Source organism: Salinibaculum salinum, from assembly GCF_037645885.1.
In the GTDB taxonomy this organism is placed as follows: Archaea; Halobacteriota; Halobacteria; order Halobacteriales; family Haloarculaceae; genus Salinibaculum; species Salinibaculum salinum.
Window position 1 is genome coordinate 1 of record NZ_JBBENW010000026.1, and the last position, 40,416, is coordinate 40,416.

38 protein-coding genes, 1 tRNA gene and 1 pseudogene are annotated in these 40,416 nt (G+C 63.2%); 22 read left to right on the forward strand and 18 right to left on the reverse strand.

Annotated features, from left to right (window positions below; all coding sequences use genetic code 11):
- Window positions 1-106: pseudogene (locus tag WDJ60_RS17270) on the forward strand (IS5/IS1182 family transposase); the annotation flags it as partial.
- On the opposite strand, the gene WDJ60_RS17275 reads toward WDJ60_RS17270, so the two are convergent.
- From WDJ60_RS17275 to WDJ60_RS17290, 4 genes are all read right to left on the reverse strand, one after another.
- On the reverse strand, window positions 101-538 hold the full coding sequence (locus WDJ60_RS17275) for a hypothetical protein (protein WP_340101962.1): 438 nt from the start codon (window positions 536-538) through the stop codon (window positions 101-103). The pseudogene WDJ60_RS17270 and the gene WDJ60_RS17275 sit on opposite strands and share 6 nt — an antisense overlap.
- 536 nt (window positions 539-1,074) lie before the next feature.
- Window positions 1,075-1,338: a hypothetical protein gene (locus WDJ60_RS17280; protein WP_340101963.1), complete on the reverse strand. Its 264-nt coding sequence runs from the start codon at window positions 1,336-1,338 to the stop codon at window positions 1,075-1,077.
- A 486-nt stretch (window positions 1,339-1,824) separates the two neighbouring features.
- Window positions 1,825-1,898: transfer RNA gene (locus WDJ60_RS17285), tRNA-Ile, on the reverse strand.
- Window positions 1,899-1,968: 70 nt separating this feature from the next.
- On the reverse strand, window positions 1,969-2,496 hold the full coding sequence (locus WDJ60_RS17290; RefSeq protein WP_340101964.1) for an FxsA family protein: 528 nt from the start codon (window positions 2,494-2,496) through the stop codon (window positions 1,969-1,971).
- Window positions 2,497-2,609: 113 nt separating this feature from the next.
- On the opposite strand from WDJ60_RS17290, the gene WDJ60_RS17295 reads away from it, so the two are divergent.
- The 5 genes from WDJ60_RS17295 to WDJ60_RS17315 all read left to right on the forward strand — a co-directional run bounded on the left by WDJ60_RS17295 (window position 2,610) and on the right by WDJ60_RS17315 (window position 9,446).
- Window positions 2,610-4,226, forward strand: coding sequence for a DUF255 domain-containing protein (locus tag WDJ60_RS17295; RefSeq protein WP_340101965.1), 1,617 nt, complete (start codon window positions 2,610-2,612; stop codon window positions 4,224-4,226).
- Window positions 4,227-4,268: 42 nt separating this feature from the next.
- On the forward strand, window positions 4,269-5,072 hold the full coding sequence (locus WDJ60_RS17300; protein ID WP_340101967.1) for a TrmB family transcriptional regulator: 804 nt from the start codon (window positions 4,269-4,271) through the stop codon (window positions 5,070-5,072).
- A 130-nt stretch (window positions 5,073-5,202) separates the two neighbouring features.
- Window positions 5,203-6,189, forward strand: coding sequence for a TAXI family TRAP transporter solute-binding subunit (locus tag WDJ60_RS17305; RefSeq protein ID WP_340101968.1), 987 nt, complete (start codon window positions 5,203-5,205; stop codon window positions 6,187-6,189).
- A 27-nt stretch (window positions 6,190-6,216) separates the two neighbouring features.
- A complete protein-coding gene (locus tag WDJ60_RS17310) occupies window positions 6,217-6,711 on the forward strand; it encodes a DUF1850 domain-containing protein (protein ID WP_340101969.1) in 495 nt (164 codons plus the stop codon).
- On the forward strand, window positions 6,708-9,446 hold the full coding sequence (locus tag WDJ60_RS17315; protein ID WP_340101970.1) for a TRAP transporter permease: 2,739 nt from the start codon (window positions 6,708-6,710) through the stop codon (window positions 9,444-9,446). The genes WDJ60_RS17310 and WDJ60_RS17315 overlap by 4 nt, the downstream gene beginning before the upstream one ends.
- Before the next feature lie 30 nt (window positions 9,447-9,476).
- Here the strand turns inward: WDJ60_RS17315 and mptA are convergent, their stop codons facing one another.
- Together mptA and WDJ60_RS17325 are read right to left on the reverse strand one after the other, a co-directional pair.
- Window positions 9,477-10,406, reverse strand: coding sequence for a GTP cyclohydrolase MptA (gene mptA, locus WDJ60_RS17320; RefSeq protein ID WP_340101971.1), 930 nt, complete (start codon window positions 10,404-10,406; stop codon window positions 9,477-9,479).
- Between the two features lie 70 nt (window positions 10,407-10,476).
- The gene (locus WDJ60_RS17325; RefSeq protein ID WP_340101972.1) at window positions 10,477-11,067 is read right to left on the reverse strand and encodes a HalX domain-containing protein; all 591 of its coding nucleotides are present in this window, start codon (window positions 11,065-11,067) and stop codon (window positions 10,477-10,479) included.
- 170 nt (window positions 11,068-11,237) lie between these two features.
- Here WDJ60_RS17325 and WDJ60_RS17330 point away from each other — a divergent pair, with 170 nt between their 5' ends.
- Window positions 11,238-12,299, forward strand: coding sequence for an anthranilate phosphoribosyltransferase (locus WDJ60_RS17330; protein ID WP_340101973.1), 1,062 nt, complete (start codon window positions 11,238-11,240; stop codon window positions 12,297-12,299).
- A gap of 1 nt (window position 12,300) precedes the next feature.
- The gene (locus tag WDJ60_RS17335) at window positions 12,301-13,275 is read left to right on the forward strand and encodes an alpha/beta fold hydrolase (protein WP_340101974.1); all 975 of its coding nucleotides are present in this window, start codon (window positions 12,301-12,303) and stop codon (window positions 13,273-13,275) included.
- 9 nt (window positions 13,276-13,284) lie between these two features.
- On the opposite strand, the gene WDJ60_RS17340 is transcribed toward WDJ60_RS17335, so the two are convergent.
- The 6 genes from WDJ60_RS17340 to WDJ60_RS17365 all read right to left on the reverse strand — a co-directional run bounded on the left by WDJ60_RS17340 (window position 13,285) and on the right by WDJ60_RS17365 (window position 19,497).
- A complete protein-coding gene (locus WDJ60_RS17340; RefSeq protein ID WP_340101975.1) occupies window positions 13,285-13,530 on the reverse strand; it encodes a type II toxin-antitoxin system HicA family toxin in 246 nt (81 codons plus the stop codon).
- Window positions 13,530-13,733, reverse strand: coding sequence for a type II toxin-antitoxin system HicB family antitoxin (locus WDJ60_RS17345; RefSeq protein ID WP_340101976.1), 204 nt, complete (start codon window positions 13,731-13,733; stop codon window positions 13,530-13,532). Before WDJ60_RS17345 ends, WDJ60_RS17340 begins: the two co-directional genes overlap by 1 nt.
- Window positions 13,734-13,809: 76 nt before the next feature.
- Complete coding sequence (locus tag WDJ60_RS17350; RefSeq protein WP_340101977.1) at window positions 13,810-14,817, reverse strand: threonine aldolase family protein; 1,008 nt, start codon at window positions 14,815-14,817, stop codon at window positions 13,810-13,812.
- A gap of 36 nt (window positions 14,818-14,853) precedes the next feature.
- Window positions 14,854-16,146 (reverse strand): MFS transporter, encoded by a 1,293-nt coding sequence (locus WDJ60_RS17355; RefSeq protein ID WP_340101978.1) that lies wholly within the window; start codon window positions 16,144-16,146, stop codon window positions 14,854-14,856.
- A 103-nt stretch (window positions 16,147-16,249) separates the two neighbouring features.
- A complete protein-coding gene (gene katG / locus WDJ60_RS17360) occupies window positions 16,250-18,385 on the reverse strand; it encodes a catalase/peroxidase HPI (protein WP_340101980.1) in 2,136 nt (711 codons plus the stop codon).
- Between the two features lie 275 nt (window positions 18,386-18,660).
- Entirely contained in the window at window positions 18,661-19,497 is an 837-nt protein-coding gene (locus WDJ60_RS17365) for an aldo/keto reductase (protein WP_340101981.1), read from the reverse strand.
- A gap of 96 nt (window positions 19,498-19,593) precedes the next feature.
- On the opposite strand from WDJ60_RS17365, the gene WDJ60_RS17370 reads away from it, so the two are divergent.
- Window positions 19,594-20,058, forward strand: a complete 465-nt coding sequence (locus WDJ60_RS17370; protein ID WP_340101982.1) for a YccF domain-containing protein — start codon at window positions 19,594-19,596, stop codon at window positions 20,056-20,058.
- A gap of 57 nt (window positions 20,059-20,115) precedes the next feature.
- Window positions 20,116-20,880, forward strand: a complete 765-nt coding sequence (locus tag WDJ60_RS17375; protein ID WP_340101983.1) for a competence/damage-inducible protein A — start codon at window positions 20,116-20,118, stop codon at window positions 20,878-20,880.
- Window positions 20,881-20,883: 3 nt separating this feature from the next.
- Here the strand turns inward: WDJ60_RS17375 and WDJ60_RS17380 are convergent, their stop codons facing one another.
- Entirely contained in the window at window positions 20,884-21,822 is a 939-nt protein-coding gene (locus WDJ60_RS17380) for a branched-chain amino acid transaminase (protein ID WP_340101984.1), read from the reverse strand.
- A 200-nt stretch (window positions 21,823-22,022) separates the two neighbouring features.
- On the opposite strand from WDJ60_RS17380, the gene WDJ60_RS17385 reads away from it, so the two are divergent.
- Window positions 22,023-23,150: a HEAT repeat domain-containing protein gene (locus WDJ60_RS17385; RefSeq protein WP_340101985.1), complete on the forward strand. Its 1,128-nt coding sequence runs from the start codon at window positions 22,023-22,025 to the stop codon at window positions 23,148-23,150.
- An 8-nt stretch (window positions 23,151-23,158) separates the two neighbouring features.
- Here the strand turns inward: WDJ60_RS17385 and ribB are convergent, their stop codons facing one another.
- The 4 genes from ribB to WDJ60_RS17405 all read right to left on the reverse strand — a co-directional run bounded on the left by ribB (window position 23,159) and on the right by WDJ60_RS17405 (window position 26,308).
- A complete protein-coding gene (ribB, locus tag WDJ60_RS17390; protein WP_340101986.1) occupies window positions 23,159-23,833 on the reverse strand; it encodes a 3,4-dihydroxy-2-butanone-4-phosphate synthase in 675 nt (224 codons plus the stop codon).
- Window positions 23,817-24,512, reverse strand: a complete 696-nt coding sequence (locus WDJ60_RS17395) for a DUF120 domain-containing protein (protein WP_340101987.1) — start codon at window positions 24,510-24,512, stop codon at window positions 23,817-23,819. Before WDJ60_RS17395 ends, ribB begins: the two co-directional genes overlap by 17 nt.
- 132 nt (window positions 24,513-24,644) lie before the next feature.
- Window positions 24,645-25,358, reverse strand: a complete 714-nt coding sequence (locus WDJ60_RS17400) for a DUF502 domain-containing protein (RefSeq protein ID WP_340101988.1) — start codon at window positions 25,356-25,358, stop codon at window positions 24,645-24,647.
- A 122-nt stretch (window positions 25,359-25,480) separates the two neighbouring features.
- The gene (locus WDJ60_RS17405) at window positions 25,481-26,308 is read right to left on the reverse strand and encodes a proline dehydrogenase family protein (protein WP_340101989.1); all 828 of its coding nucleotides are present in this window, start codon (window positions 26,306-26,308) and stop codon (window positions 25,481-25,483) included.
- 88 nt (window positions 26,309-26,396) lie between these two features.
- On the opposite strand from WDJ60_RS17405, the gene WDJ60_RS17410 reads away from it, so the two are divergent.
- The 11 genes from WDJ60_RS17410 (at window position 26,397) to WDJ60_RS17460 (ending at window position 37,229) form a co-directional block, all read left to right on the forward strand.
- A complete protein-coding gene (locus tag WDJ60_RS17410) occupies window positions 26,397-26,942 on the forward strand; it encodes a CDP-2,3-bis-(O-geranylgeranyl)-sn-glycerol synthase (RefSeq protein WP_340101990.1) in 546 nt (181 codons plus the stop codon).
- 63 nt (window positions 26,943-27,005) lie between these two features.
- On the forward strand, window positions 27,006-28,139 hold the full coding sequence (gene hemC, locus WDJ60_RS17415) for a hydroxymethylbilane synthase (protein WP_340101991.1): 1,134 nt from the start codon (window positions 27,006-27,008) through the stop codon (window positions 28,137-28,139).
- Window positions 28,136-28,897, forward strand: coding sequence for a uroporphyrinogen-III C-methyltransferase (cobA, locus tag WDJ60_RS17420; protein ID WP_340101992.1), 762 nt, complete (start codon window positions 28,136-28,138; stop codon window positions 28,895-28,897). Before hemC ends, cobA begins: the two co-directional genes overlap by 4 nt.
- Entirely contained in the window at window positions 28,894-29,631 is a 738-nt protein-coding gene (locus WDJ60_RS17425) for a uroporphyrinogen-III synthase (protein WP_340101993.1), read from the forward strand. Before cobA ends, WDJ60_RS17425 begins: the two co-directional genes overlap by 4 nt.
- The gene (locus WDJ60_RS17430) at window positions 29,628-30,827 is read left to right on the forward strand and encodes an MFS transporter (RefSeq protein WP_340101994.1); all 1,200 of its coding nucleotides are present in this window, start codon (window positions 29,628-29,630) and stop codon (window positions 30,825-30,827) included. The genes WDJ60_RS17425 and WDJ60_RS17430 overlap by 4 nt, the downstream gene beginning before the upstream one ends.
- A gap of 27 nt (window positions 30,828-30,854) precedes the next feature.
- A complete protein-coding gene (locus WDJ60_RS17435) occupies window positions 30,855-32,261 on the forward strand; it encodes a DHH family phosphoesterase (protein WP_340101995.1) in 1,407 nt (468 codons plus the stop codon).
- Window positions 32,262-32,373: 112 nt separating this feature from the next.
- On the forward strand, window positions 32,374-32,565 hold the full coding sequence (locus WDJ60_RS17440; RefSeq protein WP_340101996.1) for a hypothetical protein: 192 nt from the start codon (window positions 32,374-32,376) through the stop codon (window positions 32,563-32,565).
- On the forward strand, window positions 32,562-33,860 hold the full coding sequence (locus tag WDJ60_RS17445; RefSeq protein WP_340101997.1) for a cobyrinic acid a,c-diamide synthase: 1,299 nt from the start codon (window positions 32,562-32,564) through the stop codon (window positions 33,858-33,860). The genes WDJ60_RS17440 and WDJ60_RS17445 overlap by 4 nt, the downstream gene beginning before the upstream one ends.
- A 225-nt stretch (window positions 33,861-34,085) precedes the next feature.
- Window positions 34,086-34,952 carry a universal stress protein gene (locus WDJ60_RS17450; RefSeq protein ID WP_340101998.1) on the forward strand — a complete coding sequence of 289 codons (867 nt, stop codon included), beginning with the start codon at window positions 34,086-34,088 and terminating at the stop codon, window positions 34,950-34,952.
- Window positions 34,953-35,025: 73 nt separating this feature from the next.
- Window positions 35,026-36,090, forward strand: a complete 1,065-nt coding sequence (locus WDJ60_RS17455; RefSeq protein WP_340101999.1) for a hemolysin family protein — start codon at window positions 35,026-35,028, stop codon at window positions 36,088-36,090.
- Window positions 36,091-36,212: 122 nt separating this feature from the next.
- Window positions 36,213-37,229, forward strand: a complete 1,017-nt coding sequence (locus WDJ60_RS17460) for an AI-2E family transporter (protein ID WP_340102000.1) — start codon at window positions 36,213-36,215, stop codon at window positions 37,227-37,229.
- A gap of 114 nt (window positions 37,230-37,343) precedes the next feature.
- Here WDJ60_RS17460 and WDJ60_RS17465 read toward each other — a convergent pair whose 3' ends face one another.
- Complete coding sequence (locus WDJ60_RS17465) at window positions 37,344-40,082, reverse strand: cation-translocating P-type ATPase (RefSeq protein WP_340102002.1); 2,739 nt, start codon at window positions 40,080-40,082, stop codon at window positions 37,344-37,346.
- Window positions 40,083-40,416: the final 334 nt, after the last annotated feature.

The following is a 40,416-nucleotide window of genomic DNA, read 5'->3' on the forward strand; positions in this document are numbered from 1 at the left end:
CCACGTCCACGCACGAACAGAAGTTTTCGTTGCGCTCTGCCTCCGGGTTGTCATTGCAATCACCAACTATGAGCGAGGAAACGAACCGGGCTGTGAGAAGCTATGAGATGGATTCTATGACAGGCTCAATTATTATTAAATCCCGTGCCGGTCCCAAAATACGGTTGTCTGATAAGAGACTATCCGTCGAAAGTGGAATATTCACGTAATCATCAAGATCAATAGGTAGCTTTACTGCAGCGATATCAACGGGAGGGCTGTGATCCAAACTCAGCCATGTTGGTTCTCCGTCCTCTACCAGATCTATATCTTTGTGAATTGTCAGTTGAAGTTCGTCTGGTACCTCTCGGAGTATGATACGAATAGAATCAGATACTGGGTCATTATCCTCATCAACGAAACTATGCTTCGTTGAGATTAAGAAGTCGTCCCCATCATGACGGAAGAAAAAGCCCGTGGCATTGCCGCTATCGTTTGGATACTTGATAGGTGTGACAGGGAGAAATAGGTCTTGAATTGACTGTTGGGGGATCGACATAGTGAATGATGCTTGTGAAAGGGAAAAATAAATCCACCGAGAGATTCTTGAGCCCATCCCGAATTCCCTCCCCATTAGGGAAACCGTGGGCGGTGTATTTTGGGTAGGTGGCCTTAGCCACACCCCTAAGAGGGAACCAAACCCCCCGGGTTGGGTTTCGAGACCGAGACTCGCGCTCGATGCGCGCAACGCCAGCGCCCAGCTGGGGCTGGTCCTCGCCACGATCGTGCCGACCACCCCGGCAACCAGCAACAAGTACCGCAAAATAAGCGCGTCCGCGAGTGTCGCCACTGCCCGCCCACCGGGACGTTACCCAGCAGGCGGGAGACTACTTGCTACCTGAGCCACCGCCAAGCGTCACCGATCGCACCGCCTTCGAACTCAACGCGAGCCTGTCTGTACCGTGCCTCCGGCATTCCGGCGTCTTTCCACACGCAGAAGCCTTCTCGAATCGCTCGGTCCATGTTCTCGACACCGTGCATTCGCAGGCGCATCCGCGCGTCTTGGGAGTCGTCTAAGAGACTTTCGTGATACTGTTAGGAAGCATAGTATATGCTGTTTCCCTGACTTTCTTCCTTTGTCTTATCTTCCTCTTTTTTACCCTTTTCAGGCCTTTTCGGCTTTCCATAGAGTTTCTCTGCGACTGCGAAAGCCATCAAAACAATTGGAAACGCAATAAGCGTGAATATAGCAGTTTCAGCTGTTGAGCCATTAGAGCTGGAGAAAACAATAGTACCACCATACACACCACTCACTCCCGATTTCACAAGTTCTCTCGCTAATCTGCCCCAATCTGTCATGTTCTTCAAATTTAATAGATGCTGAAAATATGTTAGATTTTGCTTAGCGACAAAGTCCTACTCTTTTTTTCCGTAGCACACGGGATTGACGGGTGGCTCATACCACTGAGACAGTCCAGACCGATTGACAGCCCTATGACTACAACGACTGACAACCAGTCGCGTCAATCCACCACGGCAGTGCACCCAGCGATTATATTGCCGGCAAGTATGCTTACAGTGCTGGTAGCATATAGGAATCCACCGGAGATTGTGGTGTCAATTTCAGTCGAAACGGTCAGAGTGGTGTTAGCTATCCCAACATCCCTGTTTCAACCAGACGCAAATCCCCATGGAGAACTAGCATCCGCGCGAACGGAGTGAGCGCGGTTCACTGCGAGCGGACTACCGTCCGCGAGCAGCCTTTTTCCCCAAGTTTTTGCGAGGAGTGGTCCACCACGCGCCGCTAGGCGCGTGTGTGAGACCCGACGAAGGAAAAAGTGGTAGTGGGCCAACGCGGATTTGAACCGCGAACCTCCCGGTTATCAGCCGAGCGCTCAACCTGATTGAGCTATTGGCCCCGAACGCATCAGGGTGTATCCGGCATGTACTGTTAAGCGTTACTCTTCGGTCGGACCACGGGACGGTGACTCACTCCCGTCCGTCGTCCACGTCGTAGGAGTCCTCGTCCATGTCGTAGGTGTCGCCGCTGGGACCCGGACCCGGCCCAGGACCGCCCTGCACGCCCGCTGCGCCCTCTTCGGTGGGGAAGCCGTCGACGTAGACGTTCCCGGTGACGAAGCCGCGGGACTTGGCGTCGGCGTAGGGGACGACGACCCACTTCTTGACCGCCAGCCGGATCGGGTAGCGCGTGAACGGAATCACGAGCAAGAACCCGAGCACGTCGGTAACCAGCCCGGGCGTGAGCAGGAACGCGCCCGAGACCAACAGGAGGGCACCGTCGAGGAGTTCGTCGGCAGGCAGTTCCCCGCGAGCGGTCTTCTGTTGTATCTTCCGGAGGGTCTGTCTGCCCTGTGCGCGGACCAGCAACATGCCGACGAGCGCGGTCAGGACGACCAGCAACACGACAACCTGCCAGCCGATGTACGTCGAAAGCACCACCAGCAGCAACATCTCGAGCAGCGGAATGAGCAACAGGACCCCGATGATACGGAGCATACACACGATAGAAACTCCGGCCCCAAACCCCTTTCGAGCGAGGTTGCAGAGTCGAAACGACGACGCACTGCCAGAGTGCAAGCGACTTATTCCGTCACCCACGAAGACGGGGTATGAACGACGACGCCACCAAAGTCGAGTGGAACGAGTGGGGCGAGCGCGCCTTCGACGTCGCCCAGCAGACGGGCAAACCGCTGTTGCTCTCGCTCGTCACCTCGTGGTCGGCCGACTGCCGAGCGATGGACGCGGCCACCTACGACGAACCGCGCATCGCCGCGAACGTCAACGACGGGTTCGTGCCGGTCCGCGTCGACGCCGACCGCAACCCCCAGATTCGCGAACGCTACAACATGGGCGGCTTTCCCTCGACTGTCTTTCTGACTCCCCAGGGTCGCGTGCTCACCGGTGCGACCTTCCTCGTCCCGGAGGGCTTCCGGGGCATCCTCGACAAGGTTCGGGAGACCTGGGACGCCAAAGGCGAAGACGCCGGGTCGGTCCCGCGAGCGCTCCGGGACGCGAAACCCCCGGGCGGAGTCATCGACGCCCGCATCGAGGAGCACATGGTCGAACAACTGCTGGCGGCCTACGACGACGAGTTCGGCGGCTGGGGTAGCGACATGAAGTTCCCGCTCCCGCGGACTATCGAGTTCGCGCTGGTCCGCGCCCGCGATCAGGCGACCAGAACCCTGGATGCCATCCAGACGCACCTGCTCGACACCTACGACGGCGGCTTCTACCGCTACGCCCGTAATCGTAACTGGGGCGGGACTGTCCGCGAGAAACTCACCGAGGAAAACGCCGCGCTCGTCCGGGCCTTTGCCCGGGGCTACCGGTACACCGGCGACGAGAACTACCGCGACAGCGCCGCCGACACAATCGAGTATCTCACGACCGACCTCTGGACCGGGGATGCCTTCGCCGCCAGCCAGGGCGGCAACGAAGGGTACTACACGCTCGAACCCACCGAGCGCGAGGAGGCCGACGCACCGCCGATTGACGAGACGGTCTTCGCCGACCGGAACGGCCTCGCTATCGACGCACTGCTGACCTTCGCCGCCTACACCGACGACGAGCGAGCCACCCGCTACGCCGAGCGCGCACGCGACCACGTCGTCGCGGAGCTCGTCGACGGCGGCGAGGTGACCCACTACCGGGACGGCGACGAGAGCGGTCCCTCGGGACTGCTCGTCGACCAGGCACACGTCCTGAACGCACTCACGACGTCCTGGCAGGTTCGGGGCGAGGCCGGTCCCGCTCGCGAGGTCGCCGACTGGACCATCGAGAACCTGCGCCACGAGAGCGGTGCGTTCTACGACGGCCCGACCGGCGAACTCGGACTGCTCGACAGTCCGCTCTTCCCGCTCGATACCTCGGTCGAACTGGCCGATACGCTGCTCGACCTCGCATTGCTCACCGGCGAGGACCACTACCGAGAAATCGCCCACGAGGCCGTCGCAGCCTTCGGGAACGCGTCCGACCGGATGGGCGTCGAGGTCGCCCACTACGCCGCGACGGCCGCTCGACTCCGCGCCCCTGAAGCCATCGAAGTCGGGACAGCCGCCGGCACGGACCTCCACCGCGCTGCGCTCCGTCTTGCGGACCACGACACCGTCGTCGTCCCCGACGCTGACGGCCTCGACGACACCGCGCGCCACCGGACAGACGGCGAGATCACCGGCACTGCCGACTCTCCGGCCGCGCTCGAAGCACTGGTGACCACCGAAGCGTAAACACCCGGTGCGTTTTTACACTCGGGGCGAGCACTACCGACGATGGCAAGTCTCAGGGACCTCGGCCTCTCCGAGTACGAATCTCGCGCGTACCGGTCGCTGCTCCGAACGGGCCCGACAACTGCAAAGGAGTTGTCTCGTGCGAGTGACGTACCGATGGGGCGCATCTACGACGTGCTCAACAGTCTGGAGACCCACAATCTGGCCCGGAGTCAGAGTGCGAGCCGCCCGAAGAAATACGTCGCCGTCGAACCGGACACAGCGCTCGACCGGCTGCTCGACGACAAGAAACGCGAACTCGAAGAGCAGGCCGACCAGTACGAGGATATCGTCGACGAACTCGGGAGCGAACTCGAAAGCGCCGAACCGGTCGACGAGCCGTTCTGGACCGCCGCGCTCGGCCCCGACGAAGCCTCGGACCTGCTGGTCGAGCGGCTCACCGCCGCCGACGACAGCATCGTCATGGTCGCCGGCGCGCCCACGCCGCAGTTCGACATCGACGAGATGGGCGAACAGATCCTGGACGAAGTAGAAGCCGCCCTCGAACGGGGAGTCAGTGTCTCTATTTTGTTGCGGCCGGAGCTGGTCGATTCGCTGCCCCAGAGTGTCGGCCGCCGCTACCGTACCCACCTTCAGGAAGAAGACGACTTCGAGGTCCGGACCAGTCCGAACGTCACCGGGACGTTCGAACTCCTCGACCACGTCGAGGTCTGTATCGAGATTCCACACCCGCTCAACACCGGCAAGACGTTCGGCGTCATCGACTTCAAAGATTCCGAGTTTGCCGCCGATGTCGCCAAAGCGTTCCAGCCCCGCTGGAACGACGCGAAACTGCTCGAACTGTAACACACACTCCGTCTACCCTGGGACAGCCGACACTCTTGTTCCAGCGGTTCGTCGCGCTTACTGGGTGTAATTTCGTCGTACATCTTGCTAAGCAGCTTATACTTATTCGCTGCAGTCGGTTAGACCGCCCATGGTAAAACACCACACACGGCGCCGAGTCCTGCAGGCGCTCGGCGCTGCTGGTATGGTCGGTCTCGCTGGCTGTGGCGGGAACGGAAACGGTGGCGCTGGCGAACAGCGCCTCTCGTGGCACGCAGGCGGAACTGGCGGGACCTACTTCCCACTCTCGAACGAAATCAAGACCATCGTCGAGGAGAACACGGACCTCTCGCTGAACGTTCAGTCGACGGGTGCGAGCGTCGAGAACGTCGGCAGCCTCGCCGACGGCACCGCAGACTTCGCACTCATCCAGAACGACATCGCGTTCTTTGCGAAAAACGGCACTGGTATCGACAGCTTCCAGGACAACGCAATCGAGAATCTGCAGGGCGTCGCAACTCTGTACCCCGAGACGATTACACTCGTGACGTTGCAGGGTACGGGTATCGAGTCGCTATCCGACCTCAGTGGCGCGACTATCAACACGGGCGACCTCGGGTCGGGGACACAGGTCAACGCCAACCAGATTCTCGAATCGGTCGGTGTCACCGACTACGACGAGCAAAACGCCGGCTTCTCGCAGGCCTCCGAGCAACTCGCTAACGGCGACATCGACGCGGCCTTCGTCGTCGGCGGCTGGCCGGTCGGTGCCATCGAGGACCTGGCCAACACTAACGATATCCGCATCCTCTCTATCGAGGGGGACAATCGCGAAGCCGTCAAAGAGGAAGCCTCCTGGTTTGCCGACGACACCATCCCCGGTGGCACCTACAGCGGGGTCGACGACGACGTCGAAACCGTCGCCGTCCAGGCGATGATTGCGACCAACGAGAGTGTGCCTGCCGACACCGTCGAGACGGTGACCGCAGCTATCTTCGACAACGTCGACGACCTGAGCATCAAGACGGACTTTATCTCGAAAGACAGCGCCCAGGACGGCATGTCCATCGAGCTCCACGAGGGTGCAGCCGCGTACTTCGGCGAAACCGGCGCAACTCAGACCGAAACCGAGCAGTAGACGCCTCGGTATCCTAGTCGGCAGAGCATGTCCCGGTTCAAAACTGGAGTTGCGTACGCCGTTCCTGTCGTACTAGTAGTCGCACTCGCCGTGTTTGCGCTGACAACTCCAGCCAGTACGGTTCTCGTCGTCGAAGACCTCGACACGGGCGAACACTACGTCACCGACCCCGTCGAGACCGACACCACTGTGGGGCTGTCGTACACCCACAGCGTCGAGCAGAGCCGGGTGTACGACGAGTACCGCGTCGAGGAGACGACGCTCGTGAACACGCGCATGGAGTTCGAATCCTACGGCTGGGGTCTTCCTTCCCGGGTCAACGTCACTACCGTCAACGGGACGCTCGTCTACGACCCACCGGGACCAATTGCCGAGTTCGACTCGCTCTCCGTCTCGCCGGGTCACATCGCCGGCCATACGCTCACCGTCGGGTCCCGGCAATACGACCTGGTTGCAGCGACAGACGCGAACGACGTCCGAATTCACATCGAGCAACGGCAACTGATTGACCGATTCATATGAGTACCAACAGCCAAGACGAGAGTCCGGTCGACGGCGTAGAGGCAGAGCTCTCGAGAGAAGAGACAGACGAACTCCTCCAGGAAATCGAGCGGCGTCGCTCGCTCACCGGACTGGCAGCCTTCGCGGTCTCAGCGATCGGAATCCTCTTTTCGGTGTTCCAGATGTGGCTCGCCGCCAGGAGTTTCACGGCGACAGTCTGGATTCCACTTGTCGGCACTCTGGAGATCTCCCTGCAACTTCTGCAGGCAAACGCCATCCACGTCGCCTTCGCACTCGTGTTAACGTTCCTCATGTTCCCGGCGAGTATGGGCGACGGCTTCGTCGTCCGAAACCTCGGCAAAGTCGTTCCTGCTATCTCGTCCCGACTCGGCGAGGATAACCCAGTTACGCGCGCGGCCGAACGGGTCCGCGGGTTCTCTCGCTGGCTCGTTCTGGACCCCACCAGGAGTCGGGTCACCCCGTTCGACGTTCTCTGTATTATAACCGCTTTTCTCGCTGCGCTGTATTTCCTGACAGATTTCCGCGAGATTCGGGACATGCGCGTGTTTGGCGTCAACTCCGGTCGGCCGCTCCCCGAGATGTTTCCACTTCTCGAACCTGTCGTCGGTGGGCTCCCCATCCTCAGCGACGTTTCGGTCGCCTTCATCCTGGGCGTGCTGGGCGTGCTACTGGTGCTCGAAGCGACCCGGCGGACGCTCGGTCTCCCGTTGATGATTATCGTCGCTGCGTTTATCGTCTACGCCCGGTGGGGCTACCTCATCAACAGCGGGACGCCGTTTCTCGGCCTGCTGGCGATTCCCGAACTCACCTGGGGCTCGATTATCCAGAACCTCTGGTACAACACCGAAAACGGTGTGTTCGGTATTCCGGTCACCGTCTCGGTACAGTTCATCTACATCTTCATCCTCTTTGGCTCCTTTCTCGAGATGAGCGGTGCCGGCCAGTGGTTCATCGACCTCGCGTACGCGGCCACGGGCGACCGCAAGGGCGGCCCCGCCAAGGCGTCCATTCTGGCCAGCGGCTTCATGGGAACGATTTCGGGCTCTTCGATTGCCAACACCGTCACGACTGGTGCGTTCACGATTCCGCTGATGAAACGCTCGGGCTACTCCCCGGAGTTCGCCGGTGCCGTCGAGGCGTCGGCCTCCTCCGGCGGGCAGATTCTTCCGCCCGTGATGGGCGCGGCCGCGTTCCTGATGGTCCAGTACACGGCGACGCCGTTCCGTGAAATCATAATCCTCGCGACGATTCCCGCCGTCGTCTTCTTCTTCGGCGTCTGGGTGATGGTTCACCTCAAGGCCACCCGGGAAGGTATCGGCGGCCTCTCCGATATCGACACGGTGCCGGTTCGCGAGCACATGAAACACGGCTGGTTCTACCTGGTCCCCATCTTCCTGTTGCTCTACTACCTCATCATCGCGCGACTGTCTGTCGCGCGGTCGGCGTGGTTCACGCTGGTCGCACTCACTGCACTCATCGCGTTCGTCTCGGCCTACAGCGAGGACACCCGAGGCATACTCTTCGGGATACTCGCCGCAATCGTCGGCGCAGAACTCGTCAGCCACGTCGTCGCCGGCGTCGCCGTCACCGGCCTCCTGACCGGTGCGAGTGGGACCGGCCTCGAAATCGGCCAGGCCGCCGGTGTCGTCGTCGCCCGTCTCGGCTGGTACGCGATGCTCGCCGGCGTGGTGACGCTGCTGATACGACCCGACCTCGACGCGAAGTATCTCGAACTGAATCCCACTGTCCAGAAGACCGCCGAGACGGCCGGCGAGAAGACGGGGCGCGGCCTCGATGACAACCAGTTGTTCCGGTTGGGAACGTTCGTCGTCAAGTCGATGGAAGAAGGTGCCAAGACCGCAGTTCCGGTCGTCATCGCCGTCGCCGCAGCAGGCGTCATCCCCGGCGTCATCAGCGTCTCCGGACTCGGTCCGAATCTCACTTCGCTGCTGCTGGCACTTTCCGGTGGCTCTATCGTCGTCATGCTGGTCGTGACCGCTATCGCCAGCATCATCCTCGGGATGGGGATGCCGACGACCGTGACGTACATCATCCTCATCTCGATGCTCGCCACGCCGCTGGTAGAGTTCGGTATCCCGCTGCTCGCGGCCCACCTCTTCATCCTCTACTTCGGCGTCATCGCCGACATCACGCCACCGGTCGCGGTCGCCGCTTACGCCGCCAGCGGGGTCGCCAAGTCCGACCCCTTCGAAACCGGCGTCAAGGCGTTCTCGCTGTCGCTAAACAAGGCAATCGTTCCGTTTGCGTTCGTCCTCGCACCGGGTATCGTCCTGCTCCGCGAGAAAGAAAACGCCGCGACCCTCCCGATACGTGAGCAAAACCGTGTGGTCGGCTTCGCCGACCTCGCCGAACTCTCGTACTCTGTCCCGGAGATACTGGTACCGGTCGTCGGCGTCTTCATCGGCGTCGTCGCACTCGGTGCGACGGTCATTGGCACGCTGTACACCAGTGTCAACAGAGTCGAACGAACCGGCTTCGCACTGAGTTCCGTCCTCTTGATGGCCCCTGGACTGCTCTCGACAGCTGTCTTCGACCTGGTCGGTGTCTTCGGCGTGACGGTCAGTCCCGACCCACTCGTGCTCGACCTGACGCTTCGCGCTCTCGGGCTCGTCATATTCGTCGTTCTAGCGGTGAGAAATCGTCGGGAAGCGGTTATCGAAGCCGCACAAAGAGAGGGCGCCGAAGCTAGCGAAGAGCGGACTGAACCGGCCTGAAAAGCAGTTTCCAACCCAGAGCGCAGCGATTCAGTTTCCGTTGACTTCACCCTGCAAATCCGCCACCGTCGCCACCCGCTCTGCGTGCGCGTTGTGCTGGTGGATAGACTCGTCGTTGGACTGTTTCATCGTCACGATTGCCTCTTCAGGTAGATTCGGGAAGTGCTCGACGACGCCCTCGGCCATCGCACGCACGCAGTCCTCGACGAACTTCGCGTCCGCGTGCGCCTCGTAGGTCATGTGGTCCTCGTCAGGACGCTTCGCGAGGTTGTAGATGCGTGCGCTCATCGAATCCCGGGCGACCTCGATGAGGTCGTTCAGGTCGACGTCAGGACTGCCCTCACTCTCGATAGTCAGCGTGGCGTGGCCCCGCTGGGAGTGACCTGCCTGTGGGACTTCGTCGAGGAACTGCTCGATAGTATCGTCTTCGACGCCGAGCCCCTGTAGCGTCTCCCGAGCACGCGACGCCGACATCCCCTGCGAGCAGGGACAGACCGTCATGCCGGTGACGCGGGTCCCGATTTCCTCGTGGGTACCCTCCTCGGTGGCGGTCGCCGAGGCGATGATATCGGCGGTGCTCTGGGTCGCCATGTCTGAAGCCGGCGTCTGCTCGCGGGTAACGTACTCGGCTTCCATACTGACCTCCGCTTTCGTCGTGTAGTCGTGTTTCTCCAGCAACCGTTCAGCAGCGTCGCCACAGACGTCTTCGACGCGGTAGCTGGAGTTGCTCACTGCCGCCTCCAGCGTCTCGTCGACGACCTCCATGTTCCGGCTCATGTCCGCCCCTTTCCGCCAGGACGGAAGGTCGACGTAGACTTCGAATTCGGCCATGAGAACGATCGGCCGTTTGTCATCGCGGTCGATTTTGACCAGTTTTTCGACGCCGGTGACACCGACGCGGTTGAGACCCACAGCCACATCCGGACTCGACGCCTGCACGTCCGGGAGTTGCTGACTCATGTAGCCACTGTTAGGGGAGAATACCGGTTAGTGCTTTCGGTAGACGAAACGGGAAAAATACCCCAGGAGACTAGTCTTCGATACCGGTGGCAGCGGGGTCGTCACCGATGTCGCGAAACACCGCGACGAAGTCGTCGTCGTCGAAGCTGGCGACCGTCTCGTCGAGCTGGTCGCGCAGGTCGTCCATCCGCCCTTCGAGGTCAGAGAACTCCTCGCTCTCTGCGAGTTCAGACTCCGGTTTGTTGGCCATCAGCGTCGCATGTTTTGCCGTCAGCGCGTAGTAGTTGCGCAGTTTCGATTCGTACTCCGACGTGGTGAGCAGGCGCTCGATAGTGTTAAACAGGTCGTCGCGGGAGACCGGCTTGATGACGTAGTCGTCGAAGGGCATGTCGATGATGTCGAAATCTGGATCGACGGCAGTCACCATGGCGACGCGGCAGGCGAGTCCCCGCTCTCGGATCTCGTCGAGCACGTCGTCACCGGAGATGCCGGGCATCCGCCGGTCGAGCAACACCACGTCGACAGCGTCGTCGAGTTCGTCCAGCGCTTCCTGGCCGCTGTAGGCCGTCGAGACGATGTACTCGTCCTCAAGTTGGGCCGCATAGGCGTCGGCGACGTCCGGTTCGTCGTCGACGACGAGAACTGTCGCAGGCTCGGTCATTCCCTTTCACCTAGAGACGACCGGGAGCAAAAGGTTTCCGGGTGGCGCGCCGTGCTGCGTCCCGAACCGCTGCTGAAGGGGGTCATACGCCCCCTTTATAGCTGCCCCTACATGAGTCTGCGGGCTACCGGAAGCGGGAGTCTTTAGACCGGACTGGCCCAATTGGGGGTATGCACGACGCGAGCAGCGAGTTCGGCGACTGGCCGTTGCAGCGGCTGATGACCGAGATTGTCGGCTCCGGCCACAAGTCCGCCGACGATATGACCCGCTCGCAGGCCCGCGACGCCTTCGCCCGTATCCTCGCTCACGACCCTCCCGAGACGACGCTCGGCGCCTTCTGGCTCGCCAACCGCTGGAAGCGAAACACCCCGGCGGAACTCGCCGCCTTCACCGACGTGATGCGCGAAGCGAGCGTCGAACGCGCTGTCCCCGACTGCGACCCCGTCGACTGTGGCGCGAACTACGACGGCAAACACACCTCCGCACTGCTCGGCGTCGCCGCCGGTATCACCGCTGCGGCCGCAGGCGCCCCCGTCGTCACCCACTCCGGCGACCGCATCCCCACGCAGGAGGCGACCGCCTACAAACACGTCCTGGACGACCTCGACGTTCGCACCGACCTCGACCCGGCAGAGAGCGCCGACATGGTCGACGAGACCGGCTTCGGTTTCTACTACCAGCCCAACTTCAACCCCGGCGTCGACAGCCTCGTCGACCGGCGCAGGGAGATGGGCGTTCGGACTTTCCTCAACACCGTCGAGACGCTCGCAAACCCCGCCGATGCCGACGTCCATCTCGGGAGCTTCTACCACCTCGCCTTCGCCAAGCGCATCGTCGACACATTTGCCGAGATGGAATCCCAGGACGTGCCCCGCGTCATCATGTTCCAGGGACTGGAAGGCTACGACGACATCCGCCCCGGAACGACGGTCGTCGCCGAGTACGACGGCGACTTTACCGACTACGAAATCGAAACCGGCGAGTACGAGATGGACTTCGAGCGCGACGACCTCGCTGTCGAGGACGTGGCCGCCGATTCCGCAACCATCACCGAGGAAGTACTGACCGGCGAACGAGACGACCACTTCGCAGATGCCGTCGTCCTCAACGCCGCTGTCCGCCTCTACGCGGGCAACGAGGTCGACACTATCGGAGACGGGCTCGGACTCGCCCGCTCGGCTATCGCCGAAGGCGGCGCGCAAGACCGACTCGACCAACTCAGGGGGTTCTGAAATGAGCGGAGATACCACCAGACCACGACCGGACCCCACCGCACCGGGCCATCCCGACGATCCCGACCACTGGCGACACGAGACCGCTCACCTCTCGGCTGTCGAACTGCACTACGTCACCGTCGACGCGAATCAGGACGCGGTCGACCACCCGACCGGAACCGCGCCGCTGGTCGTCCTCCTGCACGGTTTCCCGGAGTTCTGGTACGCGTGGCGACACCAACTCGACGCCATCGCCGACGCGGGCTATCGCGTCGTCGCGCCGGACCTCCGGGGGTACAACCGCTCTGCGAAACCGGACGGCGTCGACAGCTACACGCCCGACCGACTCGTCGGCGACGTGCGCGAACTCGTCGAACACCTCGGCTACGCGCAGGCCGACATCGTCGGCCACGACTGGGGCGGTGCTATCGCCTGGGAGACGGCGATTCGAGAGCCGGAACTCGTCCGCCGGCTGGTCGTCATGAACGCTCCCCATCCGGGTGCCTACGAGCGACTCCTCACGCGGTCGCCCGAACAGCTCCTGAAGTCGTGGTACGTGTTCCTCTTCCAGCTCCCGTGGCTCCCCGAGCGCCTGCTCCAGGCCGACGACTACCGCATCGTCGACGAGATGCTGACCGAGACGGCCGCCCCCGGGTCGTTCACCGAGCGAGAGGTCCAGCGGTACAAGGACGCAATGGCCCGCTCGGGCGACCTCTCGGGACCGGTCAACTACTACCGAGCTATCGCCCGGGAGAACGCTCGCGAACAGCTCATCTCGTTTCTCCCCGACGCCGTCACCCGCGACACGACTGTCGACGTGCCGACGCTGGTCATCTGGGGCGAACAGGACCAGGCACTCAGCGTCGACCTACTAGAGGACCTCGACGAGTGGGTGCCCGACCTCCGCATCGAACGACTGCCCGATGCCAGCCACTGGGTGCAGTCGGATGCACCCGAGGAAGTGAACCGGCTGCTGCTGGAGTTCCTGGGGTAGTGTTGACCGTCAGCGGTGTTCGTCTATCCATTCACACCAGGCGTGGAAATCCTGTGCACCGCACTGGTCGGCGATATTTTGAAGTGTTCCGATTCGCACGCGGTCGTGTAACGGAACCGTAACCGTTCGCTTCTCGCCCGTCTCCGGGTGAGTGTACTTCAGGATTGCATGGTCACCCCGCGTGCGGTCGTGCTGATAGTCGAACCTCCGGAGGACGTTGACTATCTCCTCACCCGAAAAGTCACGCGACACCATTACTCGTCGAACCACGGTGCGTCCGGTTCCGGCGCAGGTGTCTCGTCGTCTCTGGCTTCCTCGGTCAGTTCGACCGCTTCGTCGAGATTGGTCAGCGCCTCCTCCCGCGTTTCCCCCTGACTGGCAACGCCAGTCTCCTCGTCGATGGCAGACCACCAACCGTCGTCTTCCTCGATGAGCCGAATTTCCCGCCCAGTACTCATAGACCGAATTACGCCGGCATCGCGTATAAACGTTCGACCCGGGCGGTGACGGCACAACTCACAAATCGACTCGGTCTCACGCCACCCGTCCGACCGCCTCGATAGCTCGGCCGATATCGTCGTCGTCGACGTCCCAGTGCGTACAGAACCGGACGACGTGGTCGTCGAAGGGAACGCCCAGCACGCCCTCGCTCTCACAGTCGTCGAGAAACCCCTCGGCTGGTCGGTCGGTTTCCACGAGAACGATGTTCGTCTCCGGTGGCTCGACCGACAGCCCCGCGACATCGGCCAGTCCGTCGGCAAGCCGTGCCGCACGGCGGTGGTCCTCGTCGAGTCGGTGGCGATTCGCCAGCGCGTGGCGGCCGGGCGCGGCAACGATGCCGACCTGACGCATCCCGCCGCCCATGAGCTTCCGCGTTCGGCGGGCGGCCTCGATGGTCGATTTCGGTCCTGCAAGCAGCGACCCGACTGGCGCACCGAGTCCCTTCGAGAGACAGCACATCACTGTATCCACCGGCTCGACGAACTCGGCGGCAGACCGGTCCAGCGCGGCCGCTGCGTTGAACAGTCGCGCACCGTCGAGGTGGACCGGTACCCCCAGGTCGTGGGCAACCTCCGCGGCCGCCGCGATACGTTCGGGTGCGATTGCCGTACCGCCCTTGCTGTTGTGGGTGTTCTCCAGTGCGAGCAGTCCGGTTCCGGGGCGGTGGCTTGTTGCGTCGACGTACCCCTCCTGTACCTGTTCTGGGTCGACCACGCCGCGGTCGCCAGCGTCGATGGGACGGGTCTGGACCTCTGAATGCTGGGCGAGGCCAGCGAGTTCCCACTTGTAGATGTGACTCTCCCGCTCGCAGAGAAGCTCCTGGCCGCGCTCGGTGTGAACGCGGGCAGCAATCTGATTTCCCATCGTCCCCGACGGGACGAACAGGGCTGCCTCGGTCCCGAGCACGTCGGCCGCCCGCTCTTGCAGGTCGTTGACTGTCGGGTCTTCCCCGTAGACGTCGTCTCCCACCTCGGCGTCGCTGGCGGCCTCGCGCATCGCATCACTCGGCCGGGTGACGGTGTCACTGCGAAGATCAATCATGGCACTGGTTATCGTCGGACGGACAAAACTGTGCGGCTAGTCGTCGAGCGGTTCCTCCACCGGGGCTCGCGCGGCGCTCGCCCGCCGAGAGGTCACTGTGAAGGTGAGCGTCGCGACGGCAATAAAGCCCGCCGCGAGGACGAACCCGGCCTCCGTCGAGATGAAGTCCATCGTCGTGCCGACCAGCACCGGCCCCGCGACCTGACCGACCTTCCAGGAGATAGAGCGGAGAGACATCGCGCTAGCGACGGAGTCGTACTGTGCCCCTTCGTCGACGAACAGCGACATGCTCGCTGGCAGACGGATAGAGTCGGCGACGCCGAGCAGCGAGTACGCGCCGAACAGCGCGAAAAAGGCCCCACCGAGGACCTGTGTATCGCCGAAGGCCGATACCACGACGGGATTGACCCGTCCCTCGAAATACCCGGCCAGCGGAATCGCAGCAGTCCCGACGCCGTAGAGGGCGGCCCCGACGGCGACGAAGTAGTGTTCGTGGCCGTAGCTGTCGGTGAGATTCCCGACGATACCCTGCAGCAGTCCCTTCGTGAGCTTTCCACCAGCCAATATCCAGCCGATAGCAAAGGCAGAGATGCCGAAGCTCGTCCGCGCGTAGATTGGCAGGAAAATGAGCACAGCCATCTTGCCGACGCTGAAGGTAAAGCGAAATCCAACCAGCGAGCGCAGCATCGGCAACCCGAGCAACGACCGGAACGTCTCGACGCCGCCGGCGTCCTCGGGGTCTTTCTGGCCACCGGGGTCGTCCCGGAGGAAGACAAAGACGAGCACAAATGCAACTAGCGTGATAGCCGTCAGCACGAGATAGGGAAGGGTGAACCCGTAGGCGTACAGCAGGTACCCACCGAGCAAGTCGCCGGCCAGCGACGAGAACGAGGCCACCTGGTTGTACGACCCCAGCCAGAGCCCCTGTTCGTCGTCGGGGCTTATCTCGCCGACGACAGTCGATCCGGTTATCCAGAGGATGATCGCACCAAGGCCCTGGACCATCCGGACGAGGATGACGTGGACGGCGTTCCCGACGAAAATGAAGCCGACGAAGACAGCGACGTTCACCAGGAAGCCAGCGAGCAGATATCGCTTGGCGTTGCCGGTGTCTATCTTCCGCCCTAGCGGCAGGACCACGACCAGTTGAACGAGCGCAAAGGCCGTCCCGAACAGCCCTTCGACGAAGCCGGTGGTCCCGAAGCTGTCGGCGTACAGCGCCAGCGCGATGAGAATCGTCGAGTACGCCTGACTCCGCGCGAACGCTGTCCCGGACAGCGCGAAGAACTCCCTGTCTCCGAGGAGTTCGAGCGAGCGAAAGCGGGTCACGTGCCCACAGGTCAACGAGGATTATTCTGGGGCAAAAATCGCTCGGTCAGGCAAAAGCGTGTGGTCGGCTCTCAATAGCGTGGTGACGGGGACTGCGCCGGGCCTATTCGAGGTCGAAGCGGTCGAGCTTCATGACCTTGCTCCACGCGTCAACGAAGTCATGGACGAACTCCTCCTCGCCGTCCTCGGACGCGTAGACCTCCGAGAGCGCACGGAGACGCGAGTTCGACCCGAAGATGAGGTCGTAGCGGGTCGCTTCCCAGACCTGTTCGCCCGTCTCGCTGTCGTAACCCTCGTAGACGGACTCGTCGTCGGCCTCCTCCCATTCGTACTCCATACTGAGCAGGTTGTCGAAGAAGTCGGTGGTCAACACGCCGGGCTCGTCGGTGAGGACACCGAGCTCGGAGTTCTGGTAGGTTGCGCCGAGCTGGCGCAGCCCACCGACCAGCACGGTCATCTCCTCGGGCGTCAGGTCCAGCAGGTCAGCCTTGTCGACCAGCAGTTCCTCCAGTTTCCGGCTGTGCTCCCCACCGACGTAGTTCCGGAAGCCATCCGTCTTGGGCTTGAGCGCCTCGAAGGATTCCTCGTCGGTCCACTCCTCCTCGGCGTCGACACGGCCCGGTTCGAACGGCACTTCGACGTCGTAGCCGGCGTCGGCCGCGGCCTGCTCGATGGCCGCGTTGCCACCAAGCACGATGAGGTCGGCCAGCGAGACAGCCGTCCCGTCCGACCGCGAGTCGTTGAACTCGGCCTTGATGTCCTCCAGCGTCGAGAGAACCGTCTCCAGTTCCTCTGGTTCGTTGACCTCCCAGCTCCGCTGTGGTTCCAGTCGGATGCGGGCGCCGTTGGCGCCGCCGCGTTTGTCGCTGTCGCGGTAAGTCGAGGCAGACGCCCAGGCAGTCTTGACGAGTTGCTGGGTCGTCAGGTCGGTGTCGAGAATCTCCGTTTTGAGGAGTTCGGCGGCCTCGTCGTCGATCGGCTGGAAGTCCCGGTCCGGCAGGGGGTCCTGCCACAGCATCGTTTCCTCGGGCACTTCGGGGCCGAGGAACCGCTCTGGCGGGCCCATGTCGCGGTGGATGAGCTTGTACCAGGCCTTCGCGAAGGCGTCGAGGAACTCCATCGGATTCTCCTGGAACTCCTCCATAATCTCCAGGTAGTCGGGGTCTTTCTTCAGGGCGATGTCCGTCGTCAGCATCATCGGCGTCTGGGTGTCGTCGGGGTCGTGGGCAGCCGGTGCGTCCTCAACCTCGTCCGCGTCTACGGGCGTCCACTGCCAGGCGCCGCCGGGGCCCTTGTGCGGTTCCCACTCGTGTTCGAGCAGGTTGTTGACGTAGGACATGTCCCACATCGTCGGCGTGCTGTTCCACGGGCCTTCGATGCCGCTGGTGATGGTGTCGTCGCCTTTCCCGGAGCCGTAGTCGCTCTCCCAGCCCAGCCCCATGTTCTCAATGGGTGCGTCGGCGGGTTCGGGACCGACGTACTCGTCGGGGTCGTCGGCGCCGTGGACCTTCCCGAACGTGTGACCGCCGGCGATGAGCGCGGCCGTCTCCTTGTCGTTCATCGCCATTCGACTGAACGACTCCCGGATGCGCTCGGCCGACCACTCGGGGTCGGGTTCGCCCTCCGGGCCCTCGGGGTTGACGTAGATGAGGCCCATCACGGTCGCGCCGAGGTGGTCCTCCAGTTTATCGTCCTCGTCGAAGCGGTCCCACGACTCCATGTCCTGTTCGGGGCCCCAGTCAGCACCCGCGTCGGACTGGAATGCGTCCGTTCGGCCGCCCGCAAAGCCGAAGGTGTCGAAGCCCATCGACTCCATGGCGACGTTGCCAGCGAGCACGATGAGGTCGGCCCACGAGAGTTGCTTGCCGTACTTCTGTTTGACCGGCCAGAGCAGGCGCCGTGCCTTGTCGAGATTGGCGTTGTCGGGCCAGCTACCGATCGGCTCGAACCGCTGGGTACCACCCGAGGCACCACCGCGGCCGTCGGTCGTGCGGTACGTCCCGGCGCTGTGCCAGGCCATCCGGATGAAAAGCGGCCCGTAGTTGCCGTAGTCGGCCGGCCACCAGTCCTGCGAGTCAGTCATCACCTCCTCGATGTCAGCTTTCACCGCCTCCAGGTCGAGGTTCTGGAACTCCTCTGCGTAGTCAAAGTCCTCACCGAGCGGGTATTGCTGTGCGTTCTGGTCGAGCGGGGTCAAGTCCAGCAGGTCAGGCCACCAGTCTTGATTGGACCGAGTCATACTAGACACTTGTCGCATTCGCACATCAATATTCCCATTCCAGAATGAATCTTCGGTGTAGCCAAACCACACTCTCGGATATGTGAAATTTTCCTTAATGGTTCGGTCCACCAGTATTTCGTGGAAAGCGGGAGACAACAGGAAAACACCACGATCAAAGAGTGGGAGAGGCTGGTGGGAGTTCGGGGACGGGGGCAAGCCCGGTCAGTCGTCGTTCAACACCCCTTCGGCGACGGCCATGTTTTCGGGCTCGAGGTCGTCGTCGGTCGGACCGTTCAGAGGAGTCGCGCGTACTCGTCGTCGGTCAGGTCGATCTGGCTCGCGGCGACGTTCTCTTCGAGGTGGTCGATACTCGACGTGCCCGGAATCGGTAGTGTCACGTCCGAGTGCTCGAGCAGCCACGCCAGTCCAATCTGGTACCGGGTCGCGTCGTGAGCGGCAGCGATATCGTCGAGCGTCTCACCGAGGTCACCCAGGTCGCCAGCGCCGAGCGGGAAGTACGCCATATAGCCGATACCGTGTTCCTCACACGCTTCGAGAACATGTTCGCTGTGGCGGTCAGCGACGTTGTACTGGTTCTGGACGGTCGCGATCTCGACGTGATCGAGGGCCGTCTCCAGTTCGTCGACGCCGACGTTCGAGAGGCCGACGTGGTCGATGATTCCCTCGTCTTTCAGCTCGGCGAAGGCCTGGACGCTCTCCTCGAAGGGAACGTCGTCGTCGGGCGCGTGGTACTGGAAGAGGTCGATGCTGTCGACGCCGAGACGGTCGCGGCTGACCAGCGCCTGATTGCGGATGTAGTCTGGCTCACCGTGGCGGAGCCAGTCGCCGTCCGTGTTCCGGAGCAACCCGGCTTTCGTCGCCACGACGGCCTCGTCGGTGACGCCCGCCTCGCGGATGAGGCGCTCGCTGACGCCGGGACCGTACGAGTCTGCGGTGTCGATGAAGTCGACGCCGCTGTCGACGGCATGCCGGAGAACCGCACGCGCGGCATCCTCGTCGCTGGGCGGGCCGATGATGTCCTCGCCGGTGATGCGCATCGCGCCGTATCCCAGTCGGTGAACAGGTAGCTCGCCGCCGATATCGAAGGTCGAACTTTCGTTTGTGACCATAGCGCCCTTTCAACCGGGAGCAAAAAGAGTCCCCGGGCAAACAGATTGGGGAGTGCCCGCCAGTACACAGATACGTCTCGACCGTCTGGACACAGTATGAGCGACGACACTAGTGATCCAGCTGTGAATCGGGAGCGGAGCGTCACCGTCGACTACGAGTCGCGGAGTCCATCGCTGCTCGTGCGTACCGTCTACTTCCTGCTGATCGGCTGGTGGCTGACTGGTATCTGGCTTGGTATCGCCTGGGTTCTGAACCTCACTATCGTCGGGATGCCCCTCGGCATCAAGATGATCAACAGAGTCCCGAAGGTGCTCTCGCTGAAAGAGCGCCCGCTCCGGAGCGAGGTCATCGACGAGAACGGGGCCGTGACCGTCGTCAAGTCCAACCGCGAACAGCGGTCGCTCCTCGTTCGTGCGGTCTACTTCCTGCTGGTCGGCTGGTGGGCGAGTGGTATCTGGATGGGGATTGCCTACGCCGCGACGCTCTCTATCGTTGGCCTCCCGCTTGCGGTCTGGATGTACGGCAAACTCCCCTTCGTCGTCTCGCTGTACAACTACTAGCGACCCGGGCCACGTGGACGAAACGGCTAATGGGTTTCCTCCCATCTGTCCTGATAGATGGAAGTCGCCTTACTGACTGTCGGCGACGAGCTGCTCGCGGGGGATACCGCAAACACCAACGCGACGTGGCTCGCCGAACGCCTCACCGAGCGCGGCGTCACGGTGACGCGCATCCTCACCATTCCCGACCAGCGAGCGCTCATCGCCCAGCGCGTCCGAGAGTACAGTGACGACTTCGATGCCGTCATCGTCACCGGTGGCATCGGCGGCACGCCCGACGACGTGACACTCGACGCCGTCGCCGACGCCTTCGACCGGGAGATGGTCGTCAGCGAGCAGGCCCGCAGCGCCGTCGAGCAGCGACTCGACGAGATCGGCGATGCCGTACCCGATTTGGACCTCGACGTCGACGCCGAGGCGACCTTCCCCGAGGGCGCGCGGCTGATTCTCAACCCGGAAGGGCTCTCGCCGGGCTGTATCGTCAAAAACGTCTACGTCTTCCCGGGAATTCCACGCGAACTGAAAGCGATGTTCGGCACGGTCGCCGAGGAGTTCGTCGGCGAGGCCGTCTCGCACTTTCTGTACACTGTCGAACCGGAGGCCAACATCGTTTCGACACTCGAAGCCATCGCCGAGGAGTTCGACGTGAGCGTCGGCTGCTACCCCGACCGGGACGCGCGCCACAACCGGCTGAAACTCACCGCCACCGACGAGGAGACGCTGGCCGAAGCGACGGCGTGGCTCCGCGAGCGTGTGAACACGAGCGAGACGCCCGTCGAACGCGACTGGAGTCGAAGCGACGCCTACGGTGACAGAGAGTAACGACTAGACCGGGTAGAACCAGTCGTCGTACGCCGCCGGAGCCTGCTCGACGATATCGAAGAACTCGGTCTGAATCTCGTCGGTGACCGGTCCCTTCGTGCCCGCGCCGATCTCGTTGTCGTCGACGCTGCGAATCGGCGTGACCTCGGCCGCAGTCCCAGAGAAGAACAGTTCGTCAGCAGTGTAGAGTTCACTTCGGGAGATGGTCGCGTCGTCGTGGACAGTGTAGCCCAGATTCTCGGCAATCTCGATGACCGACCGGCGGGTGATACCGTCGAGAATCGACTCCGCGAGGCCAGTCGTGTAGATTTCGCCGTCGCGGACCAGGAAGATGTTCTCGCCCGGTCCTTCGGCGACGTTGCCCTCTTTGTTGAGGACGATCGCCTCGGTGTAGTCGTTGCCCTTGGCCTCCAGACTGGCGAGGACGCTGTTGACGTACGCACCGGTCGTCTTCGCGTTCGTCGGAATCTGGCTGGAGGCGTGTTTGCGCCACGAGGAGACGGCCACGTCGACGCCCTCTTCGAGCGCTTCCTCGCCGAGGTAGGCGCCCCACGGCCAGACGGCAATCGCAGTCTGGACCGGCGAATTGCCGGGATTCAGCCCGAGCGGACCGTAGCCGTAGAACGCCACCGGGCGGATGTAACAGGAATCAAGATTCTCCCGACGGATGAGTTCGACCGTCGCCTCGGTAATCTCCTTGGGTTCGAACGGAATCTCCATGTCGTAGGGTTTCGCAGACTCGTAGAACCGGTCGAGGTGTTCCTCCCAGCGGAAGATAGCGGGACCGTCTGCGGTGTCATAGCAGCGCACACCCTCGAAGACACCGGTGCCGTAGTGGAGGCCGTGAGTGAGCACGTGGACCTGTGCATCCTCGAAGTCGACGAACTCGCCGTCCATCCAGATGGTGTCGACGCCCTCGTACATCTCCGGCCGGTCGCTCATGGCCACCCACCCCGGCGACTGTCCGCACTCGCGTGTCTGTCCCAAACATCTGTCTCGTCGAAGTCCATATCCCACAATCTGTGGCCATCGTTAAGAGTGTTGACGGTCCGGGCGCACTCGAGGACGTATCCAGCGCGTCGAGTGAGCGCCCTGACAACACACACCAGATATATACTGTGGCGTCTGTATCACCCCTACTGATGGCTGAACGAGCCAGTGGTGGGCAGGGTGTATCACTCGACGAGGCAGAGAGAGCGTTCCTCGAACGATGCGCGGACCGACCCGGAGAGGTGGACATCGAGGACATCTTCGAGCGACTCGACGCCGACCCGGAGTCCGCCAGTGAAGACGAAGACGCTGCGGACGTTCGTCGACTGGGGGCGCGCGGTCTGGTCCAGTACTCGCAAGCAGACCCGGACGGACTGGCCGGCGACGGGGAGCGCATCCTCACCTACCTCTCCGACGACGCCGAGGACGTTCGCTCCAGCACGATTATGGTGGTTCAGCGGCTGGTCGAAGCCGACGTGGCGGCGTTCAGTGAGCCGCCGGTCGGGGCGCTAACAGCCCGGTTAGGGAAAGAGGACCAGCCCGGGTCGAAACGCGTCGCACAGACGCTGGTCGAACTGCTGGACGCCGAGGACCAACGGCTCGTCGAGGCCGTCGACACCACGGTCGATCTCTTCAGTGGAGATAGACACGAAGCCGGTAGCGCGATTCAGGCGCTCTCAGTGCTGGGAGACGCCTATCCCGACCCAGTCATCAGCCGACTGGCGGCACGACTGGACGACGACGATGCCGACGTTCGGAAGTACGCCGTCCGGACGCTCGCGACGCTCTCGGAAGACAACGCGGCGCTGGTCGGTGAGGCGACCGACCGACTGCTCGCACTGCTCGAGACTGAGAATGCATACACGCGCGAGCACGCGCTGGAGACACTGGTCGACGTGGCAATCGACGACCCCGTCGCGCTCGAAGCGGCAATTCCACAGCTCACGGTGCTGGTCGACGCCGACCACAGCAAGACCCGTCGGGGCGCCGTTCGCATTCTCGCGGAACTCGGCCGTGCGGACGTGGATATCGAACCAGCAGTGACAGAGCTCCGGAATCGGCTGGACGATGACGACAAGATCGTTCGCAGAGACGCCTGCTACGCGCTCGGCATCCTCCGTGCCGAGGCTGCGACCGAAGACATCCGCGCCCGCAGAGACGACTACGACCTGGAGTTTGCGGCCGTCGCCGACGCTGCCCTCGAACGAATCGAAACTGGGGAGTCGACCCCACCGATGACAGACCTCGACCCCGGCGAAATCTTCGTCGCGCGAAACTAGCAGGGCAGTTACGAGAACCGCTCGACCAGCGCCGCGCCTTCGACGTAGGGGATGTCGTGGCGCTGTGCGTACGCCTGGGCGGCCGCGGGCGAAAGCGCGCTACCCGTCTCGTCGTCGAGCATCTCGCAGACGACCACTGCCGGAGGCAGGTTCGCGTCCGCCGCGAGTGCGAGCCCGAGTTCGGTGTGCCCCTCGCGGTCGACGAGCAGGTTCGGCGCACCGCGGAGAACGTGGACGTGACCCGGCACCCGAAACGTGTCGGCAAAGTCCGTCCCCGTCGGCTCGGCCGCAGCGTCTGCGAGCGCGGTAATCGTCAGCGCGCGGTCCTCGTCGGTGATGCCGGTGCGGGTGTCGCGGTGGTTGACCGTCAGCGAGAACGACGAGCGGTCGTCGTACGAGAGGTCGTGGTCGGCCGCCGCAGGGTGTTCCAGTACGTCCTGGACGAACGGCAGCCCGAAGGTCGATGCCACCGCGTCGGAGACGGCGACACAGACCAGTCCGCCGGCGTCGTTTCGCATACGCGCGACTGCATCCGGTGTGACCGCATCCGCGGGGTAGACGAGGTCCGTTTCGCCCTCGCGGTCGGCCGCATCGTGGATGCAGACCGGTTGTCCGTGACGGAACGCTTCGATGGCCGCGCTGACGCCGTCTGTCGGCCGGGGCGTGTCACCGCTGCTCGACATCGACAGTCACCTCGTCACCGTCTTGCAGTTCCAGCGTATCGCGCAAGCGATCCGGAGCGATGACCTCCAGGTGGTCGTCGCCGTGGTGGGTCCGCTCGGGCGCGATGACGTGTGCCGGTTCGTAGCGGTCGTCGGCGACGACCGTCGCCGGGTAACAGTACGCCGGGCCGTAGGTCCGTTCGTCGTCTTCCCAACCCTCGATGACAACCGGGTCGATAGCACCGAGGTGGGCACGCCGCCGGATGCTCTCCTCGGTGAGATCGATGTTGAACGTGCCGGCGAAGGGTTCGTAGCCGAGCAACTCGCGGAACTGCGCCATGTATCCCGGGAGCGTGATGTAGTGACGACCCTCGCCCATCCCGCTGGTCACCACACCGGTCAACGAGACGCTGGCGTCCTGTTCGAACAGCCGACGATAGTCGGCGTACTCGGTCTGCAAACGGCGCTCCCCATCGCTGGTAATCTGGACCCACTGTCCGTCGCTGACGATGTCCCGCTCGACACAGCCGAGTTCGTCCAGTTGCTGGAGTCGCCGTGACGCGGTCTGCGTCGAAGCGCCGAGACGCTCTGCGAGTGCCGAACAGGACAGCTTCTCCTCGCCGTCCAGCGCGCCGAGGAGTGCGAGCTCTTTCAGCGTCGCCAACCCGTCGGCATCGAGCACCCGCCGTGTTTCTGGCATAGCTGGGAGTTAGAAGTCATCCCGGATAAGTATAACGGGACCGTGATGTATCCCACTAACGTTATGCCTTCGTGTCAGAGGGTGTTTGATGTCGAGAGTCAAAGGATATAACAGTGACGGCGGCGGGTTTGATCAGCCCGACGGCTCGGACTGGTGGGTGTCGTCACCGTCTGACCGGCTCGTGTCACCGTTCTCGCTCGTAGCCACGCCTTCCGCATCGTCAGTTGACACCTGCTGTTCGGCGTCCGTTTCGCCGGACGCGAGCCGGTCCTGTCCGTCGAGTAGTTGGGAGAGTCCAGTCTCGTTGTTTTCACCGAAGCCAGCACTCAGGACGCGGGTCAGGGCATCTTCGAGACTCTCGTCGGTCTCGGTGTACTCGTCTGGTTCGACTTCGATGACGTATCCCGTCGTGATATTGGGTGCCGTCGGAAGAAAAAGCAAGTCGCGACCGTCGTCGGTTTTCTGACCGGTTTTGAACGCCGTCATGCGCATCCCGTCCCAGGTTTCAATTTTGACCGGCGCCTGGAGGTTCTCGGTCCCGCCGAGTGCGGTCTCGGCTGCCATCTTCGAGGCGTTGTAGACCACCCGCAGCCCCGGCAGCCTGTTGATGAGGCTGTCCAGCGTGCTCTCGAAGACGGCCCCGACGGCCGTCCGCATCAGGTAGCCGATGGCGAAAACGAGCAACACGAAGACCGCGAGCGTCAGGGCCACGCGTGCGTACACGTCGTCGACAGGGACCGGGAGGCCGGCGAGCTGGTTGAATATCCAGACGACGACGAACAGCGTTATCAGTAGCGGCGTGAGAATGATGAGCCCACTCGCGAAATCGCGTTTCCAACTCCCCATTATGTTTGTCTGGCTAGTGGACGGTAATCAGTCTATTCGTTTCATACTAGCGGCTGGACCATCTCAGAGAGACTGGGCGTCCTGTGGTGCCGAGAGTATCCACGAACGGACAGTCGGCAGTCTCAACCCAGAAGCGCCCGGAGTGCGAATTTTGCGCTGCCGACATTTTCTGTCACCCGCCGATAGAAGTACGAGAGCCACCGACTGCCGTAGGGAACGTACTGCCACACCTCGCGATGCCCGGCGAGATCGCGCTGGGCGTCCTCCCGGACACCCATCAGCATCTGAATCTCGTAGGGCATCCCGTACTCGTCGTGGAGCGTCGCCGCTCGCGCCAGCATCGCCGGGTCGTGACTCCCGACCGCGATACCGTCGTCGAACTGTTCGAACATGTATTCCAGATGGGCTTCGTAGGCCTGGTCGACGCGGGCGGTCGACTGGTGGGCGATATCGGCCGGTGGGTCGTACGCCCCCTTCACGAGTCGGACGTTGCCCGGCAGACCCGCCAACCGTTCGAGGTCGTCGCCCGTCCGTTTGAGGTTGGCCTGGACGCAGACGCCGACGGCGTGTTCGCCGGCGTGGCGTTCGAACGCGTCGAGAGTCGCGTCGGTCGTCGTGTGGTCTTCCATGTCCAACCAGACGAAGATATCCCGACCGGCGGCCCGCTCGACGATTCGGGCGAGGTTCTCCCGGAACACGTCCTCGCCGACAAGCAGCCCAAGTTGCGAGGGTTTGACCGACAGACAGACGCGCAGGTCGGTCGTGCCGATGTCGTCGATGAGCCGGCAGTAGGTTTCCGTGTCTGCATCGGCCGGCGCTCGCTCGTGGTAGTGTTCGCCGAGCAGGTTCAGTATCGTCCCGATGTCGTCCTCATCCAGTCGACGGGCGCGTTCGAGCGCGGTGGCAGCCGACTCGCCAGCGACGAAGCGACGCGCCAGCGGCGGTAGCATACCCGAAATTGGGTCCCCCGACGCAAGTCAGTATCGACAGTTTCGGCAAACCCCGTCGATTAAGGTGCGGGGGTGTGACGCGCCGACAATGGCAGTGTTCGAAATCGTCGCGACGGCGTTCTGGGCGATGCTCCCAGCCTACGTCCCCAACAATGCGGCCGTGCTCTTCGGCGGCGGCGCACCGATAGACGGCGGCCGAACCTGGGGCGGCCGACGCGTGCTGGGCGACGGCAAGACGTGGCGCGGTACCATCGCCGGTTGGGGGACCGGGATGCTGGTGGCGCTCGCGCTCAACCAGCTCGCCGACCCCGCTGGTGACGTGCTCGGCGTCTCGCTCCCGATCTTCCCCGATTCCGCCCTCGTCGCCCTGCCGCTGGGCGCAATGCTCGGCGACATCGGTGCATCGTTTCTGAAACGCCGCTCCGGCCGCGAGCGCGGTGCGCCCTTCCCCGGCCTCGACCAGCTCGATTTCGTCGTCGGCGCGCTCGTGCTCGCGTTTCTGGCCAACCCCGGCTGGTTCAGCGACACCTTCACGCTCCCCGTGATCACTGTCGTAATCGTCCTCACGCCGGTGTTACACGTCGCGACGAACGGTATCGCGTACGCCCTCGGACTGAAAGACGAACCCTGGTGACGCCCTCGCAGAGACCGACCAGAAGTGGTGTGCTTTTCACTCCTGACCGAGGAGAGGTGGGTAATGAACGCACGCGGTAGGACGCTCCGTCTCGGGACGCGGGGGTCGAATCTGGCGCTCCGACAGGCCAGTACGGTCATCGAAGCGCTCGAGCAGCGTCGGCTCTCGGCCGAACTGGTCGAAGTCGAGACGACCGGCGACCAACTCCGCGACGAACTCATCCACCGACTGGGGACGACCGGTGCCTTCGTCCGCAGTCTCGACGAGAAGGTCATCGACGGGGAACTGGACGGCGCAATCCACTCGATGAAGGACATGCCGACCGACCAGCCCGGCGACCTCGTGGTCGCGGGCATCCCGGAACGGGCCGCGCCCGGCGACGTGCTCGTGACGCCGGACGGAACGACGCTGTCGGACCTCCCGGAGGGAGCGACCGTCGGCACGTCGAGTCTCCGCCGGGGCGCACAGTTGCTGGCCGAGCGGCCGGACCTCTCCATCGAACCGCTCCGGGGCAACGTCGACACGCGCGTCGAGAAACTCCTCGCACCGAGTCGGCAGCGCGAACACGAAGCGCGCGTCGACGCCGAAACAGAAAGCGAAAAGGAGTCAGCAGACGACGACGCTGACGATGCCGGCGACGAACCGGAGTACGAACGGACCGTCGAGGAGTGGTTCAACGACCTCGCGGAAATCGAGCGCCGCGCGCTCGAACGCGACGTCGACAGCGAGTACGACGCGATCTGTCTGGCCGAAGCGGGACTCCAGCGGAGCGGCCTCCTCCACCACCTCGACTACCAGCGTCTCGACCCGACGGAGTTCGTGCCCGCACCGGGCCAGGGCGCGCTCGCGGTGACCGCACTCGACGGCGAACTCGCCGAGTCGCTCCACGAGGTGCTCGATCACCCGCTGACACGGGTCGAGACGACCGTCGAGCGAACAATCCTGGGGGAGCTCGGCGGCGGCTGTGTCGCCCCCATCGGCATCTACAGCCGCCTCCAGGGCGAGGTCGTCACGACGACGGTGCGCGTCCTCGCACAGGACGGCAGCGAGGAGGTCACGGCCACCCGTGACATCCCGGTCGAGCGCCACGCCGAGGCCGCCGCAACGTTTGCCGAGGACCTCGCGGCGCAAGGAGCCAGGACGCTCATCGACAGCGCGAAACGCGACCAGCCAGACGACGCGAAACGTGACCAATGAGTGAGGGGACGGTCTACCTCGTCGGCAGCGGCCCCGGCGACCCGGAACTGCTGACCGTCAAAGCACAGCGCCTGCTCGAGGAGGCAGACGTCATCCTCCACGACAAACTGCCAGGTCCCGATATCCTCGAAGAGATCCCCGAGACGAAACGCGAAGATGTTGGCAAGCGCGCCCACGGCAAAGGAACCTCCCAGCAGTACATCAACGACCGCCTGGTCGAACTTGCCCAGGAAGGCAAGAACGTCGTTCGGCTGAAAGGCGGCGACTCGATGATGTTTGGTCGCGGCGGGGAGGAGATGGTGTATCTCGCTGACCACGGCGTCGACTTCGAAGTCGTGCCAGCCGTCACGTCCGCGATTGCTGGCCCCGAAGTCGCGGGAATTCCCGTCACACACCGCGACCACGCATCGTCGGTGACGTTCGTCACCGGTCACGAAGACCCCACGAAAGAAGAGTCGGCCGTCGACTGGGGCGCACTCGCCGCCTCTGGTGGCACCATCGTCGTCCTGATGGGCGTCACCCGATTACCCGAGTACACCGAAGCGCTGATGGCCGCCGAGATGGACCCCGAAACCCCCGTTGCGCTCGTCGAACGCGCGACGTGGGAGGCCCAGAAAGTCGCCACTGGTACCCTCGAAACCATCGTCGAGGCCCGCGACACAGTCGGTATCGAACCGCCCGCATTGACCGTCATCGGCGGCGTCGCCAGCACGCGCGAGCGCGTCGTCGACTTTCTCCAGAACGAACCAAACAGATGACAGAGACACGACCCACCGTTGCAGTGTTCCGACCCGACGACGACCGACTCACCGCCGCAGTCGAAACGCTCGAATCGCTCGGCGTCGACCCGCTCGGCGACCCGATGCTGGCTGTCGAGCCGGGCGGTACAACACCCCGAACGGATGCCGACTACGTGATTCTGACCAGCAAAACCGGCGTCGAGCTCGCCGCAGCGCAGGGATGGGACCCCGCAGGAACCACCGTCTGTGCCATCGGCGAGTCGACCGCCGACGCACTCGAGCAGGCGGGGTACGCCGTCGACATCGTTCCCGAGGAGTTTACCTCGCGCGGACTGGTCGACCGCCTCGCTGGTGAGGTCGACGGCGCGCGTCTCGAAGTCGCCCGAAGCGATCACGGCTCCGCCGTGTTGCTCGACGGTCTCGAAGCTGCTGGTGCGTACGTCCACGAAACCATTCTCTATCGACTCGTCCGTCCCGACGGTGCCGGTGTGTCGGTCGAACGGGCCGTTTCCGGCGACCTCGACGGCGCACTCTTTACGTCCTCGCTGACGGTCGAGCACTTCGTCGACATCGCCAGCGAGCGCGGCGTCAGAGACGACGCAATCGCGGGGCTGAACGACGCCGTCGTCGGGACGATCGGCCCACCGACGAAGGACACTGCAGAAGCGCTGGGTATCGAGGTCGACGTCGTACCGGCCGATGCGGACTTCGAGCAGCTGGCGCGCGCGGCCATCGAGTTCCTCGACGAGTGAGCGGGGACGTTCGCCGGTTCGTCGCGGTAGTCACCGCCTGGCAAATCGTCGCGAGCAGTTGCTACTACGCCGTCTTCGCCGCCGCACCGTTCGTCCGCGAAACGTTTGGCCTCTCGCGGTTTCTCGTCGGCGTCGTCGTGACGACGATGACGCTCGGCTACACGCTCTTTCTGTTCCCCAGCGGCGCCGCCGTCGACGCCTACGGAGAGCGACCGATGCTCGTCGGCGGCCTCGCAGCGCTCGGAGCCGGTGCCGTCGCCGTCGCCATCGCGCCGTCGGTCGCGGTGCTGTTCGTCGCGGCCTTCGCACTCGGGAGCGCGTACGCCTCCGCGATGCCTGCGGGTAACCGGGCCATCGTCGTCGGCGTGCCGTCCGACGTCCGGGGGGTCGCACTCGGACTGAAACAGGTCGGTGTCACCGTCGGCAGCGGTCTTTCGGCTGTCGTCGTGGTCACGCTCGCGCCGATGGTCGCCACCTGGACGGCCGGACTGGTCGCACTCGGCGCGAGCGCGGTGGTAGTCGCGGGACTGTTCGCCGCCGGCTACCCCGCTCATCCCGGCGACGGTCGACTGACGACTCCGGATATCGCCGGTCTGCGGGCGAACGGCCCCTACGTCGCGCTGGTCCTCGCCGGCTTCTTTCTGGGTGCGGCGCTGTTCACCACAGTCGGGTATCTCACGCTGTATCTGACCGAATCAGTCGGCGTCGCGGCCAGTCTCGCCGGCATCGGGTTCGTCCTCCTGCAGGTGACCGCCAGTGTCGGACGGGTCGTAATCGGTGACCTCGCCGACCGACTCGAACGACGGACCGACTGGGGGCGAGCGCGCTCCGCCGCGACGCTGCTCACCGGGCAGGTCGCCATCGGTGCGGTCCTGCTCGGCGGGTTCGCACTCCCGGTCTCGACTGCCGTGGCGTTCGTCCTCGTCGCCGGCATCGGCCTCACCGTACTGGGGTTTCCCGGCCTCTACTACACCTGCATGTCCGCGCTCGTCGACGACAGCGAAGTCGGAGCCGCCACGGCTGGCGGGCAGACGACGCTCAACGCCGGTGCACTGGTCGCCCCGCCGGCCTTCGGCTGGCTCGCCGACACCCTCTCCTATCGAGCCTCGTGGGGACTGCTGACCGGGAGCGCTATCGTCGGCGTGGCGCTGGTCGGAGTCGTCGTCTGGCGCACCCGGAACGGACCGGAAGCTTAAGTCCGAAGACGGTCCTACCTCGCCACGATGGGACCGGTGCCCGACCTCAGCGAGCGCGCGACCGCCTGTGCCGACCGACTCCGGCAGGCCGACAGCGTCCTGCTCGCTTCACACATCGACGCCGATGGCCTGACCAGTGCCGCAATCGCCTCCACCGGACTGGAGCGGGCCGATATCACCCACGACGTCGTCTTCAAGAAACAGCTCGACGCCGACGAAATCGCCAGCATCGCCGCCCGCGAGTTCGACACTGTCCTCTTTACGGACTTCGGCAGCGGGCAGCTCGATATCATCGCCGAACACGAACGCGCCGGCGACTTCCAGCCGGTCATCGCCGACCACCACCAGCCCGCCGACAGGGAGACCGAGTTCCACCTCAACCCGCTACTGGAGGGTATCAACGGCGCGTCGGAGCTCTCCGGTGCCGGCGCGAGCTACCTGCTGGCCCGCGCGCTCGAAGACGGGACAGACAACCGCGATTTGGCGGCACTGGCGGTCGTCGGAGCCGTCGGCGATATGCAGGCGGTCGGCGGCGAACTCGTCGGTGCCAACCGCGACATCGTCGAGGAGGGTATCGCGGCCGGCGCACTCAAGGAGGGGACCGACCTCGCCTTCTACGGCAAGCAGACCCGCCCACTCCCAAAGCTGCTCGAATACGCCAGCGAGGTCCGGATTCCCGGCATCTCCAACGACGAGGCCGGGACCGTCTCGTTTCTGGAGGGGCTGGACGTGGAGCTACGGGCCGACGGCGAGTGGCGGCGCTGGGTCGACCTCACCGACGACGAACAGCAGACCGTCGCCAGCGCGCTCGTCCAGCATGCCCTCAAGCGGGGCGTCCCGGCGAACAAGGTCGACCAGCTAGTTGGGACGACGTACACGCTCGTCGACGAACCCGAGGGGACAGAGCTCCGTGACGCAAGCGAGTTTTCCACACTCCTGAACGCCACCGCGCGCTACGAGCGGGCCGACGTGGGACTGGGCGTCTGTCTGGGCGACCGCACGGGCGCGCTCGACCGAGCACGGAAGCTCCTCCAGAATCACCGCCGAAACCTCTCTGACGGCCTCCAGCAGGTCAAATCGAAGGGCGTCGAGCGCGCCGAGCACGTCCAGTACTTCGACGCCGGCGACGAGATTCGAGAGACCATCGTCGGCATCGTCGCCGGGATGGCTCTGGGCGTCGAGGGCGTCGACCCCGACCGGCCGATACTCGCCTTCGCCGAGAAGAACGACGAGGAGACGAAGGTCTCATCCCGCGGGACTGCCCGGCTGGTCGGCCAGGGACTGGACCTCTCTGTCGTGATGCGAGAAGCCTCCCAGTCCGTCGGCGGCGACGGCGGTGGCCACGACGTGGCTGCCGGTGCGACCGTCCCCGCCGGTGCGGAAGAGGAGTTCATCGAGGCCGCCGACGATATCGTCGCAGAGCAACTGGAGTGACCATCGTCGCCCTCGGTACTGGAACAGTCAGCAAGTAACCGCGTACATTGTGATAGATGACGTACTACCTTGATACCTAAAATGAGAAGACACGGTTCAGAGCTGTCCGCATATGGACAGGCGTGAATCCCTGCTCGGCGTGACGAGTTCGCCGGGACTGCTGACAAGATGCAGCGAACTGCCCGAATTGAGTGGTAATAGAGGAGAAGGCGATGGCGACAACGAGACGGCAGAGACAGGTCCGCCGCAGGGACAGGTCGTTCGGAAGGACTACCGCGTCCTTGACGCCAAGGAGGAGCAATGAACGGCCTCGTCCTTGGTGGGACGAGTTCGGGCGTCGGGAAGACCGTCGCCACGCTGGCGTGTATCAGGGCACTCTCTGACGCCGGGTACGACGTGCAACCGGCCAAAGCCGGCCCGGACTTCATCGACCCGAGCCACCACCGGGCCGTGGCCGGGCGGCCGTCGCGGACGCTCGACTGCTGGCTCCAGGGTGAGGACGGTATCCGGCGAAACTACGCCCGCAGCGAGGGAGACATCTGCCTCGTCGAGGGCGTGATGGGGCTGTACGACGGCGACGGCTCCAGTACCGCGATGGTCGCCGAGGCACTCGACCTGCCGGTCGTGCTCGTCGTCGACGCCAGCGCCGGGATGGAGAGCGTCGCCGCGACCGTGCTCGGCTTCCGGGAGTACGCCGCGACGGCAGGCCGGGATATCGACGTGGTCGGCGTCCTCGCTCAGCGCGCACACGGCGGCCGCCACGAGCAAGGCATCCGTGAGGCACTGCCGGACGGTATCGCATTCCTCGGTCGTATCCCGCCGCGCGGGGACCTCGAAATCCCCGGCCGCCATCTCGGGTTGCACATGGGCGACGAATCGCCGCTGGACGACGACGCACTGGCCGCCGCGAGCGAGCACATCGACACCGAGCGCATCGTGGAACTCGCACGCTCACCACCGCCGGCAACAGAGTCACCGGAGCGACCGCGGACCGACGCGCGCATCGCAGTTGCCAGCGACGCGGCGTTCTGTTTTGCCTACCCGGCGACAGTCGAGCGACTCCGCGAACGCGCAAACGTGGTCACGTTCGCACCGACCGCAGGGGACGACCTCCCGAACTGTGACGGCGTCTACCTCCCCGGCGGCTACCCGGAACTACACGCGGAGGCGCTCGCAGACAGTTCCGCACTCGACAGCATCGAGACGCGGGCGGCCGACGGGTTACCGGTGTTCGGCGAGTGTGGCGGTCTCATGGCGCTCGGCGAGACGCTGACGACCGTGGACGGAGACAGCTACGAGATGGCCGGCGTCCTTCCGGCGGCATTCGAGATGTGCGAGCGCTATCAGGCACTCGACCACGTCCGGCTCCGGGCGCGCCGAAAGACGCTGACCGCCGACACTGACGGAATACTCCGCGGGCACGAGTTCCACTACTCCAGTGCAGACGTGGATTCAGATGCACGGTTCGCGTTCGACGTCGAGCGCGGGGACGGCATCGCCGACGGGACGGACGGACTCACCGAATACCAGACGCTCGGCACGTACTGTCACGTCCACCCGGCGAACGGCGCGTTCGACGGGTTCGTCGACAGCCTCTGAAGAGGGTACTATCGACAGGTTGCAATAGCTTCTCTCAATGCTGACACAACCGCGGTACCGCTCGGATCGGTGGGTAGCAGGTTCAGTGGAAAAGTTCGAAAATCGGCCGAGTGTCGCAGGTGCCGGTGCGTGGGCTCGGGCGTCGGAATCGAATGGTAGATACTACGCCGCTACAGGTGGTGACAAGCCATTTGAACGTGATGTGCGTAGGTACTCACAATAGAGATGTATCAGGACATTCTGCTCCCGTTCGACGGAAGCGATGGGGCTGCGGCGGCCCTGCATCACGCTGCGGAGATCGGACACTGGGCCGACGCCACGATCCATATTCTGTTCGTCGCGGATACGAGACGCGAGAGTGTCACCGTCGTCGAAACCCAGGTCGTTGATGCGCTTGTTCAGGAAGGCGAAGACATCGTCGAGGAAGCCGAGAAGACACTGGACACACTCGGTGTCGACCACGATTCCGACGTCGTCCAGGGGACTCCAGCGCCGACAATCGTCGAGTACGCTGAGCGATACGACCACGACGTGGTCGTGATGCCGACTCACGGCCGGGAAGGGGTGTCACGATACCTTCTGGGAAGCGTCACGGAGAAGGTCGTCCGTCTGTCTGCCATCCCCGTTCTGACAGTACGGATGCAGCCCGACGAACAACTGGTGTTCCCCTACGAGAACATCCTCCTCCCGACCGACGGGAGCCCTGGTGCGACCCACGCTGCCGAATATGGCCTCTCACTCGCAGCGGCTCTCGATGCGAGCGTTTACGTGCTGTCCGTCGTCGACGATACGTCGCTGGGTCCGGACGTTCGCTCGGCCATTTCGGGACGGGAACGTGAACAGGCCGCGACCGATGCCGTTGACGGCCTCGTGTCGGAAGCAGAGACACGCGACGTTTCGAACGCTGTCCGGCACGTCGAACGCGGATCCCCCATCGAGGTGATACTCGATACTATCGAATCGAACGATATCCACGCCGTCGTCATGGGAACGACCGGGAGGCGCGGAAGTGATCGAATACTCCTCGGAAGCGTCGCAGAAAAGACCGTCCGCTCCGCACCAGTACCCGTCATCACGGTTCGAGAAGAGTAGCGGTTCTGCGAGATGTCTTCCGACTACCATATTTCCTTGCTTATTTACTTCGGGAATTCGGTAGCAGGCCATAATGACCCCGCTTGAGCTTAGCCTCCGCCTGGTCGCTGGTCTCGTTCTCATCTTGACCAACGGCTTTTTCGTCGCTATCGAGTTCGCGTTGACGCGCGCTCGACAGTTCAGCGAACAAGAGTTCATTGACGGAAGTCCTGCCCTCGAACGGGCGTGGGAAATGACACAGAATCTGGAGATCTATCTGACGACCTGTCAGGTCGGGATCACGGCATCGAGTATCGCGGTCGGGATCGTCGCAGAGCCCGCACTGGCGGCGTTGTTCGAGCCGTATTTCGCCACCACACCGCTCGCGTCGATCGGAGCGGGTGCGATAATCGCGTTCGGGATCATCAATCTCCTGCACCTCACACACGGCGAGCAGACGCCGACCTACCTCGGCGTCGAGCGCTCCCGGATGGTGTGCCGGTACGGGGCGACGCCACTGTACTGGTTCAACTGGCTGATCTCTCCGCTCATTACGCTCGGCGACTGGATCGCCAAAGCCACGCTCAAGCTGTTCGGCATCGAGATGACCGGGGCGTGGCTGGAAACCGAAGAGGAAGTCCTCGAATCACGAGCCCAGCTTCGCAATCGGTTGCACTCGCTTCTGGAAGAGGGTGAGCTCCCGGAGGAGCGCCGCGAGGAAGTCCTCAGCGCACTCGACATCGACGAACTCCCGATTCGTGAGATTATGGTTCCGGCAGACGACATTATTGCCCTCTCGACCACTCTCTCGGTGGAAGAGAACTTCGATCGTATCCGAAACACTCCCCACACCCGATTTCCACTGGTGGGTGAGGAGTTGACGGACTTCCACGGGATCGTGTATGCACCGTCGATCATCGACCAGTACGAGGGCCTCGTGGACGGCGCCATCTCCTTCACCGAGATCGCGGCACCCCCGATGACGCTCGCGGCGGAGACGAACGTCAGCGACGCGTTCGATCAGTTCCAGGCCGAGGACCAGGAGCTCGCACTCGTCCTCGAGGACGGTGAAATCGTCGGCCTCCTCACCGCGACGGACACTCTCGAAGCGGTAATGGGCGAACTCGAAGATCCCCTCGATCAGCAGGCGTCGACCTAAGCTGACATAACGGCGGTGCGAAGGTCGTTAGAAACACTCTCTACCGCGCATACTCGGTTTCGAGCGGTCTGACTCGGGGTTGATGTGGGATCTTTATCACATCGCTCGACGAATTCACAGTTGTGAACCTCAGCAAGGGGTTTGTCCTCGCCCTCGTCGTTATCCTCCTCGTGCTATCGGCCATGCTGATCCAGCCGTTTCTGCAGTACGTCCTCGGTGCCGTGCTCCTCGCCTACATGCTCAATCCGCTGCAGGTCCGCCTCGAAGCGTATGTATCGCCGATGGTCGCCGCACTCTCGCTCGTGACTCTGGCAGTTGCTGGATTCGTCGCCCCGTTCGTGGTGGTCCTCGCGACGGTCGTCGATAGTGCCGACCGGATCCTCCGAGACGTCGACACTGGCTCGGTACAGATCGAGGTAGTCGAATCCCGAATCGAGGAACTCACCGGGCAAGAGATCGACGTCGCCGGCGAAATCGTCAGCTCAGGACAGGAGATCGGGACGATCGTGTTCGAACGGTCGACCCAAGCGTTCGGGACGATCACCTTCCACCTCATCGGAATCGCGTTAGCGCTCTTTCTCGTCTACTACCTTCTCAAAGACGGTGATGACTTGGTCAACTGGCTCCACCAAACGGTCCCCCTCCCAATGGATATCCAGCGCGACCTCTACGGCGAGATCAACGACGTGATGTGGGGCGTTCTCTTCGGACACGTCTTCGTCGCCATCGTCCAGGGGGTCGTCGCCGGAGTCGGACTCGTCGTTACTGGCGTTCCCAATGCGCTGTTCTGGACGGCCGTCATGATCGTTCTCGCGATGGTTCCGCTCGTCGGTGCGATCCCCGTCTGGGGCGGGGCAGTAGTCTACCTGTATCTCACGGACGAACCGCTGTTCGCCGTCGGACTATTCGTCTACAGCGTCATCGTGGTTGGGCTCACCGACGACTATCTCCGTCCGTTCGCCGTCGACAGGTACGCGAAGCTCAACCCTGCCGTCATCCTCCTCGGTATCCTCGGAGGAGCGTACGCATTCGGGATTATGGGACTGTTCTTCGGTCCCGTCGTCCTCGGCGCACTCAAAGCCGCTCTTCGCGTTGGCTTGGATAACTGGACCCAGATCGACGAGAGACACATCGACTGACCGACCGTTCGGAATCAGTCGAACAACAGATCTCCGAGCCGTGTCCCCAGTGTTGGTGTGCCAGATCGGCGGCAGAAATCCAGAACAACCCGACCAGCGACGAGAGAGAGCAGGTCATTCTGACACCCGCGATTCGAAGATTCGGCTATTCAGCGCGGATAAGACGACGTTGAGCAGGAGGAACACAACGAATCCAACGGCGATCCACCCCCACTCGACGAGGGAGAGTGGAACGACCTGGAAGAACTCGTGAAGTGGCGTGTACAGGACTGCGAGCTGGACGAGGAGCGACACGCCGATCGCACCGACGAGCCATAGGTTCGAGCGAAGCGTCTGGTCGTACCGCGAGCGGATGACCTGAATTCGGATCAGCTCGACGACGACAATGAACGTAAACAGGAGCGACTGAGCGCGGAGGAGCGACCCCGTACGGTCGAGAGCGTAGAAAAAGACACCTAGACCTGTCACCGCCAACAGGACCGCAATCGTCAGTATTGACACGAGCACGCGCGTGTTTATCACCCCCTCGTCGGTGGGTCGGGGTGGCCGATCCATGAGGCCATCCGCGTGTGGGTCAGCGCCAAGCGCGAGCGCGGGAAGCGTATCCGCGACGAGGTTGATCCAGAGAATCAGGATCGGCGTCAAGATCAACGCTTGCGATGTCCCCGAGAACTGTGACGGAAAGAGCAAACTGCCGAGTAACACGCCGAGAAACACCACCAGTACCTCGCCGGTGTTGGTCGAGACGAGGTAGTTGACGAACTTGCGCACGTTCTCGAAGATGCCTCGTCCCTCTCGGATGGCGTCACGAATCGTGGCGAAATTGTCGTCCTGTAGAATCATGTCAGAGGCCTGCCGAGCGACATCAGTGCCGCGCTGTCCCATCGCCACCCCAACGTCTGCCTGCGTGAGTGCCGGCGCGTCGTTGACGCCGTCGCCCGTCATCACGACGTTGTGTCCGCTGTCCTGGAGCGCGTTCAGAACGCGGACCTTGTGGTCCGGTTCGACCCGGGCGAACACGTCCACGTCTTCGATAGTTCGCCCCAGTTCGTCGGCGGATTGTTCGGTGATGTCACCACCCGTCAGGGCGCCATCCGGGTCGAGCCCGATTTGCTCGCCGACGGCTTGTGCCGTCGTGAGATTATCTCCAGTCGCTAACACCGTTCGAATGCCAGCCGACCGGCAGTCCGCGATTGCGTCTTCGACTTCCGCTCGGGGAGGATCGAGCATCCCCTGTAAGCCGAGAAACACCATGTCGTCCTCGATCCCATCCGCGTCGGCCGACGGATCCTCAACGGGTTTCGACGCGAAACCGAGCACCCGGAGCGCGTCCGCTGCGAACGACTGCGTTCGGTTGAGAATTTCTCGCCGCTTTTCATCGGTGAGTTCGGTCACGTCACCGTCTTCGAGGACAGAGTCACATCGCTCCAGGACGGTCTCCGGTGCCCCCTTCATGTAGGCCGTCGGCTCCCCGTTTTCGACGATAACGGTCATCCGCTTTCGCTCCGATGAAAACTGGATCTCCCGGATCCGGTCTCCGACTGGGTCGATATCCGCGTCGTCCGCCGCTCGCCGGAGCGCGATCTCGGTCGGCTCACCGCGATACTCGCCGTCTCCCGTTCGGTCGACGTTATTGCAAATAGCACCACATCGCAATAGCGGGGCAACGTCTGGCTCACGCCCGTGATTGCCGTTAGCAGCAACCCGCTGGTCGTCACCGTCACTACTCGCTGCTTTCGAGTTCGATTCAGACAGGTCAACGACGGCTCCGGAAGCGTAGAGTCGTGTCACAGTCATTCGGTTTTCCGTTACCGTACCCGTCTTGTCGGTGACGATAACGTCGACCGAGCCGAGGCTCTCCACGACCGGGAGCCGTCTAACCAGCGCATTCCGGTCGACCATCTCCCGTGCACCCAGTGCCAGCGTGAACGTCACGACTGCGGGGAGTCCCTCCGGGACGCCCGCGACGGCGAGGGTAATGCCAACGAGGAGGATCGCGGTCGGTTCCGTCGCCGTGAACAGGAATTGGACACCGACGACCAGGACGATCAACGACACGACGAGCGCCCCGATCTGCTTGCCGAGGTGTTCGACTTCGGTCTGAAACGGCGTCTGCCGGTCGTCAGCCTCGTCCAGTTGGGTGGCGATTCCACCGACTTCCGTCTCCATGCCTGTCTCGACGACGACCGCTCTACCTCGGCCCTTCACGACGGTCGTATTCTTGTAGACCATGTTGCGGCGCTCGGCCAGCGGTGTGTCTTCGGCTATGCACTCAGTCGTCTTCTCAACAGGCGTGCTCTCTCCAGTGAGTGGGGACTCGTTCGTCCGTAACTCCTCGGCGTCGAATACTCTGGCGTCAGCCGGAATCGCGTCGCCCTGTTCGAGATAGACCACGTCCCCCGGGACGACCTGTTCGGCATCGATCGACTGTTTCTCTCCGTCACGGAGGACGGTCGCATCCGGACTGGCGAGTTCGCGAAGTGCTTCGATAGACCTGGTGGCCTGGTAGTCCTGGACGAACCCGAATACTCCGTTAGCAACGATGATGAGTGCGATGAACACCGCCTCAGTGTAGCTTGGCTCACCTCCGGGAATGAGCCCGGTGCCGAGTGACAAAAGCGCCGCCACCACAAGAAGATAAATGAGCGGGTTACGGAACTGAGAGAGGAGTAAATCGAGGATCGATGTCCGTTCGGCCTCGTGGATCTCGTTTGTCCCGTGTTCCGACAGTCTGCGTTCTGCCTCGCTGGACGAAAGCCCCTCTTCGTCGGTCGCCAACGCCGAGAAGGTCTCATCTGTCGGTGTCGCAGACCAGGGTTGCGAGCGAGTCGTGTCCGCAGTAGAGCGGGCCATACTATCAATTTGTTGTAACCGAAGGACGCTGCCGCAGTCCGGTCCAGTCTCCAAACTCGCATACCTCTAATTTCACCAACATCACAGGTGCGGTGAAGACAGAGGCGGAGGAGAAAAAACTTCCCGAAAACGATCAACGATAGTAGCCACTGAAAGCCATTGCACATACGACCGCACGATGGCGGTGCAGTCAGTGTGTAAGCCAAGCATCCGTCTTTAGTTAGACCTCACACCTCGGTTGCGTAGCGGTAGCGAGCGTCTCTTGCAGTATCGGTCGTTGCTGATGGATTTTCTGTGCGTCCTCGATCAGCCGTTCTAACAACGGTGGCGGCGA

Bases quoted from the DNA above. Each gene is read 5' to 3' on its own strand.
- WDJ60_RS17275 (WP_340101962.1), bottom strand. From the start codon at position 538: ATGTCGATCCCCCAACAGTCAATTCAAGACCTATTTCTCCCTGTCACA.
- WDJ60_RS17280 (WP_340101963.1), bottom strand. From the start codon at position 1,338: ATGACAGATTGGGGCAGATTAGCGAGAGAACTTGTGAAATCGGGAGTG.
- WDJ60_RS17290 (WP_340101964.1), bottom strand. From the start codon at position 2,496: ATGCTCCGTATCATCGGGGTCCTGTTGCTCATTCCGCTGCTCGAGATG.
- WDJ60_RS17295 (WP_340101965.1), top strand. From the start codon at position 2,610: ATGAACGACGACGCCACCAAAGTCGAGTGGAACGAGTGGGGCGAGCGC.
- WDJ60_RS17300 (WP_340101967.1), top strand. From the start codon at position 4,269: ATGGCAAGTCTCAGGGACCTCGGCCTCTCCGAGTACGAATCTCGCGCG.
- WDJ60_RS17305 (WP_340101968.1), top strand. From the start codon at position 5,203: ATGGTAAAACACCACACACGGCGCCGAGTCCTGCAGGCGCTCGGCGCT.
- WDJ60_RS17310 (WP_340101969.1), top strand. From the start codon at position 6,217: ATGTCCCGGTTCAAAACTGGAGTTGCGTACGCCGTTCCTGTCGTACTA.
- WDJ60_RS17315 (WP_340101970.1), top strand. From the start codon at position 6,708: ATGAGTACCAACAGCCAAGACGAGAGTCCGGTCGACGGCGTAGAGGCA.
- mptA (WP_340101971.1), bottom strand. From the start codon at position 10,406: ATGAGTCAGCAACTCCCGGACGTGCAGGCGTCGAGTCCGGATGTGGCT.
- WDJ60_RS17325 (WP_340101972.1), bottom strand. From the start codon at position 11,067: ATGACCGAGCCTGCGACAGTTCTCGTCGTCGACGACGAACCGGACGTC.
- WDJ60_RS17330 (WP_340101973.1), top strand. From the start codon at position 11,238: ATGCACGACGCGAGCAGCGAGTTCGGCGACTGGCCGTTGCAGCGGCTG.
- WDJ60_RS17335 (WP_340101974.1), top strand. From the start codon at position 12,301: ATGAGCGGAGATACCACCAGACCACGACCGGACCCCACCGCACCGGGC.
- WDJ60_RS17340 (WP_340101975.1), bottom strand. From the start codon at position 13,530: ATGGTGTCGCGTGACTTTTCGGGTGAGGAGATAGTCAACGTCCTCCGG.
- WDJ60_RS17345 (WP_340101976.1), bottom strand. From the start codon at position 13,733: ATGAGTACTGGGCGGGAAATTCGGCTCATCGAGGAAGACGACGGTTGG.
- WDJ60_RS17350 (WP_340101977.1), bottom strand. From the start codon at position 14,817: ATGATTGATCTTCGCAGTGACACCGTCACCCGGCCGAGTGATGCGATG.
- katG (WP_340101980.1), bottom strand. From the start codon at position 18,385: ATGACTCGGTCCAATCAAGACTGGTGGCCTGACCTGCTGGACTTGACC.
- WDJ60_RS17365 (WP_340101981.1), bottom strand. From the start codon at position 19,497: ATGGTCACAAACGAAAGTTCGACCTTCGATATCGGCGGCGAGCTACCT.
- WDJ60_RS17370 (WP_340101982.1), top strand. From the start codon at position 19,594: ATGAGCGACGACACTAGTGATCCAGCTGTGAATCGGGAGCGGAGCGTC.
- WDJ60_RS17375 (WP_340101983.1), top strand. From the start codon at position 20,116: ATGGAAGTCGCCTTACTGACTGTCGGCGACGAGCTGCTCGCGGGGGAT.
- WDJ60_RS17380 (WP_340101984.1), bottom strand. From the start codon at position 21,822: ATGAGCGACCGGCCGGAGATGTACGAGGGCGTCGACACCATCTGGATG.
- WDJ60_RS17385 (WP_340101985.1), top strand. From the start codon at position 22,023: ATGGCTGAACGAGCCAGTGGTGGGCAGGGTGTATCACTCGACGAGGCA.
- ribB (WP_340101986.1), bottom strand. From the start codon at position 23,833: ATGTCGAGCAGCGGTGACACGCCCCGGCCGACAGACGGCGTCAGCGCG.
- WDJ60_RS17395 (WP_340101987.1), bottom strand. From the start codon at position 24,512: ATGCCAGAAACACGGCGGGTGCTCGATGCCGACGGGTTGGCGACGCTG.
- WDJ60_RS17400 (WP_340101988.1), bottom strand. From the start codon at position 25,358: ATGGGGAGTTGGAAACGCGATTTCGCGAGTGGGCTCATCATTCTCACG.
- WDJ60_RS17405 (WP_340101989.1), bottom strand. From the start codon at position 26,308: ATGCTACCGCCGCTGGCGCGTCGCTTCGTCGCTGGCGAGTCGGCTGCC.
- WDJ60_RS17410 (WP_340101990.1), top strand. From the start codon at position 26,397: ATGGCAGTGTTCGAAATCGTCGCGACGGCGTTCTGGGCGATGCTCCCA.
- hemC (WP_340101991.1), top strand. From the start codon at position 27,006: ATGAACGCACGCGGTAGGACGCTCCGTCTCGGGACGCGGGGGTCGAAT.
- cobA (WP_340101992.1), top strand. From the start codon at position 28,136: ATGAGTGAGGGGACGGTCTACCTCGTCGGCAGCGGCCCCGGCGACCCG.
- WDJ60_RS17425 (WP_340101993.1), top strand. From the start codon at position 28,894: ATGACAGAGACACGACCCACCGTTGCAGTGTTCCGACCCGACGACGAC.
- WDJ60_RS17435 (WP_340101995.1), top strand. From the start codon at position 30,855: ATGGGACCGGTGCCCGACCTCAGCGAGCGCGCGACCGCCTGTGCCGAC.
- WDJ60_RS17440 (WP_340101996.1), top strand. From the start codon at position 32,374: ATGGACAGGCGTGAATCCCTGCTCGGCGTGACGAGTTCGCCGGGACTG.
- WDJ60_RS17445 (WP_340101997.1), top strand. From the start codon at position 32,562: ATGAACGGCCTCGTCCTTGGTGGGACGAGTTCGGGCGTCGGGAAGACC.
- WDJ60_RS17450 (WP_340101998.1), top strand. From the start codon at position 34,086: ATGTATCAGGACATTCTGCTCCCGTTCGACGGAAGCGATGGGGCTGCG.
- WDJ60_RS17455 (WP_340101999.1), top strand. From the start codon at position 35,026: ATGACCCCGCTTGAGCTTAGCCTCCGCCTGGTCGCTGGTCTCGTTCTC.
- WDJ60_RS17465 (WP_340102002.1), bottom strand. From the start codon at position 40,082: ATGGCCCGCTCTACTGCGGACACGACTCGCTCGCAACCCTGGTCTGCG.